Origin of the sequence: Pseudomonas sp. PDM02 (assembly GCF_014852285.1) — a bacterium.
In the GTDB taxonomy this organism is placed as follows: domain Bacteria; phylum Pseudomonadota; class Gammaproteobacteria; order Pseudomonadales; family Pseudomonadaceae; genus Aquipseudomonas; species Aquipseudomonas migulae.
In genome coordinates this window covers 56377-113584 of sequence record NZ_JACVBL010000019.1, presented here as the reverse complement: position 1 = coordinate 113584, position 57208 = coordinate 56377, and the positions used below count along the sequence as shown (strand labels likewise).

Below are 57208 nucleotides of genomic sequence, written 5' to 3'. Positions count from 1 at the left end.
CGCGGCATTCCGTTGCTGTTCCTGCAAAACATCACCGGCTTCATGGTCGGCCAGAAATACGAGGCCGGCGGCATTGCCAAGCACGGCGCAAAACTGGTGACCGCCGTGGCGTGCGCCAAGGTGCCGAAATTCACCGTGATCATCGGCGGCAGCTTCGGCGCCGGTAACTACGGCATGTGCGGGCGGGCCTACGATCCACGTTTCCTGTGGATGTGGCCGAATGCACGCATCGGTGTGATGGGCGCCGAACAAGCGGCGGGCGTGTTGGTGCAGGTCAAGCGCGAGCAGGCCGAGCGTGGCGGGCATGGTTTCAGCGCCGAGCAGGAAGCCGAAATCAAGCAACCGATCCTCGATCAATACGAAGAACAGGGCCACCCTTACTACTCCAGCGCACGGCTGTGGGACGACGGCGTCATTGACCCGGCGCAGACCCGCGATGTGCTGGCCCTGGCCTTGTCCGCGTCGCTGAACGCGCCAATCGAACCGAGCCGCTTCGGCGTGTTCCGGATGTGATTTGACTTTGTAGGAGCGAGCGGGCGGCGATCCGACTTGCCCGCGAAAGCGGTTTGTCAGTCACATCGATGCTGGATGTACCGACGCCTTCGCGGGCAAGCCTCGCTCCTACAAGTACCGTGGAGACGGATGAACATGAGCGACTTCAACACCCTCGAACTACAGACCGACCCGCGTGGTTTCGCGACTCTGTGGCTCAGCCGGGAAGAAAAGAACAACGCGTTCAACGCCGAGATGATCCGTGAGCTGATCCTCGCGCTGGACAAGGTCTCGACCGACGCCAGCCTGCGCTTTTTGCTGGTGCGCGGACGTGGCAAGCATTTCAGCGCCGGCGCCGACCTGGCGTGGATGCAGCAATCGGCCGAGCTCGATTACCACACCAATCTGGACGACGCCCGGGAACTGGCGGAGTTGATGTACAACCTGGCCAAGCTGAAAGTTCCGACGCTGGCCGTGGTACAAGGCGCGGCTTTCGGCGGCGCGCTGGGCCTGATCAGTTGCTGCGACATGGCGATTGGCGCCGACGACGCGCAGTTCTGCCTGTCGGAAGTACGCATCGGCCTCGCGCCAGCGGTGATCAGCCCGTTCGTGGTGCAAGCCATCGGCGAACGCGCGGCACGCCGTTACGCACTGACCGCCGAGCGCTTCGGTGGGCAACGCGCTCGGGAAATCGGCTTGTTGTCGGAGAGTTATCCGGGCAATGAGCTGGAGCAGAAAGTCGAGCAATGGATCGACAACCTGCTGCTCAACAGCCCCGCAGCCATGCGCGTCAGCAAGGATTTGCTGCGTGAAGTCGGCAACGGCGCGCTGACCCCGGCGCTGCGTCGCTACACCGAAAATGCCATCGCGCGCATCCGCGTCAGCCCCGAAGGCCAGGAAGGCCTGCGCGCCTTTCTGCAAAAACGTCCGCCGAGCTGGCAGGCCGAAACCACCCCCAAGGAGCCGCGTTGATGAGCGCACCTGTCATTACCTCTCTGCTGGTGGCCAACCGTGGCGAAATCGCGTGCCGGGTCATGCGCACCGCCAAGGCCCTGGGCCTGACCACCGTCGCCGTGCACAGCGCCACCGACCGCGAAGCACGGCACAGCCGCGAAGCGGACATTCGCGTTGACCTCGGTGGCAGTAAAGCCGCCGACAGCTACCTGCAAATCGACAAACTGATCGCCGCCGCCAAGGCCAGCGGCGCGCAGGCGATCCATCCGGGTTATGGTTTTCTGTCCGAGAATGCCGGGTTCGCCCGCGCCATCGAACAAGCAGGCCTGATCTTCCTCGGTCCGCCCGCCTCGGCCATCGATGCCATGGGCAGCAAATCCGCCGCCAAGGCCTTGATGGAAACCGCTGGCGTGCCACTGGTGCCCGGTTATCACGGCGAAGCTCAAGACCTAGACACCTTCCGCGACGCTTGCGAACGCATCGGTTATCCGGTGCTGCTCAAGGCGACGGCGGGCGGTGGCGGCAAAGGCATGAAAGTGGTCGAGGACGTCAGCCAACTGGCCGAAGCCCTCGCCTCGGCCCAGCGTGAAGCGCAATCCTCGTTCGGCGATTCGCGGATGCTGGTCGAAAAATATCTGCTGAAGCCGCGCCACGTGGAAATCCAGGTTTTCGCCGACCAGCACGGCAATTGCCTGTACCTCAACGAACGTGACTGCTCGATTCAGCGTCGGCACCAGAAAGTCGTCGAAGAAGCGCCCGCACCAGGCTTGAGCCCGGAACTGCGCCGCGCCATGGGCGAAGCGGCCGTGCGTTCGGCGCAGGCCATCGGTTATGTCGGCGCCGGCACCGTGGAGTTCTTGCTGGATGCGCGCGGCGAGTTCTTCTTCATGGAGATGAACACGCGCCTGCAGGTCGAACACCCGGTCACCGAAGCCATTACCGGCCTCGATCTGGTGGCCTGGCAGATTCGCGTGGCACGCGGTGAAGCGCTGCCGATGACTCAGGATCAAGTGCCCCTGATCGGCCATGCGATCGAAGTGCGGCTGTATGCCGAAGACCCGGGCAATGATTTCCTGCCGGCTACCGGGCGCCTGGAGTTGTATCGCGAATCCGCCGAAGGTCCGGGTCGTCGGGTCGATAGCGGCGTGGAAGAAGGCGACGAGATTTCGCCGTTCTATGACCCGATGCTCGGCAAGCTGATTGCCTGGGGCGAGGATCGCGAACAGGCGCGCCTGCGCTTGCTGAGCATGCTCGATGAGTTCGCGATTGGCGGTCTCAAGACCAACATCAACTTCTTGCGTCGAATCGTTGGACATCCGGCGTTTGCGGCGGCTGAGCTGGATACCGGGTTCATTCCACGTTACCAGGAGCAACTGCTGCCAGAGCCCTCGCCGCTCAGTGATGAGTTCTGGCAAGCCGCGGCGCAAGCGTTTTCCCAAAGCCAACCGGACACGACGCGCACTGATGACCTGAGTTCGCCTTGGGGGATCGGCACTGGGTTCCGTGCCGGATTGCCGACAGAAATCACCCTGCATTTGAGCTGCGAAGGTCAGGACCGTGCGCTGACGTTGGGCGCTACCCGATCGGCGCAACTCGCGGGCGAGCAACTGCTGACCGAACACAACGGCGTGCGCCGCCAGCATCGGGCAATCCGTCGCGGCGGCGTTGTGTATCTGCAATGGGATGGTGAATTGCGCCGCATCGAGTCCTACGACCCGATCAGCGCCGTCGAAGCCAGTCACAGCCATCACGGCGGGCTCACTGCGCCCATGAACGGCAGCATCGTGCGAGTGCTGGTGGAAGCCGGGCAAACGGTCGAAGCCGGGGCGCAACTGGTGGTGCTGGAGGCGATGAAGATGGAGCACAGCATTCGTGCACCACACGCCGGGGTGATCAAAGCGCTGTATTGCCAGGAAGGCGAGATGGTCAGCGAAGGCAGTGCATTGGTCGAGCTGGAAGAAGCCTGAAATGCGGATCGGTCCTACGCATTGCGAGGACCGATCTGATCAGAACCTGGCCGTTGCCTGAACCACTACGCCGATGATTCGGCAGGCTTCGGTGTAAAGGGCTTTCGGATACGTCGGATTGAGCGGGACCAGGTAACGCTGCCCGCCCTCTTCGATCAGTTTGCGAAACGTCGCTTCAGTGCTGTCCGGCCATTGGGCGATCACCAGTTTCCCGGGCTCCGGCACAATGGCCGGGTCCACCAGGATCATCATGCCCTCGGCGATACTGACGCCGCTCGGTGCAGTCATCGCATCGCCCACCACGGTCAACCAGAACGCCGCGCCCTGAGCGTGGTAGTCGGTCAGTTCGAAACGCGCCGTGTCATAGACCGTCGGCTCACCGTCACGCACCTCGCAGGATTCGCGCCAGTCACTGACCGGGTAACGGAAGTACGGGTTGTACTTGCGCACCAGATCCTGGCTTTCCTCCTTCGCAATGTCCGGCTCGCGGATCACCAGCGCCACCTCGAGAAACTCCATGCCCAGGGCGTGCAGCACACGGTTCATGTCATCGATGCCCGGTTGGCGACGTTTGTTCAGCCAATGACCGACGCCGCCCTGGGACATCCCCAGGCGGTCGGCGAGTATTTCCTGAGTGACTTTGAGTTCACTCATCTTGGCCTTGACCAATTCAATCCATTTATCCATGTGCGGCACGATACGTGGGCGCCTCCGGCCAGCAAAACACAACTTGTAGTATTTAAATTCTCGTCACAAATACAGTTCGTACTACGATTGGATCACGGATTTGAATCTAACACGGAGCTTTGCCATCGCCATGACCATCCCCAGCAATGACTTGCCAGACATGCAGATCGACACCTCCCTCACCTCGCCAAAAGGCTCGGCCGCCGCGCAGCGCGCCCTGGACTATTACTTGAAACCAGCTGTGTCCGAAGCGGTGGAAGAGGAGCGTTTTTTTGATGTGAACCGCAATGTCAGCTGCGAAGAAGCACTGGTGCGAGCCTCAGACCTGTTGCGCTGCGCCGCCGCCACGGCGTACGAGTCGGCGAACAATCTGCAGGGCGTGCACCGGGACCTGGCGTTTTCGACGGTGCATATGATCGATATGGCCAAGGCGTTGCTGGACCGATCCCTCGACGGGGATCATCACGCATAAGGCAGGCAGGGATATTTCGCGGGGCGCGGGAAAGAATTTTCCAATCGCGCAGATAAAATCGTTTGACTTGCAAACGAGAATGATTATTATTGCATGCAGCTGATCGCGAGATCAGTCGATTGTCCAAGTGACCTTAGGTCGGTCTCCTGGACTATCTCCTCATCAGGCTAATCACGGTTTTTGACCCGGCTTTTTGCCGGGTCTTTTTTTTGCCAGTTATTCTGGCTTTACCTTCAGGCTAATGAAGTCTTTGGGTGCTGCAAATTCGATGGCGCGGATAATATCAAAAGAATATCTGTTGGCAAGAGAAGCCCGGCAACATTGGGCCAAACTAATGGAAAATAGCACTTGAGAATCAATCGCACAGTCTCTAAGCTGCGACGGCGTCAAGGAGGACGCCCCCCTTTTACCCCCGCAATTTCCCCCGGTTTTTCCCTTCCCAGCGTGTAAAGTATCAGCCATAAAAAATCATATTCAGGAATCGATTATGACCGTGGCTAGATCTTCTTTCGACATCAGCGCCAACTTCGACAGCGGCAACATTGAAGTGCTGGACATCAGCAATCCGTTGCAAGCCCTGCTGGCCATCAAGCCAGACACCCGCAGCCAGCATTTTCAGTGGTTTCACTTCAAGGCCAGCGGTTTGCACGTCGGACAGGAACACTGGTTTCGTCTGAACAATGCCAGCAAATCCTCGTACAACAAAGCCTGGGACGGCTATCAGGCAGTGGCGTCCTACGACCACGTCAACTGGTTCCGGGTGCCGACCATCTTCGAAGGCGACTGCCTGCGATTCAGCCTCGAAGCCACGGCCACCCACGCCTGGTTTGCCTACTTCGAACCCTACAGCCGTGGCCGCCATGACTGGTTGATCGAACAGGCGCTGACCAAGGCCGGCACTGAACTGCTCGCCACCGGCAAGAGTGTCGAAGGTCGTGACATTCAGTTGCTGCGCAAAGGCACCGGCGCCGAAGGCCGGCGCAAGGTCTGGATGATTGCCCAGCAACACCCCGGCGAACACATGGCCGAGTGGTTCATGGAAGGTGTGATCGAACGCCTGGAAAGGCACGACGATCCAGTGCTGAACAAACTGCTGGCCAGCGCCGACCTGTACCTGGTGCCGAACATGAACCCGGACGGTGCCTTTCACGGTCACCTGCGCACCAACGCCATGGGCCAGGACCTCAACCGCGCCTGGCAGAGCGCCAGTCAGGAGATCAGTCCGGAAGTGCTGTTCGCTCAGCAACAGATGGAAAAGTACGGCGTCGACCTGTTCCTCGACATCCATGGCGATGAAGAAATCCCCTACGTGTTCACTGCCGGTTGCGAGGGCAACCCAGGCTACACGCCGCGGATCGAAAAACTCGAAGAGCATTTCCGCAGTCATCTGAAACACCTGACCAAGGACTTCCAGACCAAGCACGGCTACACCCGCGACGAGCCGGGCAAAGCCAACATGACCCTGGCGTGCAACAGCGTCGGTCAGAAATTCGACTGCCTGTCGTTGACCCTGGAGATGCCGTTCAAGGACAACAACGACAAACCGGATCCGTTGACTGGCTGGTCCGGCAAGCGCTCGAAGCAACTGGGCAAGGACGTGCTGACGACCGTGGCGGACATGGTCGATACCTTGCGCTGATCCTGTGCAATGGCTGCATGCCAGGCATGCAGCCACGCCTCATTCGGCCGCCACTCGCACACAATCCTCCGGTCCCAGCAATCGCCCATCCTCGGCGCGCAATTCCAATGGCCGCACCGGTCGACCGTTGTCGCGGTCAACCACCCGCGAGTGCGCCTCCCCGTCCTCATAAAAAAACGCCTCGCCCCACTGCCGCAAGCCGATGATCAACGGGAACAGGCCTTTGCCCTTCTCCGTCAGCACGTATTCCTGATACGCGCTGCCATCCGACGCCGGCACCAGATCGAAAATCCCGTGGCTCACCAACGTGCGCAATCGTGCCGAGAGAATGTTCTTCGCCATGCCCAGATTGCGCTGGAACTCACCGAACCGGCGAATGCCGTCGAACGCATCGCGCACGATCAGCAACGACCACCAATCGCCGATGGCATCCAGTGAACGGGCCACCGGGCATTCGGCGCTCTCCATGCTTGTACGCTTGGCCATGCCTGCGCTCTCGAAAACAAATGTGGTTGCAATATAAAACCGGCTTGCTTACCGTACAACTGGTTTTATTTAGAAACCACTTTTGGAGCCCGGCATGAAGCCCACTCACACAACACTCAGCAGCGGCGTCGTGTTGCTGTTCGCCGTCGCCTGCGGACTGGCCGTCGGCAACGTGTACTACGCGCAACCCTTGCTCGATGCGATGGCCGAGGCGTTTGCCATGGACCCCGCCACCATCGGCATCGTCGTCACGCTCACCCAGATCGGTTACGGCGTCGGATTGTTGTTGCTGGTGCCGCTCGGCGATCTGCTGAACCGACGACGCCTGATCGTCACGCAAACCCTGTTGTCGGCGCTGGCGTTGTTGATGATCGCGTTAGCCTCGAACAGCACCTGGCTGTTGCTCGGGATGACGTTGACCGGGTTGTTGGCGGTGGTCACCCAAGTGTTGGTGGCCTACGCCGCGACATTGGCCATCCCGGCGCAGCGCGGGCGTGTGGTCGGCGTGGTCACCAGCGGCATCGTCGTCGGCATTTTGTTGGCTCGGACGGTGGCAGGCGGCATGGCCGACCTGGCCGGCTGGCGCTCGATTTATCTGTTGTCGGCGGGGTTGACCCTGGTGATGGCGTTGCTGCTGTTGCGTGTGCTGCCCAAACACGAGGACACGCAACCGGCCAGTTCCTATGGCGTATTGCTCGGCTCGGTGTTCAGGTTGTTCACGGAAGAACCGGTGTTGCGTCAACGGGCGGTGCTCGCATTACTGACCTTCGCCAGTGCCATGGTGCTGTGGACGCCCATGGTGTTGCCGCTGAGTGCCCCGCCGCTGTCGTTGTCCCACACACAAATCGGCTTGTTCGGACTGGCTGGCGCCGCCGGAGCACTGGCCGCCGCGCGTGCCGGGCATTTGGCTGATCGTGGTTTAGGTCAGTGGGTCAGCGGTTTGTCATTGTTGTTGATGCTGGCCTCCTGGCTGCCGATCGCGCTGACTCAATCCTCTTTGTGGGCCTTGTTACTGGGGGTGATCACCCTGGATCTGGGTTTGCAGGCCGTGCACGTGACCAGCCAAAGCATGATCTACAGCGTGCGCCCCGAAGCGCAAAGCCGCCTCACTGCGGGGTACATGCTGTTTTATTCGATTGGCAGCGCGCTGGGGTCGATCGGCTCGACGGCGATGTACGCCTGGGCCGGGTGGCTCGGGGTATGCCTGTTGGGTGCGGGGATCAACGCCGTGGCATTGGGTTACTGGTGGCTGACGCTGAAAAGTGGCGCATCCGCCCGATGCGCCACGCAAGCCGGTTAACCGCGGTCCTTGTTGCCCCGCAGCATGCTGTCGAGCACCTCATCACGCCGTACCCAACCGTGAAACAACGCCGCCGCCAGATGCAGCAGCACGGTCAGAAACAGCAGGTACGCCAGATACCCGTGCGCCTTGCGCAGGAACGCAAACACCTGCGCGTTCGCCGGCACAATCGACGGCAACTGCAACGAACTGCTGAGCATCACCGGGTCACCCGCCGCCGAAATCATCGCCCAGCCGAGCAGAGGCAGGATCAACATCAAGGCGTACAGCAAGACATGCGAAGCCTTGGCCGCCAGCGCTTGCCAGCCCGGCAAGTCTGCCGGCAAAGGAGGTTGCCGGGTGGAAAAGCGCACAGCGAGGCGCACGATCACCAGCAACAGAATGGCGATGCCCAGTGGTTTGTGCAGATGGATCAGCCACTCGTGCCGCTCAGAGACGGAAGCGACCATGCCCGCGCCGATAAACAGCATGGCAATGATCATCAGCGCCATCAGCCAGTGCAGCAGCCGCGCCAGCGGCGCGAAGTGGTTCGGTTGGTTGCTCATTGTTGAGCCTCCTGTTTGGCGGCGGGCAACTGGCTGACTTCACTGGTGCGGCGCAAGTAGGAACTGGCGTAACCGGCGGAGCGAGCGGCGAGCAACGGGTCGTCGGAACCTTCGATACCGGCGGGCAATACCAGCGGGTCGTAGTTGATGTCCCGGCATTCGCCATTGAGCTGCGGCTGGGTGCTTTCGAGCACCAGCGTGCCGGCATTCACCACTTTGCGACCGTCGGGCCAGGCCTTGCTGGCGTCGTTGACCGGATCACCGGGGTTGGCCAGCGTAATGTTCAACTGCCAACGCAGCGGCCCCAAGGCAATCCGTTGAAGCAGGTCTTTCTCGAGGAAATCGCCACCCTCCGGCGCCGTGGCACCTGCCGCGTCCTGCACCAACGGCACCATGCTCCAGCGCACCGCTTGCTTTTGCCCGGCGGCGTTGACCAGGTAAAACGCATTGACGCTGTTATAGGTTTCCGTCACGTAACTGGCGGACGGCTTGGCGGTTTTGATCCAGGCCAGGAACGGCCCGGCTTCCGGGTGCGCCCCAAAGAACGCCGGCACCGCTGCCGGGTTCGGTTTACCGGTGGCCGGGTCCGGCGACTGGGCTTGCTGCAATTGATAGAACGCTTCGGGCGTGCCCACCGGGAACACCGGCATGCTGTTCATCCCGGTGCGCCACTGTTGGCCGTTGGCCTGGGTGAAGCGCAGCGCCAGGCTGCGGATCGGCACTGCGCTGTCCGGCGCATATGGGTTGCCGGCCGGCAAGGCAAAACGCCCGACCACCGGGGTCCGCGCCTCGTTGAACACTTGAGCGCTGGAATAGCTGCGCGCCTCGCCACTGCTTTCGAAATGTCCGATCACGCACACGCCTTTGGAGTGATTGCGCCGGAAGCCCGGGTGCACACCGTTGTTGGTTTCCAGCACGTTGATCAGCTTTTTCGGGGTCAGTCGCTGTGGGTCAAAGGTGCCGTTGACGTAGGCAAATGCCCCGGCCACTGCAGCGACCACCACGGCAATACCGGCCAGACGCAACGTCAGGCTCGCGGCACTCAAGGGGGGCCGGGTGGGCGGTGATGAGCGATCTACCATGAAAGACTCCAGGGCCATCGGCCACAAGTGAGAAGGATCAAGCAGACGAACCCCGCGAACGTTTATTCCATCGTGCGGTATTTATTTTTTCAGGCGTGGAATAACCTTCAGTGCCGGGCGTCTCTCTAGTCCACAGCGTAGTGACTAGCCAGAACTTCATGAACGAGATCGACGAACAACTCAGAGAAATCATTCCCGGATTGCGCCGGTTTGCCGTGTCGTTGACGCGCAACCCCAGCAGCGCCGACGACCTGGTGCAGTCGTGTCTGGAGCGGGCGCTGTCGAGTTGGGGCGACAAACGCCCCGAAGGCGACTTGCGCGCCTGGCTGTTTTCGATTCTGTATCGGCAATTTCTCGACGCTCACCGGCGCTCCCGACGTTATGCGCGGATGCTCGAATTCTTTACCGGACGGGACGATACCCAACCGTCGGTGGAGCGCACCGTGATCGCCCAATCGACCCTGCAAGCCTTCGATCAGCTCGGCACCGAACAGCGTGCGCTGCTGCTCTGGGTGTCGGTCGAAGGCCTGAGTTACAAGGAAGTCGCCGAGATTCTCGACGTCCCCGTCGGCACCGTCATGTCGCGCCTGTCCCGCGCCCGCCAGGCCCTGCGCCAACTCAGCGACGGCGAAATCACCCGCCCTTCCCTGCGGAGACTCAAATGATCAGCATGCCCCCGAGCGAGCGTGACCTGCACGCGTATGTGGACCACCAGCTCAATGATGACGACCGACGTCTGGTAGAGACTTTTCTGGCCGGCAACGTGGAAATATCCGCACAGGTTCGCGCCTGGCAGCAGGACGCCCAGCAACTGCGCGCGGCCCTGAGCGGTGCGTTGCAGCAACCCGCCAACCCGGCCCTCGACCCGGCACTGATTCGCCAACGCCTCAAACGCCAATCACGCCGCCATCTGGCCAGCGCCGCGGTGTTGCTGATTGCCGTGAGCATCGGCGGCTTCAGCGGTTGGAAGGCGCGGGAGATGACCCTCCTCAGCGCGGCGGCGCCGATGGCCGACGCGATGCAGGCTTATCGGCTGTTTGCCCAGCAAGGCATGCTGCCGGCGGATTACAAGGTCAGCGATGACGGCGATATGCAGGGCTGGCTCGACCGGTATTTCACGCAGGCCCATCGCTTGCCGGACCTTTCCGGCGCGGGGTTCAAACCGGTCAGCGGGCGCTTGCTCAGCACTGAGCAAGGGCCGGCGGCGATGGTGGTTTATGAGGATCGCAGCGGGCACAAAGTCAGCTTCTACGTGCGCCCGCCAGGACCGAAAAACTTCCTGCTGCCGAGGGGCAGTCGCAGTGACGGCGGGTTGCAGGCTGAGTACTGGTCCGGCAGCGGCTACAACTACGCGATGGTCAGCCCGAGCGATACGCCGACGGCGCAGATGCTCAAGCAGACCGTGCAATTCTGACCACCCCACAAATCCCCTGTGGGAGCGGGCTTGCTCGCGAAGGCGGTGTATCAGTCGACATTGACGTGGCTGACACACCGCCTTCGCGAGCAAGCCCGCTCCCACAGGTTTCAGCGTGATGTGCAGACGGTGTTCAGGCCTGCCCAAACACCTGTGAAGGCCGCCGCAACAACGGATCAAACGGATTGATCCGCGGCCCGATCAGCGCTGCTTCGCGCTTAAGCATCTCCACCACTGTCGGCAAGCGATCCGGACCCAATCGGTCACTCACCGTGGCCACACTCAACGCCGCCACCGCTCGCCCTTCACGATCGAGAATCGGCACCGCCACGCCGGCCATGCCTTGCAGCACGCCGGTGTTGCGCCCGGCATAACCGAGGGCGCGCACGTTCTCGACTTCCGAACGCAGGAACACCTCGTCGTACAGGTGAAAATCCTTCAGCCGCGGCAGGTTGTAATGGATCACCGTGTCGCGCTCCTCTTCCGGCAGGAACGCCAGAATCGCCAGACTGCCCTGGCCCACGCCCAGTGCCACCCGCCCGCCGATGTCGCCGGTAAAGGTGCGAATCGGAAACGGCCCTTCACTGCGGTCCAGGCAGATCGCATCAAAACCACTGCGCGCCAGTAGAAACAATGAATCCCCCAGCGAAGCCGACAACCGCAACAACGACGGCCGCACCAGTTCGCGCAGGTTTCCGGTATTGCCGGCACGCGCCGCCAGCGCAAAAAAATCCAGGCTCAGGCGATAGCGTTTGCTGCGCACGTCCTGCTCGACCATGCCCTCGTCCATCAGGCTGCGCAGTAAACGGTGCGTGGTCGGTTGCGACAAACCGATGCGCTGGGCCAGTTGCGTCACGCGCTCTCCGCCCTCGACGGTGTCACCCAGACTGCGCAGCACCGCAAACAGCCGGGAGACCGCACCGACGCCGACTTCATTTTTGTTTTCATTCCGCTCAATGGAATCAGTCATGCCATTTCTCGACAATTAATTTACTCACCGAATGAAACTGAAAATAGTCATCGCTTCAGTGAAATAGGCCATTGAGCCCATCCTAGTCTTCGTCCTAATCTGCGTCCACAGGGGCGATTCGAACAACAGCGGCAGCCGACTCAAGTCGAGCGCCAACGCACCCCGCAACACCCTTTCGTATCTGCCCATACAAAAAAGCGCGACCTCAGGCCGCGCATAACAATCTCAGGTGGAGCGCAGTTATGGCTTTTGTGCAACTTGAAGGACTCGGCAAACGTTACGGCGACATCGATGCCGTCGTCGCCACCCACCTCTCGGTCGAGAAAGGCGAGTTCGTGTCCCTGCTCGGCCCTTCCGGCTGTGGCAAAACCACCACCCTGCAAATGATCGCCGGCTTCGTCGAAGTCACCAGCGGGCGCATTCTGCTGGACGGTCGCGACATCACCCACGCCAAACCCGCCAGCCGTGGCTTGGGCGTGGTGTTCCAGAGTTATGCGTTGTTTCCGCACATGACCGTCAAAGACAACGTCGCCTTCGGCCTGCGCATGCGCAAAGTGCCCAACGGCGAGTTGCAGCAGCGCGTGGATCGGGTGTTGAAACTGGTGCGTCTGGACCAGCACGCAGAACGTTACCCACGCGAACTGTCCGGTGGTCAGCGCCAGCGTGTGGCGCTGGCCCGCGCCCTGGTGATCGAGCCGCCGGTGCTGTTGCTCGACGAGCCACTGTCCAACCTCGACGCCAACCTGCGCGAAGAGATGCAGTTCGAGATCCGTCGCATCCAGCGCGAAGTCGGGATCACCACGTTGATGGTCACCCACGACCAGTCCGAAGCGCTGTCCATCAGCGACCGCGTGGTGGTGATGCAGGCCGGGCGCATCACCCAGATCGACGCGCCCTACACCCTTTACGAACACCCGCGCACCGAGTTTATTTCCGGCTTCGTCGGCAAGGCCAATCTGCTGCCCGGCGAACGAGACAGTGCGGGTGTGGTTCAGGTGCGCAGCGGCGGCGAACTGACCCTGAGCCTGCGTCCGGAAAAAATCGATCTGCGGGACAAAGATCACGGCCGCCTGCCAGGCAGGATCGTCAGCCGCTTCTTTCTCGGCAGCCAATGGTTGTACGGCGTTTCGACCAGCCTCGGCGAACTCAGTGTGGTGCGCCGCAACGACGGCTCGGCACCGCTGAACGAAGGCACGCCGGTCGGCCTCGACTGGGACGCGGCGCTGCTGCGGGTGCTGAGTGTCGACGAGGTGTCGGCATGAGTACGCTCGTGGCTGTTCGCCAGGGACGTCAGGGCTATTTGTTGTCGGCACCGGCGCTGGCGTTGTACGTCTGCCTGCTGGTGATCCCGCTGCTGCTGACGCTGGTGTTGTCGTTCAACGTCTTCGACTACAGCTCGGGCATCAACGGCGACGCCTACACCGTCGACCATTACAGCAGCCTGCTGGGTGATCCGTACTTCTACGAAATCTTTTTGCGCACGTTCTGGATCAGCGCCCTGACCACCCTGCTCTGCGTGGTGATCGGCGTGCCCGAGGCTTACATCCTCAGCCGCATGGGCGCGCCATGGCGTTCGATTTTCTTGATTCTGATCCTCACGCCGTTGCTGATTTCGGTGGTAGTGCGCGCCTTCGGCTGGAGCCTCTTGCTCGGCGCCGACGGCCTGGTCAACCAGACACTGCAAGCCTTCGGCGGCTCACCGATGAAGCTGTTGTACACGCCGTTCGCGGTGGTGATTGCACTGGTTCACGTGATGTTGCCGTTCATGATCATTCCGGTCTGGACTTCGCTGCAAAAACTCGACCCGGCCGCCGAACAAGCAGCGATGTCGCTGGGTGCCAGTCACTTCACGGTGATGCGCCAGGTGGTGTTGCCGCAAATCATGCCCGGCGTGTTGTCCGGCACGTTGATCGTGTTCGGCCTCGCGGCCAGCTCCTTTGCCATTCCCGGCCTGCTCGGCGGGCGGCGGATCAAGATGGTCGCCACGCTGATCTACGACCAGTACCTGTCGGAGCTCAACTGGCCGATGGGCGCCGCCATCGCCGTCGCGCTGCTGTTGCTCAACCTGCTGATCATGCTGTCTTGGAACCGGATGATCGAAGGCCGCTACAAGAAGTCATTGGGATAACTCGTCATGTCCAAGAACGGTCCTTTCGCCCTGCTGTTCCATACCCTGGTGGTGGTGTTCATGCTGGCGCCGCTGGTGGTGGTCTGCCTCGTGGCGTTCACCCCGGAAAACACCCTGAGCCTACCGACCACGGAGTTTTCCCTGCGCTGGTTCCGTGCGGTGTTCGAGCGTGCCGACTTTGTCGATGCGTTTTACAACAGCCTGATCCTGGCGTTTAGCGCGGCCAGCCTGGCGACGTTGATTGCGGTGCCGGCAGCGTTGGCAATCACCCGTTTCGAGTTTCCCGGACGGGACTTTTTCAATGGCCTGTTTCTGTCGCCGATCATCATTCCGCATCTGGTGTTGGGCGTGGCACTGCTGCGCTTGTTTGCGCTGATGGGCGTCAACGGCAGCTTCGCCTGGCTGATCTTTGCTCACGTGCTGGTGATCACGCCGTATGTGCTGCGACTGGTGCTGGCCTCGGCCATTGGCCTGGATCGCAGCGCCGAACATGCGGCGCAATCGCTGGGTGCCGGGCGCTTCACGCTGTTCCGTCAGATCACCTTGCCGATGATTTTGCCGGGGGTCGCCGGTGGCTGGCTTCTGGCGTTCATCAACAGTTTTGACGAGGTCACGCTGTCGATCTTCGTCACCTCGCCGGCCACGCAAACCTTGCCGGTGCGTATGTACGTGTACGCCACTGAGTCCATCGATCCGATGATGGCGGCAGTGTCGGCCCTGGTGATCGCGCTGACCGCGCTGACGATGATTCTGCTTGATCGGGTCTACGGTCTGGATCGGGTTCTGGTGGGTAAACAATGAGGGCGCCATGGCTCTGCTGAAACGACTGGCCGAAGGCGACCGCCCGGCCGTGAACTTTACCCTCGACGGCGCACCGGCCAGCGGGCTGCTCGGCGACACAGTGCTGACCGCCGTGCTGACCTGCAGCGAACACTTGCGCGGCAGCGATTTCAGCGCGCAGCCCCGCGCCGGGTTTTGCTTGATGGGCGCGTGCCAGGACTGCTGGGTCCGCCTGGGCGATGGCCGGCGAGTACGCGCGTGCTCGACGCTGCTAGAAGCCGGCGAACAAATCAGCCGCGAACCGGGGCGATCGCTATGAACACACATTACATCTCCCCAACCCGGATCCCCTGTAGGAGCGAGCCTGCTCGCGATGGCGGCGTATCAGCCGACATGAAAGTTGGATGTATGGTCCCCATCGCTAGCAAGCCAGCTCCTACAGGAGATCTGTGCCGAGCACAAAATTCGCGACCAACCCCAATCAACTGTAGGAGCCGGCTTGCTGGCGATGGCGGTGGGTCAGCCGACATCAATGTTGGATGTGAGGGCCTCATCGCCGGCAAGCCAGCTCCTACAGGGGAGCTGTGTCGGGCACAAAATTCGCGACCAACCCCAATCCACTGTAGGAGCCGGCTTGCTGGCGATCGCGGTGTGTCAGCCGACGTGGATGTTGGATGTGAGGCCGCCATCGCTAGCAAGCCAGCTCCTACAGGGGAGCTGTGCCGAGCACAAAATTCGCGACCAACCCCAATCCACTGTAGGAGCCGGCTTGCTGGCGATCGCGGTGGGTCAGCCGACATGAATGTTGGATGTGAGGCCGCCATCGCTAGCAAGCCAGCTCCTACAGGGGAGCTGTGTCGAGCACAAAATTCGCGACCAACCTCTATCAACTGTAGGAGCCGGCTTGCTGGCGATCGCGGTGCATCTGTCGACATCGATGTTGGATGTGAGGGCCCCATCGCCGGCAAACCGGCTCCTACAGGGGAGCTGTGCCGGGCACAAAATTCGCGACCAACCCCAATCAACTGTAGGAGCCGGCTTGCTGGCGATGGCGGTGGGTCAGCCGACGTGGATGTTGAATGTGAGGGCCTCATCGTCGGCAAGCCGGCTCCTACAGGGGGTTGGGTATGAAGTCGGTGGTTATTGTGGGGGCCGGGCCGGCCGGGATTCGTGCGGCGCAGACGCTGGTGGCGCATGGTGTGCGCCCGGTTTTGCTGGATGAAGCCGCTCGCGGTGGCGGGCAGATTTATCGGCGGCAGCCGGCGAACTTCAAGCGCTCGGCGGTCAAGCTGTATGGCTTCGAAGCGCGCAAGGCAAAAGCCTTGCACCAAACGATTGATGAGTTGCGCGAGCAGCTCGATTACCGTCCTGAAACCCTGGTGTGGAACGCCGAGGCCGGCGCGCTCGACACCTTGCACGAGCAGCGCGCCGCACGCTTGGAGTTCTCTCGGGTGATTGTCGCCACGGGCGCCACCGACCGGGTTTTACCGGTGCAAGGCTGGACGCTGCCGGGCGTCTACAGCCTCGGCGCTGCGCAGATCGCCCTGAAATTCCAGGGCTGCGCCATCGGTGAACGCGTGGTGTTCGCCGGCAGTGGACCGTTGCTGTATCTGGTGGCGTATCAATACGCCAAGGCCGGCGCGAACGTGCTCGCGGTGCTCGACAGCTCGCCGTTCAGCGCCCAGGCCCGCGCCCTGCCCGATCTGTTGGCGCAACCGGCCACATTGGCCAAAGGCATTTATTACCGCAGCTGGCTGACCGCTCACGGCATCCCGGTGCATCAGGGTGCAACCTTGAAACGCGTCGATGGCGAACACCGCGTGCAGTCGCTGAGTTGGGCCAACTCAAACGGTGAACATCAACTGAACTGCGACGCCGTGGCATTCGCCCATGGCCTGCGCAGTGAAACCCAACTCGCCGACTTGCTCGGCTGCGCATTCGCCTGGAACCCGCTCAACCGCGCCTGGCTGCCGCAGCGTGACAGCGCCGGTCGCAGCAGTGTCGCCGAGGTTTATCTGGCCGGCGACGGCGCCGGCATCATGGGCGCCGACGCGGCGGAAATGGCCGGCGAACGGGCCGCCCTCGCCTTGCTCGAAGACATGGGTCACGGGGTTGCACCCAAGCGTGGCGTGCAACTGGAGCAGGCACTTGAACGAATCGATAGCTTTCGCCAAGGCCTGGAACGCGCCTTCGTGTTTCCACAAAACTGGGCGGCCGACACGCCGGACGACGTGATGGTCTGCCGCTGCGAAGAAGTACGCGCCGGTGACATCCGCGACGTCGTGCGCGAGGGCCATTGGGAAATCAACCGGGTCAAGGCCCATTGCCGGGTCGGCATGGGCCGCTGTCAGGGGCGCATGTGTGGCGCTGCCGCCGCAGAAATCATTGCCTGCGCCAGTCAGCGAAGCGTCTCTGACATCGGCCGCCTGCGGGCACAGGCACCGATCAAACCGTTGCCGTTTGGTCTGGAGGTCGAGCCATGATCGAGGTCGATGCAGTGATCATTGGCGGCGGCATTGTCGGCGCCTCCGCCGCGCTCTTCCTGAGCAAGGCCGGTCGTCGCGTGGCGCTGCTGGAGCGCGACTTTTGCGGTTCGCACTCCAGCGGCGTGAATTACGGCGGCGTGCGGCGTCAGGGCCGACCGTTGTCGCAACTGCCGCTGTCGCAACAGGCTCACGAAATCTGGGGGCAGTTGCCGCAGTTGATCGGCATCGACGGTGAGTACCAGCGCAGCGGCCACTTGAAACTGGCGCGCAGCCTCAACGACCTGCGCGCATTGCAGGACTATGCCGCCAGCAGTCAGGGGTTCGGCCTCGATTTGCAGGTGCTTGATCGCAATGAATTACGCACGCGTTTTCCGTGGGTCGGCGACGTCGCGGTCGGCGCTTCGTTTTGCCCGGATGACGGCCACGCCAACCCACGACTGGTTTCACCCGCGTTTGCCCGGGCAGCACAGCGCCACGGCGCGCAAGTCCACGAACAATGCGCGGTGAGCGCCGTGGAGCACGACGGTCAGCGCTTTCGGGTCAGCACGCAAAACGGTTTAGAGCTGCACTCCCCTTGGCTGTTGAACTGCGCTGGCGCATGGGCCGGCAGCCTTGCCGCGCAGTTTGACGAAGCGGTGCCGATGCACGCCGGGCACCCGGCGATGTTGGTCACCGAACCCTTGCCATGGGTGATGGATGCCAGCACCGGCGTCGAGGGCGGCGGTATTTATGCGCGTCAGGTCGCGCGCGGCAATTGCGTGTTGGGCGGCGGCCAGGGGTTTGCCCTCGATGGCGCGCGCGCCCGCCCCGGTCAACACGCGGTGATCGAAATCCTGCGCCAAGCCGTAGAGCTTTATCCGTTTCTTGAAGGCGCCCAGGCGATTCGTACCTGGAGCGGCACCGAAGGTTACTTGCCCGATCGCCAACCGGTGATCGGTCACAGTGGCACTCAACCCGGTCTGTTGCACGCGTTCGGCTTTGCCGGCGCAGGTTTCCAGATCGGTCCAGCGGTGGGCCAGACGCTCACCGAGATCATCTGCAGCGGCGCCTCAACCACGTCGCTGGATGCGTTTTCCATCACCCGGTTTCACTCCATCTCCGTTGCTTGATAGAGGAAGGTCGCGCCAATGAATAACGTCAAACGCACTGCACTGCTCGGACTTTCGTGCCTGAGCGCCCTGCTCACGGTCACCCAGGCCCAGGCCGAACCGACGCTTTACCTCGGCATGAACGGCGGGACCATGGAACGGCTCTACGCCGACAAGGTGCTGCCGGTTTTCGAGAAGGCCAACAACGTCAAAGTGGTGATCGTGCCCGGCACGTCCGCCGATATTCTGGCCAAGGTCCAGGCCAGCAAAGGCAACCCGCAAATGCACGTGATGTTCCTCGACGACGGCATCATGTACCGCGCCATCGCCATGGGCCTGTGCGACAAACTCGAAGACAGCCCGACCCTGGCGCAGATTCCGGCCAAGGGCCGCATCAAGGACCAGGCCGTGGCGGTCAGCCTCGGTGTCACGGGGCTGGCGTACAACACGCGGTTGTTCAAGGAAAAAGGCTGGGCGACGCCGACCTCGTGGATGGACATGGCCGACCCGCGCTTCAAGGACAAACTGGTGTTCCAGTCGATGGCTTCTTCGACCTTTGGCCTGCACGGTTTCCTGATGTTCAACCGGATTCAGGGTGGCAGCGAAACCGACGTCGAGCCGGGCTTCAAGGCATGGCCGAACACCGTCGGGCGCAACGTGCTGGAATACATTCCGAGCTCGGCGAAGATTTCCGAAATGCTCCAGACCGACGAAGCGGCGCTGTTCCCGCTGACGCCAACCCAGGTCACCGCGCTGAAACTCAAAGGCATGCCGGTCGAATATGCGCAACCGAAGGAAGGCGCAGTGGTGCTCAACGTTGCCGAATGCGCCATCGCCAACAACACCCAACCGGAACTGGCGCAGAAACTCGCCGCGTTTCTGCTGACCCCCGAAGCGCAAGCCGCTGCACTTGAAGATGGCGATCAGATCCCGTCCAACCCGAACACCCCGACCACGGACAAGACACGGGGCCAGGTCGAAGCGATGAAGCAGTATCTGACGACGGCGATTGCCATCGACTGGGACCAGGTCAACGAACAGCGCCCGGCGTGGAATGCGCGGTGGAATCGTAGTATCGAGCGGTAGTTCACTGATCGTTCAAACGCAACAAAACCCTGTAGGAGCGAGCTTGCTCCGGGCGGCGTTCCGACGATGATGTGTCAGTCAACATCAATGTGCCTGATACACCATCGCGAGCAAGCTCGCTCCTACAAGTGTTAAAACCCCACATCCAGAATCACACTGTCCTGATACGTGCCCGCCGGCGGCGTGGTCTGGTCGGTGTAGATTTTCGCGTTGTAATTGAAGATCTGGCTCCCGGAGCCCAAACCGTTACCGGGATTGACCTCGGCATCGGAGCTGGCCCGGCGAGCACTGCCGACACTGCCCCAGCGGGTGGTGCCGGCGCTTTTGAAGATGTCATACGCCAGGTAATTACCGCCGAAAGCCATCCGTCGTCGCCCGCCAACACTGGCTGCCTGCAGACCGTCGCCCAGGCCGACGGTGTAAGCGCTGCCCTTGGTGCAGGCGAGGCTGATGGTCTGGCCGGTAACCGGCGCAAAGGCACTGACGACCGGTGCGCTGCCGAAACTGATGTTCGGGGCGGTGATGGTGCAGTCATTGGCGACCGTCAGGGTGACGGTCATGCTGGTGGTGCCGCTGCTGATATCGCGCCCCAGGCAAATACTGCCGGTGCCAATGCCGGAGCAATAATTCCAGCTCCAGGCAATGCTCAGGGTCTCGGTATAGATACCGGCCGCCACGTTACTGCCCGTGATTGTCCCCAGATAAATCGGTGCGGTTTTCGGCACCACGCTGCCCAGTAGCCCCAGCGCATCAATGATCCCGTTGCGCGCGAAGTCGAAGGGCGTACCACGTTCGATCGGGTAACTGGTGGTGTTGTTGGCATACAGCGTGTAACCGATGACGTCTCCGGTCGGCCCGAGCAGTCCGGTTTGAGTCGAGGTAATCGTGGCGTAGAAATGGTCATTGTTGGTCAGCAACGAGACCAATGAGCCGGTGCAACTCAAACCGGCGTTGAGGCTTGAACTGTTCTGCACGGCGGTACGCAGCGCAATCGAGCTCACCGAACCGAATGCCACCGCCGTGGCAGGGACCACCACCGAACACAACGCCCATGCCGAGCCTGGCAACCAGACCGCCAGCAGCACCAGCCATTTCACGGCACTCATTGGCACACCAACGGCCCGATCAGCGGAATCTGATCCTGATTCATGTCCACCGCGAACTGGACGCGGCAGGCTTTCCCGTCGGCCAGCGTCACCTGCAATGTGTTCTGCGCCTGAAGATTTTCCAGGTACACCAGACCGTCCCATCCGACCACTGTTTGCGTGCCGCTCTGCTCATGCACGACACCACTGCCCAGAGACAGCTCTCGCTGCTGCGCATCCACCAGGACGATGCTCGCGGCGATCACCCGGCTCAATGGAAACGTCAGCAAATAACCGCTGCCACGGCGCACGGCAATCCGCTGTTCGACGTTCGGGCTGCGCACGTTGGCCGGCAGGTTCAGTGGATCGATCTCGTACTTGCCGCGGTAATAGGCGCTGCTCCACGGCACCAGCAGGTGGCCATTACGATCAGTCTGGCCGACCTGCTGGTTTTCGTAGCGCACCGGAATGTCGGCGTAGCCATCGGTGCTGACCACCACAAAGGCATCGTCGATGCGGTTGGCGGCGAACACCTGGCGGTCCATCCACACCAGCGATCCGCTGGCATCGGCCCAACGGGTTTCGGCGTCGCTGTTGCCGTACACACCGGCCTGCAATTGCACCGACTGCAGGCGCCAGGTCAGGTCGGCCTGGCGATAGGCCGGGCCATCGCCGTGGGCATAACCGAGGTTGAACCCCACCCCGCCTTCAGTCGGCACGGCGCGACTGTAATTGACCCGCTGCTGGCTCTGCCCGGTCTTGCTGCGTTCACTGCTGAGCGCGAGGCTGCCGCGCAAGTCGAACGGGATCACCAGTTGCGCCTGCACCGCCCAGTTGCTGTCGCCGATTTCGCGGTTGGCCGACAGGTAGAAACTGCTGTTGTGCCACAGCGGTTTGCTCCAGGTCAGGTTGAGCAAACGGGTGCGTGAATCATCCGCCGCGCGCACGTCGAAATACCCGACGCCAAGGCTGCCCCAGGCATTGAGATTCAGGCTCAGGGTCGCCTGTTCGCTGCGTTTGCTGAGGGTGGTGAAAGGACTGTCGACCACGGTCAGATCGGCGTATTGGTCGCGACGTTGCAGGCGTTGATAAGAGAAGCTGTAGCGCTGGCTGCTGTATTGATAACCCAGGCTCAGTTGTTGACCGCTGTCGCCATCGAACCGGCTCTGGCTGAGTGCGGTATTGAGCACGCCGAAATTGCCCAGGCGCAGGTTGCCGCCGACACCGCCGAGGGTCAGTGAGTCCGACGCTTCGGCGTGGCTTTCCAGGGTGAAGTTGTCGCTCAGGCCGTAGCGCAGGCTGCCCGATGAGACACCGGGACCGTAACCGAAATCGCTGATGCCGTAATCGCGGCGCAAGGTACCGGCCGCCACAGAAAAGTCGCTCAGGCCTTTTTGCAGCAAACTGCTGGTGACGTAAAACGGCACGGTGGTCGAGACCTGCCGACCGAGGGCATCGGTGGTGACCACCACGGCTTCGCCGGCGCCATTGATGAACGGAATATTAGTCAGCGTGTAGGGGCCGGGTTGCAGGTCGGCGCTGCTGGATTTGTAGCCGTTGATGAAAAGGTCGACCGAGGATGGCACCGCCGCTTCCCCGGCAAACTGCGGCAACGGATAAGTCACCAGGTCCGGGCGCACGCCGAAATCCCGCGACAGCTGAACCCCGCCCAGGCGCACCGAACTGCTCCAGGGCAATGCGCCGCTGACCAGGTCACCGGCCTCGTAGGTCAGCAATCGCTCGTCATCGGAGTAGCGCCAGGTGGTGTCGTAACGCAGGTAGCCATTGTTCAGCGTATTGACCGAATCGCCGGACAACGTGCGCCGGTATTGCCCGGTGTTGGACAGCGTGCCCCAGCTGTCGAACAGTCGCACTTCGTTCCAGGCCGCGAGGTAAGTGCCGGCATCATCGGTGTCGTTGAGGTACAGGTCGTAGTTGAACAAGGCACCGAAACTGCTCAGGGCCGGAGTGCGCGGGTAGGCGTCGCGATTGCCGACGAATTGCTCCGGCAGCCAGCTGGGCGGTACGTCGAGCAGCAGGCGCTGACCGGCGCTGTCGTACTCGCTGTGCAGGCCCGACAGGCTGTCGAGGTCGACTTCGGTGCCGAGGGTGTCCGGCAGTTTCATACCGGTGTCACGCAACGCGTTGGCCGACAGGAAAAACCGCCCGTTGCGTTGCTCCACCGCCACGACGTATCCGGTATTCATCTGATTGACCACCAATTCCAGAAACAACTGCGCATCAGCCACGGCCTCCATGCTGCCGGGTGGCGGCGGCAAATCACCGGCCTGGGACGGGTGAGCGAACGCCAGGCAACCCACACAGCTCATGGCGCAGATCAACGGACGCTGGAAACTGCGGGCCCGATGCGGGCTCATTACCGCTTTACGTCCGTCGATGGACCCTGCCTCCCTTTCCCGTCAGTTGCAGATCAGCGCGCGGGCGTAATGCTTTGTACCTGCGGCGAACCATTCACCCGCACCTGCAACGCCGGGTCTTGCGCCATCGGACCGGGCGCCGGCCAGCGCATGATCGCGCCCGGCAGCACATAACCGAGCAGGCCTTCCACCAGAGGTTTTGTCTGGCCTCCCTGCTTCAGCGCAACGTCCGTCAACCGCGCATGCACCGCCCCCTGATTGCGCACTTCCACATAAGGGCGACCGTCCACCGCCACCGTGCGCCAGCTCAAATCCGGCAGCCCCGCGCCTTTGGGATCACGCTTGCGACTGGTGTCTTCCTTGCTCCACAACCCCGCGCCGTAAGCAAACAGCGGCACCGAATAACGCATCTGGAACCGAATGGCCGCCGCCGTCTTGCCGCTTTCGCCGGCGGGCGGGGTGGCCGAGGGGATTTCATCGATGATGATGCGATAAGCCAGTTCCTGCCCCGGAGGGATCTCCCGGGTACGGGTCAGGCGCACCAGTTGTTTCTGACCCGGTTCGATTTTCGCCACCGGCGGGCTGCCGATCACGTCGCGCTGGTTCTGGTATTGGTCGTTGAAACCGCTTTGGCTCCAGGCGAACACCCGGATCTGCAAATTCGCAGTCTCGTTGCCTCGGTTTTCCAGCCACAAGGCACTGGCCTGCTGATCGGCCTCCAGCACGGGATCGATCGGCCAGATCAGCACCGAACTGGCCGCCTGCACCTTGACCGCCCCCAACAGCAGCATCGCCAACACTGCCTGACGCACAACAGAATGCCGCCGCGCGGGTAAATCCATTTGCCTACTCCTTGTGCCTGTCAGGCCCGATCAAAAACGCCGCGTTACCACGACAGCTGCACTTGCAGCACATCGCTGTAGGTCCCCCCAGGCTGATTGCCCGGTAACAGCACCTGACCGTAAATCGGCAGGCGGATGTTGTTTGCGTCCGTGTACGCCACCGCGACGCTCTGGCCGATCCCCAGGCTTTGGCTGTAAGCCGCGTCGCGAAACAGCTGGTACGAAACGCGGTTGCTGCCGGTGGTCAGCTGCAGGTGTCGCCCGCTGCTGTTGTACTGGCCGCCATCGACGGTCATGTTCATGGTCACGCCCGGTGTGCATTGCAGCTGTACATCCCCCGTCAGGGCCACTTGCACCGTGCCGGTGGCCAGCGCCGATTGGCTGCCGTAATTCAGGCTGCCGTAGTTCGAGACCCCGCCGACCACCAGACAACCCGCCGTGACCGTGGCGCTGACCAGGAAACTCTGGCTGGTCACCGCTGCCAGCGGCAATGGCACACCGGTCGCGCACAACAGCGCCATCGCCGCCCATCCATGGCGGTTCATCGCCCTAGAACGTCAGTTCGACGGAAATCGTGTCGCTGTAAGTACCGGCCGGCAGCCCGACCTTGCCCTTCGCCTGACCGTAGATGTTCACGGTCTGCGCCACGCCGGTGCTGGGGTCAAGGTTGATCACCCCGTCAATGGCTAAAAGCTGCGAGTGCCCGGAATCGGTGTACAAGTCGTACGGCACGTAGTTGGCGACACCGTCGTACAGCGCGCGAGAACCGCCCGCCGACAGTCCGTCATGGGCACCGGCACGCACCTTGACCGTTGGCGTGGTGCCGCTGGAGCAGAGGATCGACAGCGCCACGCCACCGCCCATGACTTGTGCATCTTTCGTGGTGAACAGGCTGTTGTCGGTGCCGAAGTTCAAGGCACCAAAGTTCAGCCCGCTGGAGCCACCCGCACCATTTACCTGACAGCTGCTGATCAGAATCAGGCTGGCAGAGATCTGGCCGGTGACCGTGGTGGCCGCCTGCGCGCCGGACACCAGCGTCAGGCCAAGCAGTGACAAAACTATCCTTGATACGAGCATGCGCATGGTGTCCGTCCTCTACGGGTTTACCAATCGAGCGTCACGGTCAGGGTGTCGGTATAGACCCCGGCCGGTATCGCGCGGGTATTCGCCACCACCGAGCCAAACACCGGAATCGGTATCTGGGCCCCGCTGGTGACGGCGAAGTTGTGTTGTTGGCCGATGCTGTAGCTCTGGCTTCCGGATGCATCGAGGAACAATTGATAAGGCAGGGTCTGGCTGCCGTTGCTCAGGCGCCGGGTGGTGCCGTCACCATGGGTGCCGCCATCGATCGTGACGGTGAAGCCGGTGACCGAAGGGGTGCAGGCGACGTTCAATCTGCCGCGACCGTCAGCACCGAGGCGGGCTTTGATCGGGTTGGTCCAGGTCGGGCCTTGCTGGCCGAAATCCAGCGTGCCGAAATCACTGACCGGGCTGCCGCCATTGGTCACTTCACAACCGGCGATGATGGTCAGTCGCGCATGGATCTGCCCGCTGATCGCCGCTTGCGCGCCCCCCGTCAGCAATACCCCTGCACCCACAGCCATCAATATCCAGAGTTTGCTTGTCATAACGCCAATCCCAATTCCATCAGGACTCCAGAACCCAGGCGCACAACGAGGAGCGCCCCCTTCCCTGCGCCAGCCGAATCCTTTGGCGGCAGTTACACAGTTGCCGCTACCAGGTGACGGTCACTTTCAACAGGTCGGAATAGCGACTGACCCGGGGAATTTCCGCCAGCGGTTCGATGCGTGCATACAACGGTAAATCGACTGAACCGGTATCCGGCACACGGCCGCTCACCGGGACGTCCACCGCCAGCGGGATCAACCGCGCGGGGTCCTGATAGAGCCGATAGGGAATGGGTTTGCTGCCGGCGGAACCGGCCATGTAGCGCGTGTCACCGACGCCACCGTGCAGGCCGCCGTCGACCCGGAGTTGATAAGGGGTGTCGGGATTGCATTCGAGACGGGGCAGGCGCTCGTTCATCAGCGCCGCCGCCAATGGCCCGGCGGGGTCATCCAGGCGCGCGGTATTGCCGAAGTCCAGCACCCCCAGTTGCTCGATGCCCGCTGTGCGTTGCTGGCCAACCACCTGACAACCGCGCAGCACGTCGACACGCACGTGCACCTGAAGTTCTGCGGCCGACACTTGCGCACTGAGCATCACGCCCAAGACTGCACATGCAATGATTCCATTCACGGCCGATTCCTTGTGAGGGGGGGCGTCTAGAAATTCAGGTTAGCAACGCCCCGAGGATTTTCCAGTGGCCCAAAAAAACTGGATCCGCCGAAGGAATGAGCTTTTATGTCGAATTGCTGGCAAAACCCCACAACCCCTACGCCCTACAAGCTGTACACACCGCACAATTCTGTCCAATTACACCCCACGCCCGTCGACACAACTGGAAGCAAATTTCCCCATTTGGTTACACTAGGCCGCCGCAGCTCGGGGAGCCTGCCTGACGATTACGGGGTGACACAGTGGCCGTTCGACCGCCCAACCGTTCGCGATTCACACCACGCTGGCCCGCGCTGCGCCGCCTCTTCGGCAAGGCATCGACGGCCTCAGCCGCTCATTCAGCGACGGGGCGCGTGATCCACGACTATTTCCGGCACAAGGCCCACGCACAGGGTTACACCCTCAGCCACAGCCAGCAGCGCGTGGTCGACTGCATGGCGCAGCACGCCGCGACACTGCTCGGCACTTCGGCAAAAACGCTGCCGGGCCTTTATCTGTACGGCGCCGTGGGGCGTGGCAAGAGCTGGTTGCTCGACGGCTTTTTCCAGGCGCTGCCGATCGCGGAAAAACAGCGCCTGCACTTCCACGAGTTTTTCGCTCGATTGCACCAAGGCATGTTCAGTCATCGCGATCACCCGGATGCGCTGGCGACGACGCTCGACGATTTGCTGAACGATTGCCGGGTGCTGTGTTTCGACGAGTTTCACGTCCACGACATCGGCGACGCGATGCTCATCGCGCGGCTGTTCAAGGCTCTGTTTCGCCGAGGCATTCTGCTGCTGGTGACCTCCAATTACCCGCCTGAGGGCTTGCTGCCAAACCCGCTCTACCACGCGCGCTTCAAACCGGTGATCGACCTGATCAATGCGCGCATGCAAGTCATGGAAGTCGGCGGCCCGCACGACTATCGCAGTCAGGCGAGAACCCACGCCCAGCAGTTGTTTACCCAGGGTCACTACGTCTGGCCGGCTACGTCGGCGCAACGTCAGGCACTGAACCTGCCCGAGCCCGACGCGCCGTCCATTCCTTTGCCCGTCGGCAACCGGCATCTTCCAGCCCGATATTGCGCAGGACGCACCATCGGTTTCACCTTCGGCGATCTGTGCGACCACCCCACGGCGGTCATGGATTACCTGGAGCTGTGCCGACGTTTCGACCACTGGATCATCGATAAACTGCCCAACCTCGCCGACTGCTCGATTGCCGCGCAGCAGCGTTTCATCAATCTGGTGGACGTTTTGTACGACCAGGACAAGCACCTGATCCTGCTCGGCCACCGCTCGTTGCGCGAAAGCCTGGGCGGCGATGCCATTGACCTGGCGCGCACCCGCAGTCGATTGGGACAGTTGATGGAAGTCAGGGACCTGGCCTGAACCCAGTTCTTGCGGCGCAGCGAACTCCGTCTTCGCGAGCAAGCCCGCTCCCACAGTTGACCGAGTTGTCTGGACGAACGCGGTCTATTGTGGGAGCGGGCTTGCTCGCGATGGCGACCTCACAGCCAGCACTTTTACCGCTATCATGTCGCCCTTTATCGGGCCTCGCGCCCTACCTTCGATCAATAGCGAATCTGATCATGGATACCCTTGCCCAACTGCGCGCCGGCCTGCTGGCTGGCGCCACTCGCCTGGACCTGGCTGCCGGCCTGATGGAGTTCCCCCGGGAAATCCTCGACCTGGCGGATTCGCTGGAGGTGCTCAACCTCAGTGGCAATGCATTGCGCAGCCTGCCGGACGACTTTCATCGCCTGACCCGTTTGCGCGTGTTGTTCTGCGACCGCAACCAGTTCAGCGAACTGCCCGCCTGCCTCGGCCAGTGCCCCGCACTGACCATGGTCGGTTTCAAGGCCAACCGCATCGAAACCGTACCGGGCGCCGCGCTGCCGCCGTTGTTGCGCTGGTTGATCCTGACCGACAACCGCATCAGCGAATTGCCGACCGAGCTGGGCGAACGCCCGTATCTGCAAAAACTGATGCTGGCCGGTAACCGCCTGCGGTGCTTGCCCCAGAGCCTGAGCAATTGCCATCGCCTCGAGCTGACCCGCATCGCCGCCAACCAGTTGACCGAGTTGCCATCCTGGTTGCTGACCCTGCCGAGCCTGACCTGGCTGGCCTATGCCGGCAATCCGTTGGAAACCGAAGCCGATGCCGCCGCGCTCGATGCCACGTCGACGATTCCCTGGTCTCAGCTGAGCCTTGAACAGAAGCTGGGCGAAGGCGCTTCCGGCGTCATTCATCAGGCGTTGTGGAAGCAGGCAACGCCAGTCGCGGTCAAACTCTACAAGGGCGAAATGACCAGCGATGGCTCGCCGCTGCATGAAATGAACGCCTGCATCACCGCCGGCCTTCACCCCAACCTGATCCGGGTCGAAGGACGGATTGTCGAGCATCCGCAGGCCCAGGCCGGGTTGGTCATGGAGTTGATCGACCCGAGCTATCGCAACCTCGCCGGGTTGCCGAGCCTGGAATCCTGTAGCCGCGATGTCTACGCCAGCGATACCCGGTTCAGCGCCGACGTGGCCTTGCGGATCGCCTGTGGCATCGCGTCGGTGGCCGAGCATTTGCACCGCCAGGGCATCACCCACGGCGACCTCTACGGCCACAATATTCTATGGAACGAGCACGGCGATTGCCTGTTGGGGGACTTTGGCGCAGCGTCTTTCCACGCAACCGAGGACAGCCTTGAAACCCGTGCATTGCAGCGGATCGAGGTGCGCGCGTTTGGCGTTCTGTTGGGGGAGTTGCTGGAGCGGGTCGACTCGGGGCTGAGTGATCAGGCGCGGGTGAAGCTGGAGGATTTGCAGCAGCGTTGCTGCCAGCCGAAAGTGCTGGCGCGGCCGGGGTTCAGCGAGATTGTGCGGGAATTGAACGGCTGGTGACCGCTGCACGGTCAATCGCTAGCAGGCTAGCTCCCACAATTGACCGGTGTTCACAATCCAGTGTGGGAGCTAGCCTGCTAGCGAAAGCGGTATCACTGAAGAAGCAAATTACCCAGCCAGACCGACAAACATGTCCTGCACATCATCGTGGTTGTCGAGGCCTTCCAGGAACGCTTCAACCTCAGCCATCTGCTCGTCGCTCAGGCCGCTGACCGGGTTCTTCGGCTTGTAGCCCAGTTTCGCCGACAACACGGTGAAACCCTGCTCAGGCAAGGCTTTCTGCACCGAATCCAGATCGGTCGCTTCGGTGATGAACAGAGTAGCGCCGTCATCCGCAGGTTCGAAATCCTGCGCGCCGGCTTCGATAGCGGCCATTTCCGGATCGGCATCCGGGCTGTCCGGGGACGCCTCGATCATGCCCACATGGTCAAAGTCCCACGCAACGGAACCGGAGGCGCCGAGCTGGCCCTTGCGGAACGCGACGCGGATTTCAGCGACGGTGCGGTTGATGTTGTCGGTCACGCATTCAACGATCAGCGGCACCTGGTGCGGCGCGAACCCTTCGTAAGTCACGCGATGGTATTGCACGGTTTCGCCGAGCTGGCCGGAGCCCTTCTTGATCGCACGTTCCAGGGTTTCGCGGGGCATCGACGCCTTTTTTGCCTGTTCGACCACCAGACGCAGGTGTGCGTTGGTGGCGGTATCGGCACCGTTACGCGCAGCAATGGTGATTTCTTTCACCAGTTTGCCGAAGATCTTGCCCTTGGCGTTGGCTGCCGCTTCTTTGTGTTTAACCTTCCACTGTGCGCCCATTACTCACTCTCTTATCTATGGCGCCGAGACATCTATTGGCCGACGCTTTGCGCAAGTTTATACGGCCTAAAGTTGGCAATCGACCAAAAAATCCATCCTGTCGAATCGACTTCTTCACCGCTGGTTGTAGGGCGATTCTGAAACGTCGATTTGCGGTGACCATAAAGGCCCACGGTTTCGTACCCTCTGTGCCCGTACTCCCTGGCAGAAGCGCGATCGATGCACAACGACAAGGAAAGTCCCTTCACCCTGACACTGCTGGACGCCGATTTGAGTTGGCAGGTGGTTCAGTTCAGTGGCCATGAAGCGCTCAACCAGCCCTATCGATTCGATATCGAAGTGATCGGCCTGTCACCGGCGATGAGCCCGGATCGCCTGTTGCAACAACCGGTGTTCCTCAGCCTGACGCAAGACCTTGGCATTCATGGCGTCGTCCACAGCGCCAGCCACGAACATCGCGGCCCGCACTGGGCCGGGTACAGACTGGTGGTGGTGCCCTGGCTGCAAAACCTCGACCGGCAGCGTTGCCGCCGGGTGTTTCATCAACTCAATGTGCCAGCGATCCTGCGCCAGTTACTCGCAGAAAACTCAGTGCCCGAAGACAGCTATCGTTTTGAGCTGCCGAACGGGCGTTATCCCGCCAGGCCATTTTGCATTCAGTTTGACGAGAGCGACCTGACGTTCCTGCAACGTCTGTGCGAAGAAGAAGGCATCCACTATCACTTCGAACATCAATGCGACGGCCATGTGCTGGTGCTCGCGGATGATTGCCTGAGTTTCCCCCAGGAACCGCTGCTGACGCCGTTTCATGGCGACACACCCGGGCACGCGAACGGGCCGGTGATCAACGAACTGTTCCAGCGGCACACCTCGCCGCCACTCTGCGCGCACCCCGCCCCGCCACTGCTTGATCGCGAACGGCTCAGCCGCCGAATACTCGAGCGCTTGCGCTGTCTGCATCGGCAGATACAGGGTCAAAGCAATCACAGCGAATTGCGCAGCGGACGCATCGTGCAAGTGTCGGAACATCCGTTGCAGAACTTCAACGATCAATGGCTGCTGACCGAGCTCCGTCATCAGGGACAGCAACCGTCGATTCTCGCCCCGGCCACCTCCGACATGAGCCGGCGTTACAGCAATCAGTTCACCGCCATCCCGTGGTCAACGGTGTTCCGCCCCGCGCTGACACACGCCAGGCCCGGCATTCCGGGCTTCCAGACGGCGCGGGTGCTCGGCCCGGTCGGCCAGCCTGCGGTGCTGGATGAACAAGGCCGAATACAGGTCAGGTTGTGGCCCACCCCGGAGTCCGATGACGATGAATCCCCTGGCCTTTGGCTGCCCCTGGCCCTCGCAACAGCGGACGGTCGGATCGATCCGTCGAAGCTGCCGGTCGCCGGCACCGAGGTGCTCATCAGTTTTCTCGACAGCGATCCGGACCGCCCGGTGTTGTGCGCGACGGCGAGCCATCCGCCAGCGCCTCGAACCACCCGACAACCACGCGGCGATGACCGGCTGCTGCTCGATTGGCTGATCAACCGTCAGGCCTGATCAGCCCTTGTCCGCCTTGCCCGCTGCCGCCGCGAATTTCGCCAGGCGCACATCCAGATGCCGTGGCCGACGCCCGTGATCTTCGGCGCGCTCCTTGCGGCGGATGGCGTTGCGCACCATCAGCGAACCGAGGTAGCGAATCGGCTCCGGCGGAAAGAAGCCCAAGGGACCGTTGACCAGCGGTGAACGGGTCCAGGCATTGTCGAGCCCCTGAACCATCGAAGCGAGAATCTGCCCGCCCATGTGACAGGGCCCGACCCCGCTGCCGGAATAACCGAAGCCGTAGAACACATTTCCGTGGGCGCTCATCTGGCCGAAGAACGGTAAACCGGTGACCGAGCGATCCGACGGACCGTTCCACGTCGCTTCGACTTTGACCTCGGCAAACGCCGGAAAAAACTCGCTGAGGCTGTGCTGCAACAGGCCTGCATAGGGCGACGGCTGATCGAACACCGGCAGCATCCGGCCACCGTAGGCGAACGTGTTGCCGCCCTTACCGAGCATGATCCGGCCGTCCGGGGTGTTGTGGTAGTAGTGCACGAAAATCCGTGAATCGAGCACCGTGACACCGCTGGTCAAACCGATCTGGTCGAGCAGGTCCGGCCGTGGTTCGGTGATCAGCATGTCACTGGAGACAATCGCCACACTGCGCTCGAACTGCGGGAACGCGCGGGCCATCCACGCGTTCATCGCCAGCACCACCCGGTCCGCGCGGACAGTGCCGTACGGGGTCTGGATCCCTGCCGGTTTGCCCTCCTCCAGTCCGGTCATCGCGGTGTTCTCATGAATCCTCACGCCCAACTGCAACGCCACCCGGCGCAAACCGCGCACCAGTTTGCCCGGTTGCACGCTGGCGGCGGCCGGTGAGAACCAGCCTTCCAGGTGTTTTCGGGAACCGGCCATGCGCTGCACATCCGCCACCGGCCGTTGCGTGAACGAGTTGATGCCGTGGCGTTCGAGCGCTGCGATCACCGCGTCGGTCGAGCCGCATTGGGCGCGGTTGGTCGCGGTGTAGAGCGTGCCGTCGAGGCGGTAATCGGCGTCCACGCCGTACTGTTCGCAGAAGGTGCCGATCGCATGAATACTGCGCTCGGATTCCTTGACCAGCCGCACCGCCTCTTCGACGCCGAACAACCTTTCCAGGGTGAAATACTTGGCCGACCACGACAGCGCACAACCGCCGTTGCGGCCGCTGGCGCCGGCACCGCAGATGTCGGCTTCGATCAGCAACACATCCAGTTCCGGGTTCTGCTCCTTGAGCATGATCGCAGTCCACAAACCGGTGTAGCCACCGCCGACGATGCAGACATCGGCGCGGGTGTCGCCGGGCAAAGGTTCGCACGGCGCGCACGACTCAGCCGCCAGCGCCTGTTCCAGCCAGAAAGGTCTCATCGGTATTTCCTCAGGTACGCAGGGGTTTGACGCTCATCGGCCGGTTCGGCACGAATGCAGTTTCGCCACGCAGGCCAGCCGGGCGGCTGTTCCAGTAGGGGATCAGCACCAGCGCTGAAAACAAGGCGCAGCCGGCGAAGATAATGAACACGGTGACCGAGTCGAAGTAGCCCGGCAGCAAACCGCCGAGAATCGCCCCGACCGAGCCGCAACCGTTGACGAAGCCCGCCGACGTGGCGCCGGCCTTGGCGGTGCCGAAATCGATGGCCGCCGCGCCGCTGATCATCGAGTCCGGTCCGTACAGGGTCAGGCCCATCACGAACAGCAGCGCCACCACCAGCATCACACTGCCGGTGTGCAAGGCACCCATGAACAACGCCAGCGAAATGGTCAACGCAAGCAAACTGATCACACAGGCCGGCATGCGTCGGGCGCCGAACAGTTTGTCCGAGGCCAGCCCGAGCAGGATCGGCCCGAGCAACCCGGCCAGTTCGAACGCCGTCGGGATGATCGCCGCACCGACCTTGCCCACGGTTGGCATCTGTTCGAAAACGATCACCGGCCCCCACAACAGAATCGCGTAGCGCGCCGGTTTCAGCAGGAAGTACGCGAGCCCGAGAACCAGCACCGTGCGGTTGCGCAGGATTTCCTTCAGCGGTTCCAGCACGCTGATCTTGCTTTGCGCATGCGCCTCTTCGGCGGTCATCTCTGGTTCCGGCTCGATCGCTGGCAAGCCAACGTCTTGCGGTTTGTTGCGTTGCAAAATAAAAAACAGCACGGCGACCAGCCCAACCACCGCCGCACTGGAAAAGAACGCCGCATGCCAGCTACCGATGAGCGTGTACGCCCACCAACCGGCAAACGGCGATGCCACGAGCCCGCCAAAGGCATAGCAGGAACTCCATAAACCCAGCACTCGCCCGCGCTGTTCAGCGGGGAAGAAACTGCCGATGTTCTTGCACAGCCCCGACCATCCGGTGGACTGGGCCAGCCCTTGAATCAGCATGCAGGTAGCGAAAATCGGTAACGTTGCGAAGCTGCCCATCACCAGCGCAGCCGCAGCGGAAATCAGCAAGCCGCCGAGCACCACGACCCTTGGGCCAAAGCGGTCGGCGAGGATGCCCCAGGTGAATTGGCCGATGGCGTAGGCCGCGAGGTAGATGGCGTCGAGATTGGCCATGGCCATTTTGTCGAGCATGAAGGTGGGGTCTTCGGCGATCCCCAGTTTGGCCACGGAAAAGGCTTTGCGGGTGAAGTAGAAAGCGGCGTAGGCGAGCCAGGTGATCGCGAAGATCTGCACGCGCCAACGCTTGATGGTGCCGATGTGCTTGTTCATTGTGGTTCTGACCTCAGGGTGTGAGTGTGCCGGCAGAATTGGAAGAAAACGCCTGTGTTTTTATTGTTGAGCACTGCGATATCGCTGCGTCCCTTTGGCGATACCGGTCAGATGAGTCCTGCTGTTGCACGCGCAGGCTCATGGTCACGGAGGCTGTTCGACTGACCAGTCACCGCGACTGGAGCCGATAAAAACAATTACTGATTAATAAGTGAAATCGATTTATCGTATTTCCAATATAAGCTCAGCTTGTTACTGGAGGTTTCGATGTCGGTTTCCCACGCCCAGCTCAAAGCCTTCCATGCCGTGGCTGTTCACGGAAGCTTCACCAAAGCCGCCGAGCGGCTTTTTCTCACGCAACCGGCGATTTCCGACCAGGTGCGCAAGCTCGAAGAGCGCTTCGGGGTATTGCTGTTCCACCGCAACAAACGTTCGGTGCGCCTGACCGATCTGGGTGAGCGCTTGTTGAGCATTACCCAGCGATTGTTCGTCATCGAAGCCGAGGCGCAGGAGTTGCTTCACGACTCGCAGGCGTTGCAGACCGGCAGCCTGATTCTGGCGGTGGACGCCCCGGTGCACGTGCTGCCGCAGATCGCGCGGTTCTGCGAGCGCTACCCCGGCATCAGCGTGAAGATCGAAACCGGCAACACTGATGAATCGCTGTTTCGGCTGTTCAACTATCAGGCTGACCTGGCGTTGCTCGGGCGCGATGTCAGCGATGAACGATTGATCTCGCTGCCGCTGCGCAATGACCCGATGGTGGCGTTTGTTTCGCGCAATCATCCGTGGGCCGACCGCGAGTCGATCTGCCTCGCGGACCTCGACGACACGCCGCTGGTGCTGCGGGAAATCGGCTCGGTGACGCGTCAGACGCTGGAGGAGGAAATGGCCGGCGCCGGGTTTCGGATTCGCCCGGCGATTCAGGTCGAAGGCCGGGAGGCGGCGCGTGAGGCGGTGGTCGTGGGGATTGGGGTGGGGGTGGTCTCGGCGGCGGAGTTTGGTGCGGATTCGCGGGTGTGTGCGCTGCCGATCACCGACTGCAAGCGGCGGCTGACGGAAACGCTGGTGTGTTTGCGCGAGCAGAGTTCGCGGCGGGTGGTGGCGACGTTTCTGGAGATGGTGCGCGAGAGTCTTGCGTAGGCAGGTCCGGCCCCTTCGCGGGCAAGCCTCGCTCCTACAAGGTCGTATGCAATCTGTAGGAGCGAGGCTTGCCCGCGAAGGCCGCACCGCGGTCTAACTGACCGGCGCCAAATCGAAAAACGCCTGAATCAACCGCAAATCCCGCCGCCGCTCCATGCACCCGATCATGTGCCGGTTCACCAATCCCTCGCCAATAATCGGCACCGCCGCCACTCGCGGGTCATGGCTGACCTCCACCGACGACACCACGCCAACCCCCAACTGCGCCGCGACGGCCTCGGTCACCGCCTCGCGACTGTCCAGTTCCAGCAACACCCGAGGGCTCACCTTCGCCTGGGCGCAAGCGTCATCGAACGTGCGTCGGGTAATCGAACTCGGTTCGCGCAACACCATGATGACCTGATCCAGTTCCTTCAGCGGCACCCCTTTCAAACGCTGCGCCCAAGGATGCCCCTCAGGCACCAGCGCACAAATCCGCGACTCGCTCAGCGCCTGCAAATGCAAACCCTTGCGCGGCTCAACCTCGGTCAGCACCGCCACATCGGCATGTTCCGACAACAGCGCCGCCAGGGTTTCCTGCGCATTACCCAGGCGCAGGTTCACGGTGATCCCCGGATACCGCGCGCGCAGGCTCGCGAGCATCGGCATGACCATGTGCGGCCCGTCCGCCGCCACTTCCAGACGCCCGGTGAGCAATTGCCGATTGGCCTCCAGCATCACTTGCGCTTCTTCGGCCAGACCAAACATCGCCCGGGTGATCGCGGCGAGTTTGGTGCCCTCCTCCGTCAGCTCGACCCGACGCGCGGTGCGCCGCAGCAAGGTGATCTGGTAGTGCTCCTCCAACGCCTTGATGTGCCCGGTGACCGCCGGTTGGCTGATGAACAGCCGGGCGGCGGCCCGGGTGAAGCTGCCCTCGCGGGCCACCGCATCGAAGGCGCGGAGCTGGAACAGGTTCATGAATAACCCTCACTGATGGCTGGCATAACAACAAACAATTTGATTGATAGCACGGCAAATTGCAATTTAAGCCCCGTAGCTTCATCCCATCGATTGCGAGGACACGAGAATGAGTACTGCCGAACCCATCCTGCTCACCCCCGGCCCGTTGACGACGTCGGCCCGCACCCGTCAGGCGATGATGGTCGACTGGGGTTCATGGGATGACCGCTTCAATCAACTGACCGCCAGCCTCTGCGAGCAACTGCTGGCGATCATCAACGGCGGCGACAGTCACCACTGCGTGCCCCTGCAAGGCAGCGGCACCTTCGCCGTCGAAGCGGCAATCGGCACGCTGGTGCCTCGCGACGGCAAGGTACTGGTGCTGATCAACGGTGCCTACGGCAAACGCCTGGCGAAAATCTGCGAAGTGCTCGGCCGTTCCTTCAGCACCTTTGAAACCGCCGAAGACGAACCGACCACCGCCGCCGACGTAGACCGTCTGCTGCGGGCCGATGCCAGCATCACCCACGTCGCGCTGATCCACTGCGAAACCAGCACCGGCATCCTCAACCCGCTGCCGGAAATCGCCCAGATCATTGCGCAACACGGCAAACGCCTGATCATCGATGCCATGAGCTCCTTCGGTGCGCTGCCGGTAGATGCGCAACAGGTGCCGTTCGACGCGCTGATCGCCGCCTCGGGCAAATGCCTGGAAGGCGTGCCGGGGATGGGGTTTGTCTTCGCTCGCAAAGACGCGCTGGCAAATGCCGCCGGCAACTCGCATTCGCTGGCCATGGACCTGTTCGACCAGCACACCTACATGGCCAAGACCGGCCAATGGCGCTTCACCCCGCCAACCCACGTGGTCGCGGCGCTGCACGAAGCCCTGCTGCAATACAACGAAGAAGGCGGTTTGCCGGCGCGGCATCAGCGTTACGCCGACAACTGCAAAGTGTTGCTCGATGACATGGCCGGGCTCGGCTTGCGCAGCTTCCTGCCTGCCGCGATCCAGGCGCCGATCATCGTCACTTTCCACGCACCGAAAGACCCGCGTTACCAGTTCAAGGAGTTCTACGAACGCGTCAAGGCCAAGGGTTTCATCCTCTATCCCGGCAAATTGACCCAGGTCGAAACCTTCCGCGTCGGCTGCATCGGCCACGTCAACCAGGCCGAGATGCACGCGGCGGTGGCGGCGATTGCCGAAGTGCTGCGCAAGATGGAAGTGCTCGAAATCTGAACCACAGACACCGCCGTCCCTGTAGAAGCGAGCGGGCGGCGATCCGACTAGCCCGCGAACACAGGCGACGCGGTACCGCCGACAAACCTCGTCATCGTTCTTCGCGGGCAAGCCTCGCTCCTACAGGATCAAAAAAATGAACTACGCAAACCCAACCAAACTGCAAGCCGCCATCCTCGACTGGGCCGGCACCGTGGTCGACTTCGGCTCCTTCGCCCCAACCCAGATTTTTGTCGAGGCCTTCGCCGAATTCGACGTCCAGGTGTCCATCGAAGAAGCCCGTGGCCCGATGGGCATGGGCAAGTGGGATCACATTCGCACCCTGTGCGATCAGCCGGCCGTCGCCGAACGTTATCGCAAGGCCTTCGGCCGCACGCCGACCGACGATGACGTCACTGCGATTTACCAACGCTTCATGCCGCTACAAATCGAAAAAATCGCCGAGCACTCGGCGCTGATCCCCGGCGCGCTGGAGACCATCGCCAACCTGCGTGCGCAAGGGATCAAGATCGGCTCCTGCTCCGGCTACCCGAAACAGGTCATGGACAAAGTGGTCGAGCTCGCCGCCACCAATGGCTACGTCGCCGATCACGTGGTCGCCACCGACGAAGTGCCCAACGGCCGCCCATGGCCGGCTCAGGCACTGGCCAACGTGATCGCCCTGGGCATCGACGATGTCGCCGCGTGCGTGAAGATCGACGACACCGTGCCAGGCATTCTTGAAGGTCGTCGCGCCGGCATGTGGACCGTGGCGCTGATCTGCTCGGGCAACGCGCTGGGCCTGGACTACGAAGGTTATCGCGCCCTCGGCAGTGACGAGCTGGACAGCGAACGCAAGCGCATCCACGCACTGTTCGAAGGCTCGCGCCCGCACTACATGATCGACACCATCACCGATTTGCCGGCCGTGATCGCCGACATCAACCAGCGCCTGGCCAACGGCGAGATGCCGCAAACCAACTGATTCACCCAAAGCACCACGTTCCCCTGTAGGAGCGAGGCTTGCCCGCGAAGGCGTCTGAACATTCAACATGGATGTCGGCTGATAGGACCCCTTCGCGGGCAAGCCTCGCTCCTACAGGGGGAATTGTGTTTTTTTGCTCAATCACCTGACTTAGAGCATTGAACCGCCAATGGCTTGAGGCAAACCGTGCGAAACAGGCTTACAGTTAACGCACACCGTCGACCAAGAACGGTGGCCTGACCCGACCTGTGAGGAACGCCGTATGCCCTGGAAGAACTCCGACTCACGCTACAGCACCGTGTCGATCACGCTGCATTGGTTGATGCTGGTGTTGCTCGCGGTGGTTTACGCCAGCATCGAATTTCGCGGAATCTTTCCCAAAGGCAGTGGTGGCCGAACGCTGATCGTTGAAGCGCATTTCATGCTCGGTCTGACGGTGTTTGTGCTGGTGTGGTTGCGGCTGTTCGCGCGCAGCCTCGGCCCGGCGCCGCAGATCTTCCCCGCTTCGCCGCACTGGCAGACCGTGCTGGCCAGATTGATGCACTGGGCGCTGTACCTGTTCATGATCGCCATGCCGATTCTGGGTTGGCTGGTCACCAGCGCCAAGGGGCATCAGGTGATGTTCTATGGCATTGATCTGCCGATGCTGCTGTCAGAGGACAAGGAGTTGGCCAAGCAAATCGAAGGCTGGCATGTACTCGGCGGCACCATCGGTTACTGGCTGATCGGGCTGCACGCCGTGGCGGGGATTTATCACCACTATGTGGTGGGCGACAACACCCTGCTGCGGATGATGCCCAAGCGCGTAAACCGCAATTCCTGAAAACTATGCCCTCCCCCCTGTAGGAGCGAGGCTTGCCCGCGAAGAACGATGACGAGGTTTGTCGGACAGACCGCGTCGCCTGTGTTCGCGGGCAAGCCTCGCTCCTACAAGGGTACGAGTCGCGACGAAAATCCGCGGCGGCCCTGCAAGCCGCCGGTGTGGATGAAGATCAGTCGCGATCCCTTTGCGAATCTGCCAGCTTCGACGTGCTGCTTGAGCGCCAGCAGCGCTTTGCCGGTGTACAACGGTTCAAGGGGAATGCCACTGGCCTGTTCGGTTTGCGCGATGAATTCGAGTAACAGCGGATCAACCTTGGCGAAACCGCCGCGACTGGCATCCAGCAATTCATAAGCCGCATTCTGCAAGCCCGCTTCCTGCACGATCGATGCGATTTGCTGCGCCACGCCATGATCGTCGGGCACCGCCAGCGCGCCATAAACCGGATGATCCCCCGCTTCAGCCAACGCCAGGCCGGCCAGCGTGGTGCCCGTTCCACAGGCCAGCCACCAGCCGTCGTAGTCGCTCCAGCCCAGACCGTTCAGTTGCGCGCCGACCATCGACTTCAGTTGCATGCAGCCCTTCGCACCCGACAAACCGCCGCCACCTTCCGGCACCGCAAACAGCTCAGGGTATTGCGCCTGCCAGGGTTCCCAGAAACCCGCATCGTGCCGCGCGCGATAGCCGCCATAACCGAGCCAGTGCAACTGCATGCCGAAGGCTTGCAAGTCGTTCACTGTCGGCGTTTCCTGCGGATGGCCGCGCAGTAAACCAACGGTCGTGAAACCGAAGCGCTTGCCGGCGGCAGCCAGTGCGTGAAGATGATTGGAGTGAGCACCGCCGAGGCTGATGATGCCTTTGGCTGCGCCAAGGTCAGCCGCTTTGAGGTGTTCGATGAGCTTGAACCACTTGTTGCCGCTGATCAGCGGGTCGATCTGGTCCAGGCGCAGGATGGCGACTTCGATGCCGGTGCTTTCGAGCCAGTCGAGATGAAGGGGTTCGAGCGGGGCTCGGGGAAGCCAGTCATTGGAAGGGAGGAACATCGATGCCGGCTCTGGGTAAAGAGCCGGCATATTAGCAGCCTTGAGGACGCCTTCGCGGGCAAGCCTCGCTCCTACAATATTCGAGTTGTTCACCAAATGGTTGTTCAACGCGACTCCTGTAGGAGCGAGGCTTGCCCGCGAAGGCCATTGGCACGCTGGACCTGCTGTTAAAGCTCAGCAGCCAACCGCGAACCCTGATTGATCGCCCGCTTCGCATCCAGCTCCGCCGCCACGTCCGCGCCGCCAATCAAATGCACGTTCTGCCCTGCCGCAACCAACCCGTCCTGCAATTCGCGCAACGGATCCTGCCCGGCGCAAATCACGATGTTGTCCACCGGCAGCACTTGTGGCTCGCCGGTTTCGCCGATGCGGATGTGCAAACCTTCGTCGTCGATCTTCAGGTATTCGACGCTGTTGAGCATCTGCACCTGCTTGTTCTTCAGACCGGTGCGGTGAATCCAGCCGGTGGTTTTGCCCAGACCGTCGCCGACCTTGGATTTCTTGCGTTGCAGCAGGAACACTTCACGCGCCGGTGCATGCGGCTCAGCCTTGATGCCGGCGACACCGCCACGCGCCTGAAGAAGCGTGTCGATGCCCCACTCTTTCCAGAACGCTTCACGGTCCAGGCTGGTGGCAACGCCCTGATGCACGAGGAACTCGGACACGTCGAAACCAATTCCGCCCGCGCCGATCACGGCGACCCGTTTGCCCACCGGCTTACGCTCAAGAATCACGTCCAGGTAGCTCAACACCTTGGCGTTTTCGACGCCCGGAATCGCCGGTACACGCGGCGCGATGCCGGTGGCGAGGATGATCTCGTCGTAACCGCCTTCAACCAGTTTCGCCACATCGACCCGAGTGTTCAGGCAGACCTCGACGTTGGTGGTTTGCAACTTGCGGTTGAAGTAGCGCAGGGTTTCAAAGAACTCTTCCTTGCCCGGCACGCGTTTGGCGATGTTGAACTGACCGCCGATTTCACTGGCCGAATCGAACAGCGTTACCTGATGACCACGCTCGGCAGCCACGGTTGCGGCCGACAGACCCGCAGGGCCGGCACCGACCACGGCGATTTTCTTGATCTGCTGCACGGGCAGGTAGTTGAGTTCGGTTTCATGGCAGGCCCGCGGGTTCACCAGGCAAGTGGTCAACTTGCCGCCAAACGTGTGATCGAGGCACGCCTGGTTGCAACCGATGCAGGTGTTGATTTCATCGGCACGGCCCGCGGCGGCCTTGTTGACGAAATCGGCGTCGGCGAGGAACGGCCGCGCCATGGAGACCATGTCGGCATCGCCTTCAGCGAGAATCTGCTCGGCGATTTCCGGGGTGTTGATGCGGTTGGTGGTGATCAGCGGAATGCTCACCGAGCCGCGCAGCTTGGCGGTGACTTTGCTGAACGCCGCGCGCGGCACTTTGGTGGCGATGGTCGGAATACGCGCTTCGTGCCAGCCGATGCCGGTGTTGATAATAGTTGCACCGGCCTGTTCGATGGCCTTGGCCAGGGTCACGATTTCTTCCCAGCTGCTGCCGCCTTCCACCAGGTCGAGCATCGACAGGCGGAAGATAATGATGAAATTCGGGCCTACGGCTTCGCGTACACGGCGGACGATTTCCACCGGCAGGCGCATGCGGTTTTCGTAGCTGCCGCCCCAGCGGTCGGTGCGGTGGTTGGTGTGAGCCGCGAGGAACTGGTTAATGAAATAACCTTCGGAGCCCATGATCTCGACGCCGTCGTACTCGGCTGTTTGCGCCAGGGTCGAACAGGTGACGAAATCGCTGATCTGCTTCTCGATGCCTTCCTCGTCCAGCTCTTTGGGCTTGAACGGGTTGATCGGCGCCTGAATGGCGCTCGGCGCAACTTGCTTCGGGCTGTAGGCATAACGGCCGGCATGCAGGATCTGCATGCAGATCTTGCCGCCCGCCTCGTGCACCGCGCGGGTCACGATCTGATGCTTGAGCGCTTCTTCGAGGGTGGTCAGTTTGGCCGCACCGGAATACACACCGCCTTCGTCGTTCGGGCCGATACCGCCAGTGACCATCAGGCCGACACCGCCACGGGCGCGCTCGGCGAAGAAAGCAGCCATGCGTTCAAAGCCGCCGGGCTTTTCCTCAAGACCGGTGTGCATCGAACCCATCAGGGTGCGGTTGCGCAACGTGGTAAAACCCAGGTCCAACGGAGCCAACAGGTGCGGGTAATGAGCGGCGGTCATCGGTAACTCCACAACGAGCGTTCACGGAAAAAGTGTGGGCACTCTTTGGCGCCCCTCTGTCATGTGTAACAGACTATGAGCACTCCTCCGGCCGCTCAATGACCGAAACTGACAACTTAATGATCCAAATGCGCAACGGCCCGGGTGTCGGACGTTTGCGCCATCTCCTCTGCAATGAACGCCGGGGAGTCAGGGTGCGGCTGTCGAAAGGCAGCGCAAGTGCACTGAACCCAATGAAAATTCGTATACCATATCTCCAACTCAATCCGAACGACTGCCGCCGTGACCCTACCCAAATTCAATGCTCCAGACTTGGGCAATGCGCCTTCGACATCTGAAATCATCACCCGCCATCTGCGTGACGCCATCGTCGCCGGGCATTTCGCCGAGGACGAGCCGATTCGCCAGGACGACATCGCCCGGCAGTTCAACGTCAGCAAGATCCCGGTGCGTGAGGCCCTCAAGCGCCTGGAAGCCGAAGGTCTGGTGATGTTCCAGCGCAATCGCGGGGCGATGGTCACACGGGTGTCCGATGCCGAGCTGGCGCAGATGTTCGAAGTGCGCATGTTGCTCGAAGACAAGGTGCTTCGCCTGGCCATTCCCAACATGACCGAAGACACCTTCGCCCGGGCCGAACGCATCTGCCAGGAGTTCGTCGGCGAAGATGATGTGGGGCGTTGGGCCGAGCTCAATTGGGAGCTGCATGCCTGCCTCTATGAACCGGCACAACGTCCGTTTCTGGTGAGCCTGATCCGTTCGGTGAACGACAAACTGGAACGTTACCTGCGCATGCAAATGAGCCTTTCCGCAGGCAAGGAACGCGCCGATCACGAACACCGGGAGATCCTCGAAGCCTGTCGCGCCGGTGACGTCGACCGGGCGGTGAAGCTGCTGGACGAACACATCGCCGGGGTCTGCAAAACCCTGTTCGAGCACCTGCCCCACCACCACTGACAGACCGCGGTACTGTGCCGATTTCGTCATCGGCACCGGGTAAAACCATCAAGCCTGCAAGCCCCCGCACGGGCCACTCTTGCGTTCACTCATCTGAACGGACGTGGCCCACTCATGAAACGCATCACCGTGATTGACTCCCACACCGGCGGCGAACCCACCCGCCTGGTGACCTCCGGTTTTCCCGAGCTGGGCACCGGCAGCATGGCCGAACGTCTTCAACGGCTGGCTGAACACCATGACCAATGGCGCACCGCCTGCGTGCTCGAACCGCGAGGCAGTGATGTGCTGGTCGGCGCACTGCTGTGCGAACCGGTTGACCCTGCGGCCTGTGCCGGGGTGATCTTCTTCAATAACTCGGGTTACCTCGGCATGTGCGGCCACGGCACCATCGGCCTGGTGGCGTCGCTTGCTCACCTGGGCAAGATCGGACCAGGCGTGCACAGCATCGAAACGCCGGTCGGCACGGTGCAGGCAACCTTGCACGACGACCACTCCGTCAGCGTGCGCAACGTGCCGGCCTACCGTTATCGCAAAGCCGTGGCGTTGCAGGTGCCGGGAATTGGCGAAGTGGTTGGTGATATTGCCTGGGGTGGCAACTGGTTTTTCCTGATCGCCGAGCATGGTCTGCGCGTTGCCAGCGACAACCTTGATGCGTTGACCGCCTACACCTTCGCCGTGCAGCAAGCACTGGACGTTCAGGGGATACGTGGCGAAGACGGCGGGTTGATCGACCACGTCGAACTGTTTGCCGAGGATGAGCAGGCCGACAGCCGCAACTTTGTGCTCTGCCCCGGCAAGGCCTACGACCGCTCGCCCTGCGGCACCGGCACCAGTGCAAAACTGGCGTGCCTGGCGGCCGATGACAAATTGCAGCCGGGCCAGATCTGGCGCCAGGCGAGCGTCATCGGCAGTGAGTTCGAAGGCTCCTACGAACAGCACGGCGAGCGCATCGTACCGACGATTCGTGGCCGCGCCTTCATCAGCGCCGAGGCCAGCCTGATCATTGAACAGGACGACCCGTTCGCCTGGGGCATTCGCCCATGAGCCAAGGCCTGGAGGCCGATGTCATCGTGATCGGCGCCGGCATCATCGGTGCCGCGTGCGCCCAGGCGCTGGCCCGGCGTGGCTTGCGCGTGCTGGTGCTGGACGCTGGTTTGCACAGCGCGACGGCCGCCGGTATGGGCCACTTGCTGGTGCTCGACGACAACCCGGCCGAGCTGGCCCTGAGCCAATACTCGCTGCAACGCTGGCGCGAACTGGCGCCGGACTTGCCGCAAGGCTGCGCTTACCGCAGCAACGGGACGTTGTGGCTGGCAGCCAATGCCGAAGAAATGGCCGTGGCCCACAGCAAATACCTGAACCTTCAGACCCAGGGCGTTGCCTGCGAGTTGATCGCTCGTAACGCCTTGCGCGCCCGTGAACCTGAACTGCGCGAAGACCTCGAAGGCGGTTTGTTGATCAACGGCGACGGCATTCTCTACGCTCCGGCGACCGCCAACTGGATGCTCGACACCGCCGACATCGAACAACGTCGGGCGCGGGTCAGCGAGGTCGATGGCAATCGCGTGCGACTCGATGACGGCCAGTGGTTGAGCGCTGAGGCAGTCATATTGGCCAATGGAATCCAGGCCAACGACCTGTGCCCCGAGTTGCCGATCGAGCCGAAAAAAGGCCACTTGCTGATCACCGACCGCTATCCCGGCAAGGTCACCCACACGCTGGTGGAACTGGGTTATGTCACCAGCGCCCACAACGCCACAGGGCCCTCGACCGCCTGCAACATTCAGCCCCGGCCAACCGGACAACTGTTCATCGGCGCCTCGCGACAATTCGGCACCACCGACCCGCAGGTCGAAGGCTGGATGCTCGCGAAAATGCTCAAGCGAGCCACCGAGTACATGCCGGGTCTGGCCCAGCTCAACGGCATCCGCGCCTGGACCGGTTTTCGCGCCGCCAGCCCCGACGGGCTGCCACTGATTGGTGAGCACCCATCACGCAAAGGTTTGTGGCTGGCGGTCGGTCACGAGGGACTGGGGGTCACCACGGCCCCCGGCACCGCCGATTTGCTGGTCGCGCAACTGTTCAATGAGACGCCGCCATTGGCGGCGCAAGCCTATCTGCCGCAACGTTTTCTCGGGGAGGCCGTGTATGCCTGATTTGGTCCTGGACGGCCGCACCCTGCGGGTCGCCGAAGGTACGACTGTCGCCGCGGCATTAGCCTTGGCCGACGACGGGTGCACTCGCACCTCGGTCAGCGGTCAGCGGCGCGCACCGCTGTGCGGCATGGGCATCTGCCAGGAATGCCGGGTGACCATCGACGGACGCCGCCGACTGGCCTGCCAGACACTGTGTCATGACGGCATGCAGGTGCGGACCCGACCATGAACGAATTCGCCGATTTGCTGATCATCGGTGCCGGCCCCGCCGGCATGAGCGCCGCCCTCGCCGCCGCACCCAGTGGCGCCCGCATTATCGTGCTCGACGACAACCCGTTGCCGGGAGGCCAGATCTGGCGCGACGGGCCTCAGGCCAGCCTGCCGAATCAGGCACGGCAGATGCGCGAGCGCCTGCATGCCAACAGCAATATTCGCCACTACAGCGGCACTCGTGTGATCGCCTGTTCCGGCCCCAAACAATTGCTGGTGGAAGACGCCGATCACGGATGGCTGATCAGCTACGACAAACTGATTCTGTGCACCGGCGCCCGTGAGTTGCTGCTGCCCTTCCCCGGCTGGACATTGCCGGGTGTGACGGGGGCCGGAGGACTCCAGGCGTTGATCAAGGGCGGCCTGCCGGTGCAGGACGAACGCGTGGTGATCGCCGGCAGCGGGCCGTTGTTACTGGCCAGTGCGGCCACCGCGAAACACAACGGCGCCCACGTGCTGAGTATTGCCGAGCAAGCCTCCTCGGTTGCGGTCGCCGGGTTCGCCCTGCAACTGCCGCGCTGGCCGGGCAAGCTTGTGCAATCCTTCAGCCTGTTTGATCGTCATTACCGCACCGGCTCCCACGTCGTGGCAGCCTTGGGTAATGAACGGCTGGAAGGTGTGCGTCTGCGGCAACAGGGCAAAATCGTCGAACTGGCCTGTGATCGCCTGGCCTGTGGTTTCGGCCTGATTCCCAATATTCAACTCGGTCAGGCGCTGGGTTGCGCACTCGACGGCACGGCGCTCGCGGTCGATGCCTGGCAAGCCACGAGCCTTGCCGATCACTACGCCGCAGGTGAATGCACCGGTTTCGGTGGCAGTGAACTGGCGTTGGTCGAAGGTGCCATTGCCGGGCATGCCGCCGTCGGTAACACCTCAGCGGCACGCCAATTGTGGCCACGTCGGACACGTTGGCAGGGTTTCGCCAAGGCGTTGAACAACGCGTTCAGCCTCAACCCACACCTCAAGTCACTGGCGCAGGCCGACACGCTGGTCTGTCGCTGCGAAGACGTGCCCTACGCGGCACTGGCCGGGCACGCTGACTGGCGTGCGGCAAAACTGGCCAGCCGCTGCGGCATGGGCGCCTGTCAGGGGCGAGTGTGTGGCGGCGCCTTGCAGTACCTGTTCGACTGGCAACCCTCGGCCCCGCGACCGCCGTTCAGCCCGGCACGTATCGAAACCCTGATGTGCCTGGAAGACACCCCGCCCGCGTAAACGCTCGCTCCGGGGTTTCGGGGGCACTGCCGAGTCTTTATGATCCCGGTAGTTGCCACCAGGCCCCCAGCGCTATGTTCCCCTTACTCAATCAGTTCAAACCCTGCGATTTACCGACGCTGCTGAGCAGTCTGCAGCCCATCGCGACGCTTCTCGACACCCTGGCGGACGTGGTGTTCTTCATCAAGGACAGCGAGGCGCGCTATGTCTTCGTCAACCAGACCCTGGCTCGACGGTGTGGTTTCAAGCACAGCGGGCAACTGCTCGGGCTGACGGCGGACCAGGTCTTCCCGGCACGATTTGGCCCGCTGTACACCGAGCAGGATCGGCGCGTGCTGTCCACCGGCCGTGAACTGGCGGATCAACTGGAACTGCACCTGTATTTCGGCAACCAGCCAGTCTGGTGCCTGACCCACAAACTCGCCCTGCATGATGAACAAGGGCGGATCGTCGGCCTCGCCGGTATTTCCCGCGACCTGCAACTGCCCCAGTCCAACCATCCGGCGTTCCAGAAACTGGCAGCGGTGGACGCACATATCCGCCGACATTTCGCCCGACCGATCAGCCTGGCTGAACTGACGGCCATCGCCGGTTTCTCTGTGGCGCAGCTGGAGCGCCATTGCAAACGGGTGTTCCAGCTCACGCCACGGCAGATGATCCACAAGTCCCGCCTGGAAGAAGGCTCGCGCCTGTTGCTCGACACCGACCTGCCGATCACCGAAATCGCTCTGCGCTGCGGCTACACCGACCACAGTGCGTTCAGCCGCCAATTCCGCGCCCTCACCAGTCTTTCGCCCAGCCAGTACCGCGATAGCCGTCGTTAAAATGTTCCTTTAAGGGGCGCTGCGCACCCTGCGTGCTCCCTTCCGTAACACCTCCTCGACCGACACCGTCGTAGCGTTGCCCCGCTCGCTTGCGCTGAGCCGCCCTGCTTCAAGGGTTGGCAAAAATTCGGCGGCAAAAGCAAAAACGGCACGGCCATTGCTATTGTTAATATCGTATACGAAATCCCCAATACGATATTCAACAGCACTTCCACAGAACGAGGCCTCTATGAAAAACCCCGCATTTGCCGTAGCCCTCAGCGCTGTTCTCAGTACCTCCTTCATTGCCACCGCGCAGGCTGACAAGCTCGACGACATTATCGGTTCCGGCAAGCTGCGCTGCGCCGTGACCCTGGACTTCCCGCCCATGGGTTTCCGCGATGCCAGCAACGCTCCTGCCGGTTTCGACGTGGACTATTGCAACGACCTGGCGAAGATCCTCGGGGTCGAGGCCGAAGTGGTGGAAACGCCGTTCCCGGACCGCATTCCGGCACTGATCTCCGGACGGGCTGACGTGATCGTCGCCTCGACTTCCGACACCCTCGAACGGGCCAAGACCGTTGGCCTGACCGTGCCGTACTTCGCCTTCCAGATGGTCGTGCTGACCCGCGACAACACCGGCATCAACAGCTTCAACGACATCAAGGGCAAAGCGCTGGGCAACACCAGCGGCACTTTTGAGGCCATCGCGCTGGAGGGCGATGTGAAGAAATGGGGCAGCGGCACCTTCCGCGCCTATCAGTCACAAAACGACACGCTGCTGGCGGTGGCCCAGGGTCACATCGACGCCACGGTGGTGACCAATACCGTGGCCGCCGCGACGATCAAGTCGGGCAAATACAAAAACCTGAAAATCGCCGGCAACGCGCCTTACACCATCGACTACGTGTCCCTGGGTGCCAAGCGCAATGAGTACGGCCTGCTCAACTACCTCAACCTGTTCGTCAACCAGCAGGTGCGCAGCGGCCGCTACAACGAGTTGTTCACCAAATGGGTCGGCACTGAAATCCCGCCGACTGACCTGACCGTGCCAAAGGTCTACTACTAAGGTGTCCGGCATGCCTGGGTCCACTGCTCTCATCGGTCGTAACCTGGTCCCGGGCTCCGCCCAGGGCGCGCTGCTGTTTGCCGATGTCGGGCTGAGCTTCTGGGGCGGCGTCGACCCTTGTACGGGTGAAGTCATCGACCGTCACCATCCGCTCAGCGGCGAACATCTGCGCGGTCGTGTGCTGGCCATTCCCAGTGGTCGAGGTTCGTGTACCGGCAGCAGCGTGCTGATGGAGTTGATCAGCAACGGTCATGCACCGGCCGCTTTGGTCCTGGCCGAAGCCGATGAGATTCTGACCCTGGGCGTGCTGGTGGCACAGACCATTTTCGAGCGTTCCCTGCCGGTGCTGTGCATCGGCCGGGAGGCCTTCGCGACCTTGCGCGGCAAAGCCTTCGCCCGAGTCGAAGGCACCTCGCTGGCGATGTTCGATCACGTGCCCATCGATGGCTGGCAGCCAACCGAAACACCGATGCACACAGGCGAAACCAACGAGTCGATTGAACTCACCGGGTTCGACCGTTCGCTGCTCGACGGCGAGCATGGCAAAGCCGCGCAGATGGCCATGCAGATTGTCCTGCGCATGGCCGAACTGCAAGGCGCCCACCAACTGGTGGATATCGCTCAGGCCCACATCGACGGTTGTATTTACACGGGCCCGGCGAGCCTGCGCTTTGCCGAACAACTGGTGCACTGGGGCGCAAAGGTTCGCGTGCCCACCACCCTCAATTCAATTTCCGTGGACCAGCGCCGCTGGCGAGCGTTGGGCATCGACCCGTTGCTCGGCGAACCGGCCAGTGCCTTGGGCGATGCCTACATGGCGATGGGTGCGCAGCTCAGTTTCACCTGTGCCCCCTACTTGCTCGACACCGCACCGAAGGCCGGCGAGCAGATCGTCTGGGCCGAATCCAACGCGGTGGTCTACGCCAACAGCGTGCTTGGTGCGCGCACGTTGAAGTACCCGGATTACCTGGATATCTGCATCGCCCTGACCGGCCGCGCGCCCCTGATCGGTTGTCATCTTGAGGCGCCACGCAAAGCCCGCCTGCGCGTTGAATTACCGGACCTGGGCGAACTCGACGATGCGTTTTACCCCTTGCTCGGCTACCACATCGGTGCCCTCGCGGGCAGCCGGATCCCGCTGGTGTTCGGGCTGGAACAGCACCAGCCAGACCTCGACGACCTGAAAGCCTTCGGTGCGGCGTTCGCCACCACGTCGGCCGCGCCGTTGTTTCATATCGCCGGGGTCACACCGGAAGCACTCGACCCTGCACAAGCACTGGAAGCCGACGTCCCGATACCTGTGGAAACAATCCGCCTGGCAGACCTGCTGGGCAGTTGGCGCGAGCTCAACAGTGCCCGTGACAACCGCGTGGAGGTGGTCTCGCTGGGTAACCCGCACTTCTCGCTCAGCGAGTTCGCCCGACTCGCGCGGCTGTGTCACGGCCGGCACAAACACCCCGAGGTGGTGCTCGCCATCACGTGCGGTCGTGCGGTGCTGGAACAGGCGCGCGACGCCGGACACATCGGCGTCATTGAAGCCTTCGGCGCCACCCTGGTGACGGACACCTGCTGGTGCATGCTCGGCGAGCCGGTGATCCCGCCAGCCGCCACAACCTTAATGACCAACTCGGGCAAATACGCCCATTACGCACCCGGTCTGGTGGGGCGAAAAGTGCACTTCGCCAGCCTCGCCGAGTGCGTTGAATCCGCTTGCACCGCCAGCGCCAGCGGGCGATTGCCGAGCTGGTTGCAACCCGCCTTGCCGATGGAGAGCCTCGCGCATGTTTGATTACACCTTCCAATGGCGCGCCACCCTGCGCGCCTTGCCGGACATGCTCGCCGGCGCCTGGGTCACGTTCGAGACCGCCGCGCTGTCGATGATTTTCGGCGTATTGATCGCCCTGGCCCTGACAGTCATGCGTGAAACCAGACACCCGCTGCTGCGCGGTATCGGCAACGGCTGGGTGTCGATTGCCCGTAATACCCCGTCGCTGTTCCAGATCTACATCCTGTACTTCGGCCTCGGCTCAATGGGCCTGCACGTCAGTTCCTGGCTCGCGCTGTTGGCCGGGATCACCTTCAACAATGCCGGCTATCTCGCGGAAAACTTTCGCGGCGGGCTCAAGGCAGTGCCAGGCACACAAGTGCGGGCTGCGCGCTCGCTGGGCATGAGTGCCTTCCAGGCCTACCGGATGATCATCGTCCCGCAACTGTTGCGGATCGTGTTCTACCCGTTGAGCAACCAGATGGTCTGGGCAGTGTTGATGACGTCGCTGGGGGTGATTGTCGGGCTCAACAACGACCTCACCGGCGTGACCCAGGACTACAACGTCAAGACGTTCCGCACCTTCGAATATTTCACCATCGCCGCGGTGCTGTATTACCTGATCGCCAAGGCGATCGTCGCGACGGCCCGGCTGATGGCCTGGCGGCTGTTCCGTTACTGAGGACGTGACTATGTTTTCCACCGGTTTTTCCTGGAACGACCTGCTGTTCCTGCTTAACGGCGCCTGGATCACCCTGCAACTGACTTGCTGGGCGATCCTGCTCGGCACGTTCGCCGGGCTGGTGTTCGGCCTGCTGCGTGCGCTGTTGCCACGGGCCAGCCTGCCACTGGCGTGGGTGCTGGACGTGTTTCGCAGCGTGCCGCTGCTGATCCAGTTCGTGCTGTTCAACTCGCTCAAGAGCATCGTCGGCCTGAACATCAGTGCTTTCAGCGTGGGCTGCATCGTGCTCGGGGTTTACGCCGCTGCGTACTTCACCGAGATCGTGCGCGGCGGCGTGCTGTCGGTACCGCTGACCTTGCGCCGGGCCAGCCGTTCACTGGGCCTCAGTTTCTTCCAGGACCTGCGCTGGATCGTCCTGCCGATGGCCTCGCGGGTAGCCTTCCCCGGCTGGCTGAACCTGGTGCTCGGCGTGATGAAAGACACCGCGCTGGTGATGTGGATCGGCATCGTCGAACTGCTGCGCGCCTCGCAAACCATCGTGACCCGCATTCAGGAACCGCTGCTGGTGCTGTGCATCGCGGGCCTTATCTACTACGTCATGAGCCTGGTGGTCGCACGCCTCGGCGCTCGTCTGGAAAGAAGGTGGCAAGAAAATGATTGAGATCGACAACGTACACAAATCCTTCGGCGACCTTGATGTGGTCAAGGGTGTCAGCCTGACCGTGAACAAGGGCGAAGTGGTGTCCATCATCGGCGGCTCCGGCTCGGGAAAATCGACCCTGCTGATGTGCATCAATGGCCTGGAACCGATCCAGAAAGGCAACATCCGCGTGGATGGCGTCGAGGTGCATCACCGCGCAACCGACCTCAATCACCTGCGGCAGAAAATCGGCATCGTGTTCCAGCAATGGAATGCCTTCCCGCACCTGACCGTGCTGGAAAACGTGATGCTCGCACCGCGCAAGGTCCTGGGCAAAAGCAAGGCCGAAGCCGAGGCGCTGGCCGTGCAGCAACTGACTCACGTCGGCCTGGGCGACAAGCTCAAGGTGTTCCCCGGCAAGCTCTCGGGCGGCCAGCAACAACGCATGGCCATTGCCCGCGCCCTGGCCATGTCACCGGACTACATGCTGTTCGACGAAGCCACCTCGGCCCTCGATCCACAGTTGGTCGGCGAAGTGCTGGACACCATGCGCATGCTCGCCGAAGACGGCATGACCATGGTGCTGGTGACGCACGAGATCCGCTTCGCCCGTGACGTGTCCGACCGCGTGGCGTTCTTTCGCAACGGCCTGGTGCATGAGATCGGCTCGCCGGATCAGGTGATTGGTAATCCGGTGCATGCGGAAACTGCTGCGTTTTTGAAGTCGGTGAAATAACGGATGGCCCCATCGCCGGCAAGCCGGTCTCGCTCCCACAGTGTTTTGTGAGCGCCACAGATCCCTGTGGGAGCGAGCCTGCTCGCGATGAGGCCTGCATAGACAACATAAGGAGCAAACCATGCGCTCATCGAAAGTCATCCACATCGTCAGCTGCCACGCCGAAGGCGAAGTCGGCGACGTGATTGTCGGCGGCGTCGCACCACCGCCCGGTGCCACGGTCTGGGAACAATCACGCTGGATCGCCAGGGATGAAACCCTGCGCAACTTCGTGCTCAATGAGCCGCGTGGCGGGGTGTTCCGCCACGTCAACCTGCTGGTGCCGGCCAAGGACCCGCGGGCGCACATGGCCTGGATCATCATGGAACCGGCGGATACCCCGCCGATGTCCGGCTCCAATTCCCTGTGCGTGGCCACCGTGTTGCTCGACACCGGTATTGTGCCAATGACCGAACCGCAAACCCGGCTGGTGCTCGAAGCCCCCGGCGGCCTGATCGAGGCCGTGGCCGATTGCCGTGACGGCAAGGTCGAACGGGTGGAAATCAAAAACGTGCCGTCCTTCGCCGATCGCCTCGACGCGTGGATCGAAGTGGAAGGTGTCGGCTCCCTCAAGGTCGATACCGCCTATGGCGGTGACAGCTTTGTGATCGCCGATGCCCGGGAACTGGGCTTTTCAATCCGCCCCGATGAAGCCGCCGACCTGGTGGCGGTCGGGCTGAAAATCACCCGTGCCGCCAACGAGCAATTGGGCTTTGTGCATCCGTTGAACCCTGAGTGGTCGCACATTTCCTTTTGCCAGATCGCCGCGCCCGTCGTCCACGAGAACGGCATCGCCACCGGCGCCAACGCAGTGGTGATTCAACCGGGCAAGATCGACCGCTCGCCAACCGGCACGGGTTGCTCGGCACGCATGGCGGTGTTGCACGCCAAGGGTTTGATGCGCGTCGGCGAGCGCTTTATCGGTCGCTCGATCATCGGCTCCGAATTCCACTGTCGGATTGACTCACTGACCGAAGTGGCCGGACGCCCCGCTATCTACCCCTGCATTTCCGGCCGGGCCTGGATCACCGGCACCCATCAATTGCTGCTCGATCCGAACGATCCGTGGCCACAAGGCTATCGACTGTCAGACACCTGGCCCGGTGCCTGAACACTCTGAAGCACTGACCACCCCGACCGACGGCTGACAAAAACCCCACAAACCTGAAAAAAGCACTAGCCGAATTTTTTCATTTTAAATATCGTATACGAAATACAATAAACAACCCGGAGGCAACAATGAGCAAGCGAATTAACTGGAGTGGCGTCTTCCCCGCGGTGACCACTCAATTCAACGATGACTTCTCGATCAACCTGGATAAAACCCATCAGGTGATTTCCAACGTGATCCGCGACGGCGTGTCGGGCCTGGTGGTTTGCGGCTCGGTCGGCGAGAACACTTCGCTGACTGCTGAAGAAAAAATCGCCGTGACCGAAGTCGCGGTCGATGCCTCGCGCGGCCGTGTGCCAGTGATTTGCGGTGTGGCCGAATTCACCAGTGTGCAAGCGGCCAAGGTCGCCAACGCCGTGCGCAAGGTCGGTGTCGATGGCGTGATGCTGATGCCGGCGCTGGTCTACGGTTCCAAGCCGTTCGAAACCGCCGAGCATTACCGCTACGTGGCAAAAAACGCCGACGTGCCGTTGATGGTCTACAACAACCCGCCGATCTACAAAAACGACGTGACCCCGGACATCCTGATTGCCCTGGCCGACTGCGACAACGTGGTGTGCTTCAAGGATTCCTCTGGCGACACCCGCCGCTTCATCGACATCCGCAACGAAGTGGGTGACCGTTTTGTGCTGTTCGCCGGCCTCGACGATGTGGTGCTCGAAAGCCTCGCCGTGGGCGCTGAAGGCTGGGTGTCGGGCATGTCCAACGTGTTCCCGAAAGAAGGCGAAACCATCTTCCGCCTGGCCAAGGCCGGACGTTATGCCGAAGCCATGCCGATCTACGAATGGCTGATGCCGATCCTGCACCTCGACGCCCGCGCCGACCTGGTGCAGTGCATCAAGCTGTGCGAAGCCATCGCCGGTCGCGGCAGCGCGCTGACCCGTCCGCCACGCCTGGCCCTGCCGGAAGAAGATCGGCTCTTCGTCGAGCAGATCATGGCCAAGGCCCTGGCCAACCGTCCGCACCTGCCGGACGTCGGTCTCTGAGTGATTGCCGGGCGGGGCTTTGCGGCCCCGGCCCGGCTACCTGTTTTTGCGCCCCTACAGGAAACGCCAGCATGCCCAACGCTCAACACGCTCACCGCGCAACCACACCCTCGGGACTCAAGCGCGTCGTGGCCGCCGCCATGGCCGGCACAGTCGCCGAATGGTATGAATTCTTCCTTTATGGCACCGCGTCGGCACTGGTCTTCGGCCAGTTGTTCTTCCGCCAGACCGACAGCCCCATCGATGGCATCATCGCCGCTTTCGCCCTGTACGCCGTGGGCTTTCTCGCCCGCCCGTTGGGTGGCCTGGTGTTCGGTCACTACGGCGACAAGTACGGCCGCAAGCGCCTGCTGCAACTGAGCCTGGTGGTGGTCGGTATCACCACCTTCTTGATGGGTTGCCTGCCCGGTTTCAACCAGATCGGCTATGCCGCACCGGTGTTGCTGGTGCTGCTGCGGCTGATCCAGGGCTTCGCGTTTGGCGGCGAATGGGGCGGTGCGATTCTTCTGGTGTCCGAGCATTGCCCGGACAATCGCCGAGGTTTCTGGGCCAGCTGGCCACAAGCCGGTGTGCCGGCCGGCAACCTTGTCGCGACGGTTGCGCTGCTGCTGTTGTCGTCGAATCTGTCGGAGGAGCAATTCCTCGCCTGGGGCTGGCGCGTGGCGTTCTGGTTCTCGGCCTTCGTGGTACTGATCGGCTACTGGATACGCACCAGCGTCGATGACGCGCCGATTTTCAAGGAAGCCCAGGCCCGTCAGGCGCAGACCAAGCAACAGCAACTGGGCGTGGTCGAAGTGCTGCGTCACCACTGGCGTTCGGTACTGGTCGGTATTGGCGCGCGGTTTGCCGAAAACATCCTCTACTACACCGTCGTGACGTTCTCGATTACCTATCTGAAACTGGTGGTGCACAAGGACACGTCCGAAATTCTGCTGCTGATGTTCGGCGCGCACCTGCTGCACTTCTTCATGATTCCGTTGATGGGTTATCTGTCTGACCTGGTCGGGCGCAAACCGGTGTACCTGACCGGCGCGATCCTCACGGCGTTCTGGGGTTTCATCGGCTTCCCGATGATGGACACCGGCAACAACTGGCTGATCATGGCGGCCATCACCCTGGGCCTGGCCATCGAGTCGATGACCTACGCGCCCTACTCCGCGCTGATGGCGGAAATGTTCCCGACTCACGTGCGCTACACCGCGTTGTCCCTGTGCTACCAGGTGGCGCCGATCTTCGCAGGTTCCCTCGCCCCGCTGATTGCGATCACCTTGCTCAACAAGTACCACAGCTCGACTCCGATCGCGTTTTACCTGGTCGGCGCGTCGCTGATCTCCATCATCGCGGTCGGCCTGACCCGTGAGACGCGTGGCAAGTCGTTGCATCTGGTGGACAGCGAATCTGCCGCGCGCATCGCCGCCCTGAACGATGCCGAACCGGTGGCCGCACGCCGCAGCGACTCCTTGGCCTGACGCCGCGACCTGTAGGAGCGAAGCTTGCTCGCGAAGACGATGTGTCAGCTGACATCTCTGTTGAATGTATTACCGCCTTCGCGAGCAAGCTTCGCTCCTACAGATCCAGTCCCCTACATTCCGACAGGAGCTTTTCATGCCCCAGATCATCGGCCACAACTACATCGGCGGTGCGCGCAGTGCCGCCGGCAAGATCACCGTGCGCAGCCACGACGCCACTACCGGTGAAGCGCTGCCCTACGCGTTCATGCAGGCCACCAACGAAGAAGTCGACGCCGCCGCCCAGGCCGCCGCAGCCGCCTACCCGACCTTTCGCACGTTGTCGGCTATACGCCGCGCGGAATTTCTCGAAGCCATCGCCACGCAACTGGAGGCACTGGACGATGATTTCATCGCTCTGGTGACCCGCGAGACGGCGCTGCCGAACGGACGCATTCTGGGTGAGCGCACGCGCACCAGCAGCCAGATGCGCCTGTTTGCGCAAGTCCTGCGCCGTGGCGATTTTTATGCGGCACGCATCGACCAGGCCCTGCCCGAGCGTCAGCCACTGCCACGAGCTGATTTGCGCCAATACCGGATCGGCGTCGGCCCGGTCGCGGTGTTCGGTGCGAGCAATTTCCCGCTGGCATTCTCAACCGCCGGTGGCGATACCGCTGCCGCCCTGGCCGCCGGTTGCCCGGTGGTGTTCAAGGCCCACAGCGGGCATATGGCGACGGCCGAACTCGTGGCCGACGCGATCATCCGTGCCGCCGAGCAGACT

At 62.1% G+C, this 57208-nt stretch carries 55 protein-coding genes (2 of these 55 running past the window's edge); 37 read left to right on the top strand and 18 right to left on the bottom strand.

Going from position 1 to position 57208, the window contains the following annotated elements; translation table 11 throughout:
• From IB245_RS27010 to IB245_RS27000, 3 genes are all read left to right on the top strand, one after another.
• Positions 1–513, top strand: the final stretch of a protein-coding gene (locus tag IB245_RS27010) for a carboxyl transferase domain-containing protein (RefSeq protein ID WP_192229211.1). Its footprint begins 1095 nt before the window's first position; the window shows 513 of its 1608 coding nt (coding positions 1096–1608); its start codon lies off the left edge, out of view; its stop codon occupies positions 511–513.
• Between the two features lie 135 nt (positions 514–648).
• Positions 649–1464, top strand: coding sequence for a gamma-carboxygeranoyl-CoA hydratase (locus tag IB245_RS27005; RefSeq protein ID WP_008041207.1), 816 nt, complete (start codon positions 649–651; stop codon positions 1462–1464).
• Positions 1464–3413: an acetyl/propionyl/methylcrotonyl-CoA carboxylase subunit alpha gene (locus IB245_RS27000; RefSeq protein ID WP_192229210.1), complete on the top strand. Its 1950-nt coding sequence runs from the start codon at positions 1464–1466 to the stop codon at positions 3411–3413. The genes IB245_RS27005 and IB245_RS27000 overlap by 1 nt, the downstream gene beginning before the upstream one ends.
• Positions 3414–3452: 39 nt before the next feature.
• On the opposite strand, the gene IB245_RS26995 is transcribed toward IB245_RS27000, so the two are convergent.
• Positions 3453–4100 (bottom strand): LexA family protein, encoded by a 648-nt coding sequence (locus tag IB245_RS26995; RefSeq protein ID WP_192229209.1) that lies wholly within the window; start codon positions 4098–4100, stop codon positions 3453–3455.
• A gap of 130 nt (positions 4101–4230) precedes the next feature.
• Between IB245_RS26995 and IB245_RS26990 the strand changes: the two genes are divergently transcribed.
• Both IB245_RS26990 and IB245_RS26985 read left to right on the top strand, forming a co-directional pair.
• Positions 4231–4572 (top strand): DUF6124 family protein, encoded by a 342-nt coding sequence (locus tag IB245_RS26990; protein ID WP_008041212.1) that lies wholly within the window; start codon positions 4231–4233, stop codon positions 4570–4572.
• Positions 4573–5059: 487 nt separating this feature from the next.
• Positions 5060–6211 (top strand): M14-type cytosolic carboxypeptidase, encoded by a 1152-nt coding sequence (locus IB245_RS26985; protein ID WP_008031906.1) that lies wholly within the window; start codon positions 5060–5062, stop codon positions 6209–6211.
• Positions 6212–6250: 39 nt separating this feature from the next.
• On the opposite strand, the gene IB245_RS26980 is transcribed toward IB245_RS26985, so the two are convergent.
• Positions 6251–6697, bottom strand: a complete 447-nt coding sequence (locus IB245_RS26980; RefSeq protein WP_008031907.1) for a winged helix-turn-helix transcriptional regulator — start codon at positions 6695–6697, stop codon at positions 6251–6253.
• A 94-nt stretch (positions 6698–6791) separates the two neighbouring features.
• Between IB245_RS26980 and IB245_RS26975 the strand changes: the two genes are divergently transcribed.
• On the top strand, positions 6792–7997 hold the full coding sequence (locus IB245_RS26975) for an MFS transporter (RefSeq protein ID WP_192229208.1): 1206 nt from the start codon (positions 6792–6794) through the stop codon (positions 7995–7997).
• Here IB245_RS26975 and IB245_RS26970 read toward each other — a convergent pair.
• Together IB245_RS26970 and IB245_RS26965 are read right to left on the bottom strand one after the other, a co-directional pair.
• Complete coding sequence (locus IB245_RS26970) at positions 7994–8542, bottom strand: cytochrome b (RefSeq protein ID WP_008031911.1); 549 nt, start codon at positions 8540–8542, stop codon at positions 7994–7996. The two genes, IB245_RS26975 and IB245_RS26970, sit on opposite strands and share 4 nt — an antisense overlap.
• The gene (locus tag IB245_RS26965; RefSeq protein WP_192229207.1) at positions 8539–9624 is read right to left on the bottom strand and encodes a catalase family peroxidase; all 1086 of its coding nucleotides are present in this window, start codon (positions 9622–9624) and stop codon (positions 8539–8541) included. The genes IB245_RS26970 and IB245_RS26965 overlap by 4 nt, the downstream gene beginning before the upstream one ends.
• 158 nt (positions 9625–9782) lie before the next feature.
• On the opposite strand from IB245_RS26965, the gene IB245_RS26960 reads away from it, so the two are divergent.
• Entirely contained in the window at positions 9783–10289 is a 507-nt protein-coding gene (locus tag IB245_RS26960; RefSeq protein ID WP_032832617.1) for a sigma-70 family RNA polymerase sigma factor, read from the top strand.
• Positions 10286–11038 carry an anti-sigma factor family protein gene (locus IB245_RS26955; RefSeq protein WP_192229206.1) on the top strand — a complete coding sequence of 251 codons (753 nt, stop codon included), beginning with the start codon at positions 10286–10288 and terminating at the stop codon, positions 11036–11038. Before IB245_RS26960 ends, IB245_RS26955 begins: the two co-directional genes overlap by 4 nt.
• Positions 11039–11171: 133 nt before the next feature.
• Here the strand turns inward: IB245_RS26955 and IB245_RS26950 are convergent, their stop codons facing one another.
• Positions 11172–12008, bottom strand: a complete 837-nt coding sequence (locus IB245_RS26950; protein ID WP_192229205.1) for an IclR family transcriptional regulator — start codon at positions 12006–12008, stop codon at positions 11172–11174.
• A gap of 242 nt (positions 12009–12250) precedes the next feature.
• On the opposite strand from IB245_RS26950, the gene IB245_RS26945 reads away from it, so the two are divergent.
• The 7 genes from IB245_RS26945 to IB245_RS26915 all read left to right on the top strand — a co-directional run bounded on the left by IB245_RS26945 (position 12251) and on the right by IB245_RS26915 (position 19576).
• A complete protein-coding gene (locus IB245_RS26945; protein ID WP_008041220.1) occupies positions 12251–13270 on the top strand; it encodes an ABC transporter ATP-binding protein in 1020 nt (339 codons plus the stop codon).
• On the top strand, positions 13267–14136 hold the full coding sequence (locus IB245_RS26940; protein ID WP_008041222.1) for an ABC transporter permease: 870 nt from the start codon (positions 13267–13269) through the stop codon (positions 14134–14136). The genes IB245_RS26945 and IB245_RS26940 overlap by 4 nt, the downstream gene beginning before the upstream one ends.
• A gap of 6 nt (positions 14137–14142) precedes the next feature.
• Positions 14143–14937 carry an ABC transporter permease gene (locus IB245_RS26935; protein WP_192229204.1) on the top strand — a complete coding sequence of 265 codons (795 nt, stop codon included), beginning with the start codon at positions 14143–14145 and terminating at the stop codon, positions 14935–14937.
• 7 nt (positions 14938–14944) lie between these two features.
• Positions 14945–15235 carry a (2Fe-2S)-binding protein gene (locus tag IB245_RS26930; RefSeq protein ID WP_008041223.1) on the top strand — a complete coding sequence of 97 codons (291 nt, stop codon included), beginning with the start codon at positions 14945–14947 and terminating at the stop codon, positions 15233–15235.
• Between the two features lie 808 nt (positions 15236–16043).
• Entirely contained in the window at positions 16044–17399 is a 1356-nt protein-coding gene (locus IB245_RS26925) for an NAD(P)/FAD-dependent oxidoreductase (RefSeq protein ID WP_192229203.1), read from the top strand.
• Positions 17396–18511, top strand: a complete 1116-nt coding sequence (locus IB245_RS26920) for an NAD(P)/FAD-dependent oxidoreductase (RefSeq protein WP_192229202.1) — start codon at positions 17396–17398, stop codon at positions 18509–18511. Before IB245_RS26925 ends, IB245_RS26920 begins: the two co-directional genes overlap by 4 nt.
• 18 nt (positions 18512–18529) lie before the next feature.
• Positions 18530–19576 carry an ABC transporter substrate-binding protein gene (locus tag IB245_RS26915; RefSeq protein WP_008029601.1) on the top strand — a complete coding sequence of 349 codons (1047 nt, stop codon included), beginning with the start codon at positions 18530–18532 and terminating at the stop codon, positions 19574–19576.
• Between the two features lie 131 nt (positions 19577–19707).
• Here the strand turns inward: IB245_RS26915 and IB245_RS26910 are convergent, their stop codons facing one another.
• The 7 genes from IB245_RS26910 to IB245_RS26880 form a co-directional block, all read right to left on the bottom strand.
• On the bottom strand, positions 19708–20682 hold the full coding sequence (locus IB245_RS26910) for a spore coat protein U domain-containing protein (protein ID WP_192229201.1): 975 nt from the start codon (positions 20680–20682) through the stop codon (positions 19708–19710).
• Entirely contained in the window at positions 20679–23039 is a 2361-nt protein-coding gene (locus tag IB245_RS26905; RefSeq protein ID WP_192229200.1) for a fimbria/pilus outer membrane usher protein, read from the bottom strand. Before IB245_RS26905 ends, IB245_RS26910 begins: the two co-directional genes overlap by 4 nt.
• Before the next feature lie 53 nt (positions 23040–23092).
• Positions 23093–23881, bottom strand: coding sequence for a molecular chaperone (locus IB245_RS26900; RefSeq protein ID WP_192229199.1), 789 nt, complete (start codon positions 23879–23881; stop codon positions 23093–23095).
• 44 nt (positions 23882–23925) lie between these two features.
• Positions 23926–24426, bottom strand: a complete 501-nt coding sequence (locus tag IB245_RS26895) for a spore coat U domain-containing protein (RefSeq protein ID WP_192229198.1) — start codon at positions 24424–24426, stop codon at positions 23926–23928.
• A gap of 4 nt (positions 24427–24430) precedes the next feature.
• Positions 24431–24964, bottom strand: coding sequence for a spore coat U domain-containing protein (locus IB245_RS26890; protein ID WP_008029608.1), 534 nt, complete (start codon positions 24962–24964; stop codon positions 24431–24433).
• A 20-nt stretch (positions 24965–24984) separates the two neighbouring features.
• A complete protein-coding gene (locus tag IB245_RS26885; protein WP_008029609.1) occupies positions 24985–25509 on the bottom strand; it encodes a spore coat U domain-containing protein in 525 nt (174 codons plus the stop codon).
• Positions 25510–25615: 106 nt separating this feature from the next.
• Positions 25616–26104 carry a spore coat U domain-containing protein gene (locus IB245_RS26880; protein WP_192229221.1) on the bottom strand — a complete coding sequence of 163 codons (489 nt, stop codon included), beginning with the start codon at positions 26102–26104 and terminating at the stop codon, positions 25616–25618.
• Between the two features lie 317 nt (positions 26105–26421).
• Between IB245_RS26880 and zapE the strand changes: the two genes are divergently transcribed.
• On the top strand, positions 26422–27552 hold the full coding sequence (gene zapE, locus IB245_RS26875) for a cell division protein ZapE (protein ID WP_192229197.1): 1131 nt from the start codon (positions 26422–26424) through the stop codon (positions 27550–27552).
• Positions 27553–27752: 200 nt separating this feature from the next.
• Entirely contained in the window at positions 27753–29054 is a 1302-nt protein-coding gene (locus tag IB245_RS26870) for a protein kinase (protein ID WP_192229196.1), read from the top strand.
• Positions 29055–29162: 108 nt separating this feature from the next.
• On the opposite strand, the gene IB245_RS26865 is transcribed toward IB245_RS26870, so the two are convergent.
• Positions 29163–29867 carry a YebC/PmpR family DNA-binding transcriptional regulator gene (locus tag IB245_RS26865; RefSeq protein ID WP_008029612.1) on the bottom strand — a complete coding sequence of 235 codons (705 nt, stop codon included), beginning with the start codon at positions 29865–29867 and terminating at the stop codon, positions 29163–29165.
• A gap of 219 nt (positions 29868–30086) precedes the next feature.
• On the opposite strand from IB245_RS26865, the gene IB245_RS26860 reads away from it, so the two are divergent.
• Complete coding sequence (locus IB245_RS26860) at positions 30087–31415, top strand: type VI secretion system Vgr family protein (RefSeq protein ID WP_192229195.1); 1329 nt, start codon at positions 30087–30089, stop codon at positions 31413–31415.
• Here IB245_RS26860 and IB245_RS26855 read toward each other — a convergent pair whose 3' ends face one another.
• Together IB245_RS26855 and IB245_RS26850 are read right to left on the bottom strand one after the other, a co-directional pair.
• The gene (locus IB245_RS26855; RefSeq protein WP_192229220.1) at positions 31416–32813 is read right to left on the bottom strand and encodes an FAD-dependent oxidoreductase; all 1398 of its coding nucleotides are present in this window, start codon (positions 32811–32813) and stop codon (positions 31416–31418) included. It lies immediately after the preceding gene.
• 4 nt (positions 32814–32817) lie between these two features.
• A complete protein-coding gene (locus tag IB245_RS26850) occupies positions 32818–34143 on the bottom strand; it encodes an MFS transporter (protein WP_008029615.1) in 1326 nt (441 codons plus the stop codon).
• A 267-nt stretch (positions 34144–34410) separates the two neighbouring features.
• On the opposite strand from IB245_RS26850, the gene IB245_RS26845 reads away from it, so the two are divergent.
• Positions 34411–35283 carry a LysR family transcriptional regulator gene (locus tag IB245_RS26845; RefSeq protein ID WP_192229194.1) on the top strand — a complete coding sequence of 291 codons (873 nt, stop codon included), beginning with the start codon at positions 34411–34413 and terminating at the stop codon, positions 35281–35283.
• Between the two features lie 93 nt (positions 35284–35376).
• On the opposite strand, the gene IB245_RS26840 is transcribed toward IB245_RS26845, so the two are convergent.
• Complete coding sequence (locus IB245_RS26840; protein WP_192229193.1) at positions 35377–36240, bottom strand: LysR substrate-binding domain-containing protein; 864 nt, start codon at positions 36238–36240, stop codon at positions 35377–35379.
• 109 nt (positions 36241–36349) lie between these two features.
• Here IB245_RS26840 and IB245_RS26835 point away from each other — a divergent pair, with 109 nt between their 5' ends.
• The 3 genes from IB245_RS26835 to IB245_RS26825 all read left to right on the top strand — a co-directional run bounded on the left by IB245_RS26835 (position 36350) and on the right by IB245_RS26825 (position 39246).
• Positions 36350–37459, top strand: coding sequence for a 2-aminoethylphosphonate--pyruvate transaminase (locus tag IB245_RS26835; RefSeq protein WP_192229192.1), 1110 nt, complete (start codon positions 36350–36352; stop codon positions 37457–37459).
• Positions 37460–37595: 136 nt separating this feature from the next.
• On the top strand, positions 37596–38423 hold the full coding sequence (phnX, locus tag IB245_RS26830; protein WP_008040487.1) for a phosphonoacetaldehyde hydrolase: 828 nt from the start codon (positions 37596–37598) through the stop codon (positions 38421–38423).
• A 262-nt stretch (positions 38424–38685) separates the two neighbouring features.
• On the top strand, positions 38686–39246 hold the full coding sequence (locus tag IB245_RS26825; RefSeq protein WP_008040489.1) for a cytochrome b: 561 nt from the start codon (positions 38686–38688) through the stop codon (positions 39244–39246).
• A gap of 104 nt (positions 39247–39350) precedes the next feature.
• Here IB245_RS26825 and IB245_RS26820 read toward each other — a convergent pair whose 3' ends face one another.
• Both IB245_RS26820 and IB245_RS26815 read right to left on the bottom strand, forming a co-directional pair.
• Positions 39351–40286, bottom strand: coding sequence for a 1-aminocyclopropane-1-carboxylate deaminase/D-cysteine desulfhydrase (locus tag IB245_RS26820; protein ID WP_192229191.1), 936 nt, complete (start codon positions 40284–40286; stop codon positions 39351–39353).
• 167 nt (positions 40287–40453) lie between these two features.
• Positions 40454–42493 (bottom strand): FAD-dependent oxidoreductase, encoded by a 2040-nt coding sequence (locus IB245_RS26815; protein WP_192229190.1) that lies wholly within the window; start codon positions 42491–42493, stop codon positions 40454–40456.
• A 282-nt stretch (positions 42494–42775) separates the two neighbouring features.
• Between IB245_RS26815 and IB245_RS26810 the strand changes: the two genes are divergently transcribed.
• The 15 genes from IB245_RS26810 to IB245_RS26740 all read left to right on the top strand — a co-directional run.
• Complete coding sequence (locus IB245_RS26810) at positions 42776–43447, top strand: GntR family transcriptional regulator (RefSeq protein ID WP_008029632.1); 672 nt, start codon at positions 42776–42778, stop codon at positions 43445–43447.
• A 114-nt stretch (positions 43448–43561) separates the two neighbouring features.
• Entirely contained in the window at positions 43562–44494 is a 933-nt protein-coding gene (locus IB245_RS26805) for a 4-hydroxyproline epimerase (RefSeq protein WP_008042617.1), read from the top strand.
• On the top strand, positions 44491–45606 hold the full coding sequence (locus IB245_RS26800; protein ID WP_192229189.1) for an NAD(P)/FAD-dependent oxidoreductase: 1116 nt from the start codon (positions 44491–44493) through the stop codon (positions 45604–45606). The genes IB245_RS26805 and IB245_RS26800 overlap by 4 nt, the downstream gene beginning before the upstream one ends.
• Complete coding sequence (locus IB245_RS26795) at positions 45599–45835, top strand: 2Fe-2S iron-sulfur cluster-binding protein (RefSeq protein ID WP_008042619.1); 237 nt, start codon at positions 45599–45601, stop codon at positions 45833–45835. Before IB245_RS26800 ends, IB245_RS26795 begins: the two co-directional genes overlap by 8 nt.
• A complete protein-coding gene (locus IB245_RS26790) occupies positions 45832–47088 on the top strand; it encodes an FAD/NAD(P)-binding oxidoreductase (protein WP_192229188.1) in 1257 nt (418 codons plus the stop codon). The genes IB245_RS26795 and IB245_RS26790 overlap by 4 nt, the downstream gene beginning before the upstream one ends.
• Positions 47089–47162: 74 nt before the next feature.
• Entirely contained in the window at positions 47163–47912 is a 750-nt protein-coding gene (locus IB245_RS26785; protein ID WP_192229187.1) for an AraC family transcriptional regulator, read from the top strand.
• A gap of 229 nt (positions 47913–48141) precedes the next feature.
• A complete protein-coding gene (locus tag IB245_RS26780) occupies positions 48142–48960 on the top strand; it encodes a transporter substrate-binding domain-containing protein (RefSeq protein ID WP_008024648.1) in 819 nt (272 codons plus the stop codon).
• A 10-nt stretch (positions 48961–48970) separates the two neighbouring features.
• Complete coding sequence (locus tag IB245_RS26775) at positions 48971–50749, top strand: aconitase X (RefSeq protein WP_192229186.1); 1779 nt, start codon at positions 48971–48973, stop codon at positions 50747–50749.
• A complete protein-coding gene (locus tag IB245_RS26770) occupies positions 50742–51407 on the top strand; it encodes an amino acid ABC transporter permease (RefSeq protein ID WP_008024646.1) in 666 nt (221 codons plus the stop codon). The genes IB245_RS26775 and IB245_RS26770 overlap by 8 nt, the downstream gene beginning before the upstream one ends.
• A gap of 10 nt (positions 51408–51417) precedes the next feature.
• On the top strand, positions 51418–52068 hold the full coding sequence (locus IB245_RS26765) for an amino acid ABC transporter permease (RefSeq protein WP_008024645.1): 651 nt from the start codon (positions 51418–51420) through the stop codon (positions 52066–52068).
• Entirely contained in the window at positions 52061–52783 is a 723-nt protein-coding gene (locus tag IB245_RS26760; protein WP_008042626.1) for an amino acid ABC transporter ATP-binding protein, read from the top strand. The genes IB245_RS26765 and IB245_RS26760 overlap by 8 nt, the downstream gene beginning before the upstream one ends.
• A gap of 121 nt (positions 52784–52904) precedes the next feature.
• Positions 52905–53933: a trans-3-hydroxy-L-proline dehydratase gene (locus tag IB245_RS26755; protein ID WP_192229185.1), complete on the top strand. Its 1029-nt coding sequence runs from the start codon at positions 52905–52907 to the stop codon at positions 53931–53933.
• A gap of 128 nt (positions 53934–54061) precedes the next feature.
• On the top strand, positions 54062–54979 hold the full coding sequence (locus tag IB245_RS26750) for a dihydrodipicolinate synthase family protein (protein WP_008042630.1): 918 nt from the start codon (positions 54062–54064) through the stop codon (positions 54977–54979).
• 71 nt (positions 54980–55050) lie between these two features.
• Entirely contained in the window at positions 55051–56448 is a 1398-nt protein-coding gene (gene abaF / locus IB245_RS26745) for a fosfomycin efflux MFS transporter AbaF (RefSeq protein WP_192229184.1), read from the top strand.
• 136 nt (positions 56449–56584) lie between these two features.
• Positions 56585–57208, top strand: partial view of an aldehyde dehydrogenase (NADP(+)) gene (locus tag IB245_RS26740; RefSeq protein WP_192229183.1) — the 5' end (the start) only. 957 nt of this gene lie beyond the right edge of the window; only the first 624 of its 1581 coding nucleotides appear in the window; its start codon is at positions 56585–56587; the stop codon falls past the right edge of the window.

Coding starts and splice junctions, on each gene's coding strand:
- IB245_RS26775 (WP_192229186.1), top strand. CDS start 48,971: ATGCCTGGGTCCACTGCTCTCATCGGTCGTAACCTGGTCCCGGGCTCC.
- IB245_RS26970 (WP_008031911.1), bottom strand. CDS start 8,542: ATGAGCAACCAACCGAACCACTTCGCGCCGCTGGCGCGGCTGCTGCAC.
- IB245_RS26895 (WP_192229198.1), bottom strand. CDS start 24,426: ATGAACCGCCATGGATGGGCGGCGATGGCGCTGTTGTGCGCGACCGGT.
- IB245_RS26780 (WP_008024648.1), top strand. CDS start 48,142: ATGAAAAACCCCGCATTTGCCGTAGCCCTCAGCGCTGTTCTCAGTACC.
- IB245_RS26765 (WP_008024645.1), top strand. CDS start 51,418: ATGTTTTCCACCGGTTTTTCCTGGAACGACCTGCTGTTCCTGCTTAAC.
- IB245_RS26955 (WP_192229206.1), top strand. CDS start 10,286: ATGATCAGCATGCCCCCGAGCGAGCGTGACCTGCACGCGTATGTGGAC.
- IB245_RS26890 (WP_008029608.1), bottom strand. CDS start 24,964: ATGCGCATGCTCGTATCAAGGATAGTTTTGTCACTGCTTGGCCTGACG.
- IB245_RS26760 (WP_008042626.1), top strand. CDS start 52,061: ATGATTGAGATCGACAACGTACACAAATCCTTCGGCGACCTTGATGTG.
- IB245_RS26915 (WP_008029601.1), top strand. CDS start 18,530: ATGAATAACGTCAAACGCACTGCACTGCTCGGACTTTCGTGCCTGAGC.
- IB245_RS26905 (WP_192229200.1), bottom strand. CDS start 23,039: ATGAGCCCGCATCGGGCCCGCAGTTTCCAGCGTCCGTTGATCTGCGCC.
- IB245_RS26800 (WP_192229189.1), top strand. CDS start 44,491: ATGAGCCAAGGCCTGGAGGCCGATGTCATCGTGATCGGCGCCGGCATC.
- IB245_RS26950 (WP_192229205.1), bottom strand. CDS start 12,008: ATGACTGATTCCATTGAGCGGAATGAAAACAAAAATGAAGTCGGCGTC.
- IB245_RS26880 (WP_192229221.1), bottom strand. CDS start 26,104: ATGCTCAGTGCGCAAGTGTCGGCCGCAGAACTTCAGGTGCACGTGCGT.
- IB245_RS26840 (WP_192229193.1), bottom strand. CDS start 36,240: ATGAACCTGTTCCAGCTCCGCGCCTTCGATGCGGTGGCCCGCGAGGGC.
- IB245_RS27000 (WP_192229210.1), top strand. CDS start 1,464: ATGAGCGCACCTGTCATTACCTCTCTGCTGGTGGCCAACCGTGGCGAA.
- IB245_RS26820 (WP_192229191.1), bottom strand. CDS start 40,286: ATGTTCCTCCCTTCCAATGACTGGCTTCCCCGAGCCCCGCTCGAACCC.
- IB245_RS26975 (WP_192229208.1), top strand. CDS start 6,792: ATGAAGCCCACTCACACAACACTCAGCAGCGGCGTCGTGTTGCTGTTC.
- IB245_RS26910 (WP_192229201.1), bottom strand. CDS start 20,682: ATGAGTGCCGTGAAATGGCTGGTGCTGCTGGCGGTCTGGTTGCCAGGC.
- IB245_RS26750 (WP_008042630.1), top strand. CDS start 54,062: ATGAGCAAGCGAATTAACTGGAGTGGCGTCTTCCCCGCGGTGACCACT.
- IB245_RS26995 (WP_192229209.1), bottom strand. CDS start 4,100: ATGGATAAATGGATTGAATTGGTCAAGGCCAAGATGAGTGAACTCAAA.
- IB245_RS26815 (WP_192229190.1), bottom strand. CDS start 42,493: ATGACCGCCGCTCATTACCCGCACCTGTTGGCTCCGTTGGACCTGGGT.
- IB245_RS26870 (WP_192229196.1), top strand. CDS start 27,753: ATGGATACCCTTGCCCAACTGCGCGCCGGCCTGCTGGCTGGCGCCACT.
- IB245_RS26865 (WP_008029612.1), bottom strand. CDS start 29,867: ATGGGCGCACAGTGGAAGGTTAAACACAAAGAAGCGGCAGCCAACGCC.
- IB245_RS26990 (WP_008041212.1), top strand. CDS start 4,231: ATGACCATCCCCAGCAATGACTTGCCAGACATGCAGATCGACACCTCC.
- IB245_RS26790 (WP_192229188.1), top strand. CDS start 45,832: ATGAACGAATTCGCCGATTTGCTGATCATCGGTGCCGGCCCCGCCGGC.
- IB245_RS26965 (WP_192229207.1), bottom strand. CDS start 9,624: ATGGTAGATCGCTCATCACCGCCCACCCGGCCCCCCTTGAGTGCCGCG.
- IB245_RS26835 (WP_192229192.1), top strand. CDS start 36,350: ATGAGTACTGCCGAACCCATCCTGCTCACCCCCGGCCCGTTGACGACG.
- IB245_RS26940 (WP_008041222.1), top strand. CDS start 13,267: ATGAGTACGCTCGTGGCTGTTCGCCAGGGACGTCAGGGCTATTTGTTG.
- IB245_RS26850 (WP_008029615.1), bottom strand. CDS start 34,143: ATGAACAAGCACATCGGCACCATCAAGCGTTGGCGCGTGCAGATCTTC.
- IB245_RS26860 (WP_192229195.1), top strand. CDS start 30,087: ATGCACAACGACAAGGAAAGTCCCTTCACCCTGACACTGCTGGACGCC.
- IB245_RS26805 (WP_008042617.1), top strand. CDS start 43,562: ATGAAACGCATCACCGTGATTGACTCCCACACCGGCGGCGAACCCACC.
- abaF (WP_192229184.1), top strand. CDS start 55,051: ATGCCCAACGCTCAACACGCTCACCGCGCAACCACACCCTCGGGACTC.
- IB245_RS26930 (WP_008041223.1), top strand. CDS start 14,945: ATGGCTCTGCTGAAACGACTGGCCGAAGGCGACCGCCCGGCCGTGAAC.
- IB245_RS26945 (WP_008041220.1), top strand. CDS start 12,251: ATGGCTTTTGTGCAACTTGAAGGACTCGGCAAACGTTACGGCGACATC.
- IB245_RS26825 (WP_008040489.1), top strand. CDS start 38,686: ATGCCCTGGAAGAACTCCGACTCACGCTACAGCACCGTGTCGATCACG.
- IB245_RS26920 (WP_192229202.1), top strand. CDS start 17,396: ATGATCGAGGTCGATGCAGTGATCATTGGCGGCGGCATTGTCGGCGCC.
- IB245_RS26925 (WP_192229203.1), top strand. CDS start 16,044: ATGAAGTCGGTGGTTATTGTGGGGGCCGGGCCGGCCGGGATTCGTGCG.
- IB245_RS26845 (WP_192229194.1), top strand. CDS start 34,411: ATGTCGGTTTCCCACGCCCAGCTCAAAGCCTTCCATGCCGTGGCTGTT.
- IB245_RS26985 (WP_008031906.1), top strand. CDS start 5,060: ATGACCGTGGCTAGATCTTCTTTCGACATCAGCGCCAACTTCGACAGC.
- IB245_RS26755 (WP_192229185.1), top strand. CDS start 52,905: ATGCGCTCATCGAAAGTCATCCACATCGTCAGCTGCCACGCCGAAGGC.
- IB245_RS27005 (WP_008041207.1), top strand. CDS start 649: ATGAGCGACTTCAACACCCTCGAACTACAGACCGACCCGCGTGGTTTC.
- IB245_RS26795 (WP_008042619.1), top strand. CDS start 45,599: ATGCCTGATTTGGTCCTGGACGGCCGCACCCTGCGGGTCGCCGAAGGT.
- IB245_RS26770 (WP_008024646.1), top strand. CDS start 50,742: ATGTTTGATTACACCTTCCAATGGCGCGCCACCCTGCGCGCCTTGCCG.
- IB245_RS26935 (WP_192229204.1), top strand. CDS start 14,143: ATGTCCAAGAACGGTCCTTTCGCCCTGCTGTTCCATACCCTGGTGGTG.
- IB245_RS26785 (WP_192229187.1), top strand. CDS start 47,163: ATGTTCCCCTTACTCAATCAGTTCAAACCCTGCGATTTACCGACGCTG.
- IB245_RS26960 (WP_032832617.1), top strand. CDS start 9,783: ATGAACGAGATCGACGAACAACTCAGAGAAATCATTCCCGGATTGCGC.
- IB245_RS26885 (WP_008029609.1), bottom strand. CDS start 25,509: ATGACAAGCAAACTCTGGATATTGATGGCTGTGGGTGCAGGGGTATTG.
- IB245_RS26900 (WP_192229199.1), bottom strand. CDS start 23,881: ATGGATTTACCCGCGCGGCGGCATTCTGTTGTGCGTCAGGCAGTGTTG.
- phnX (WP_008040487.1), top strand. CDS start 37,596: ATGAACTACGCAAACCCAACCAAACTGCAAGCCGCCATCCTCGACTGG.
- IB245_RS26980 (WP_008031907.1), bottom strand. CDS start 6,697: ATGGCCAAGCGTACAAGCATGGAGAGCGCCGAATGCCCGGTGGCCCGT.